Raw genomic sequence first — 56689 nt, forward strand, 5'->3', positions numbered from 1 at the left:
TGCCCGAGGTCGATCTTTCGAATCGCTAATCAGCGCGCCACGAATCGATTTTCGCGCACAGGCGCCTCGAACGGCTCCTCGCCCTCGACCGTGCGTGCCGCCTCGGCCCAGAAGTCGTGCTCCTTGCCGGTCGGGCGTCCCGCCTTTTCCCAGAGGAAATAAGCCAGATTGCGGATTTCTTGGTCCCTGTCGGATGCTGTCGTCATGTGATCCTCGCCTTCGTCCCCGCCAATCCCTTCGCGTCGACCTCGCAACCGGTCTCTACGGGAACGGAGCGGGGGAGGCGCATGAGCAGGTCTTCCCTTAAGACATATCCCCTGTAACCCTCACGAACAGTCACGAACGTCATATGATCGCTAATTTTATTGGCGTGAGGACGAGACGAGGGCGGGATAGCACCCGAACATGTTCCGGGCCTGTGCCTTCCTTTGTGCGGCTAAAGATGAGAGCGGATGGAGGCTTGCCGAGATCGCGGGAGACGAAACGGCGCGAGGCGTAGGCACGAGCCACTGCATCGGAGCCGTCCGGCCGGTTGGTCAGGCAGGCTTATCTCCGGTGCTTCAAAGGGTTGCGAAGGGCCGCGACGGCGTCGCCCTTTGCCTTGTCTGCGTTCCGTGTTAGACGCACGCGATCTTATCGTCGGAGTTCGGGCGTGTTCCACCCGCAGCTCTTCTTCCATGGAACTGTGGTCGCGGCCGCTCCAGGTCGCCCGGAAGTCGGCGCTGCGCTTTTCTGCTCCATGATGTCCATTCCACCGGAGGCCTCGTCAGAGGAATGATCAGCGGCGAAGCGGCCTCCACGGCCGAGACGACAGCGCACGGCCATGACGGTCACGCGCGCAAGAGCCTGCCCGTCGTCGTCCTCGGCAGCATCGGTGTCGTTTACGGCGATATCGGGACAAGTCCCCTCTACGCGATGAAGGAATCGCTGCTGCATGTCGGCGGCGTTCCCTCTGCGTCCGAGATCATCGGCATCGTGTCGCTGCTGGTCTGGTCGCTGGTGATCGTCGTCACGGTGAAATACGTGATGCTGGTCCTGCGCGCCGACAACCAGGGCGAGGGTGGGGCGCTATCGCTCATGGCGCTGGCGCAGACAGCCTTGAAGCGGCCCAACCGCGTGATCCTGACGCTCGGCATGATCGGCGCCGCGCTGTTCTACGGCGACGCCATCCTGACCCCGGCCGTCTCGGTTCTATCGGCGGTGGAGGGCCTCAAGGTCACGACGCCGGGGCTCGATCCCTATATCGTGCCGATCGCGCTCGCCATCATCATCGGCCTCTATGCCGTGCAGTCCTTCGGAACGGCCAAGGTCGCGGTGTTCTTCGGGCCGATCATGGCGGTCTGGTTCGTCACGCTGGCGCTGATGGGCCTGTCCCATATCGGCGACGCGCCGCAGATCCTCCATGCCCTGAACCCGGTCAACGGGTTCTGGTTCATGACCTCGCACGGCATTCTCGGCTTCACGGTCCTCGGCTCGGTGTTCCTTGCCGTCACCGGCGCCGAGGCGCTCTATGCCGACATGGGCCATTTCGGAAAGCGGCCGATCCGCATCGCCTGGCTCGGCTTCGTCGGTCCCGCGCTGATCCTCAACTATCTCGGCCAGGGCGCCTTCGCGCTCAACAATGCCGAGGCCCTGCCCAATCTCTTCTTCCTGTCGGCGCCTGACTGGTTCCGGCTGCCGCTGGTGATCCTCGCCACGCTCGCCACGATCATCGCCGGCCAGGCTGTCATCACCGGCGCCTTCTCGCTGACCCAGCAGGCGATCCAGCTCGGCCTCCTGCCGCGCCTCCAGATCGAGCACACATCCGAATCCGAGCGCGGGCAGATCTATCTGCCGACCGTCAACTGGCTGATGCTGGTGGGCGTGGTGATCCTGATCGTCTTCTTCCAGGACTCGTCCTCGCTGGCCGCAGCCTACGGCATCGCCGTCACCGGCACGATGATCATCACGAGCCTGCTCGGCATCGTCGTCTTCGCCTATGGCTGGGGCTGGGGCCTCGGGCTTGCCGTCCTCGTGGTCACGCCCCTTATCGCGATCGACAGCGCCTTCCTGGCGGCCAATCTCCTGAAGCTCGCGGACGGCGGCTACCTGCCGCTGGTGATCGGCGGCTGCATCATGGTGCTGATGGCCATCTGGGTGCGGGGCACGCGGCTTCTCAACACCAAGGCCCAGCAGCAGAACCTCTCGTTGGAGACCTTCATCAAGGCGATGGAGACCTCCTCCGTCACCCACGTCTCCGGCACGGCGATGTATTTGACCTCGACGCCCGAGACGGTGCCCTCCGCGCTTCTGCACAACCTCAAGCACAATCGCGTCCTGCACGAGAAGAACGTCATCGTCACGATCCGCACTGCCGACGTGCCCTATGTCTCCTCGGCGGACCGGCTGACCTACCATCCGCTTTCGCCCGCCTTCGCGCGCGTCGAGCTGCATTACGGCTTCCTGGACGAGCCCAATCTCCTGCAGGCGCTGATCCAGCTGCGCGAGCTCGGCGTGAAGTTCGACGTCATGTCGACCACGTTCTTCGTTGGCCGGCGGCGCATCAAGGCGGCGGCGCGCAGCGACATGCCGCGCTGGCAAAGCCAGCTCTTCATCAAGATGGCGCGCCATTCCTACGATGCGATCGACTATTACCGCATCCCGGCCAACCGCGTGGTGGAACTCGGCACCTACGTCACGCTTTAGCTGTCCGGCCTCAGAGGGGTCCCGCCGCATGGCGGGACGCCTCGTCGCACTCGTTGTTTGGCGTGCCTGCCCTATGTGAATTCTGACGCGGTCTTCTCTGGCCGCGCCGCCGGACGCCACAGCCGCATGATGCGGCCAAGCGCGGGTTCCGGCCAGACAGGGGCACTTCCATGGACGCGCAAACCTCGACCCAACAGCGTGAAAACACGCGTCTTGGCGACATCGCGAACCGTTCGGAGAAGGGAACCGCGCTGACGCTGATCCGTGCCGAAACCAAGGCGCGCGACGAGAAGACCGCTCGCCTCAAGGCCATGCGCCTCGCCCAGGAAGCAGAGGCTACCGTGCTGGCCGAGCAGATTGCGGCCGCCGCGCCCAAGCGCAAGACAGCCAAGTCGTCCACCAAGGTTGCGAAAGCTGCCCCCAAGCGCAAGGCCGCCTCGGCGGCCTGACAAGCGCAAGGTTTCCGCCCGCAGATTGGGGGGTGCAACGACAAGTTTTGTTGGCCGCCTCACATTGCTTAAAAATCTAACCGTTTCGCAATTTGTTGTGGGCTAATCTTCTCTGGTCACCAGGGAGAGCCAAATCATGACCGCCCGCATCGATCTTCTGAATCGTCTCGAGTTTTTGCAGCTCGACGAGGCAGCGCTTCAGAAGATCGGGTCCAAGGCGGAACTGATCAGCGAAGCGACGGCGAGCGGCATCACGGCTTTTTACGAGCAGATGGTGAAGGTGCCGGAGCTTCAGGCCTTCTTCGCCAACGAAGGCATGCGCCAGAGCGCCGAAACCTCCCAGAACAAGCATTGGGCCAAGATCGCGAGCGGCCAGATCGACGACAGCTATGTCGGAGACGTGGAGCGCATCGGCCGTACCCATGCGCGGATCGGGCTGGAGCCGCGCTGGTATCTCGGCGGCTATGCGCTGATCCTGGAAGAGGCGATCAAGGTCATGCTGCCGCGTCTCCTGGCCGGCGGCCTCCTGCGGCGGGGTAAGGTGGACGAGGCGGCCGCTGTCCTCGGCCTTCTGGTCAAGGTCGCCATTCTCGACATGGACTATGGCGTGTCGACCTATCTGGAGGCGCTCGCCGCCGACAAGACGCGCATGGAATCCGAGCGCGAGCATGTGGCGAGCGAACAGGCGCGCGCGCTCGGCGACGCCTCGGCCGCCATGGAAGAGATGACCGCCAATATCCGCCAGAACGCGGACAACGCCACCACCACGGAAAAGATCGCCGGCCAGGCGTCGATGAACGCCGATCGCGGCGGCGATGCCGTGGGCAAGGCGGTGGAGGCGACGCGCACCATTGCCGGCAAGATCCAGGTCATTCAGGAAATCGCGCGCCAGACCGATCTTCTGGCCCTCAACGCCGCGATCGAAGCGGCGCGCGCGGGATCGCACGGCAAGGGCTTCGCGGTGGTCGCCTCGGAGGTGCGGAAGCTGGCCGAGCGCGTGACGATCGCGGCCGGCGAGATCGGCGAGCTGTCCGCCCGCTCGCTGGAAGTCTCTGAAGAAGCGGGCGGCGCCCTGCGCGCCCTGGTCCCCGATATCCGCCGCACGGCAGAGCTCGTCTCGGAAATCTCCGCCGCCTGCCGCGAACAGTCGATCGGCGCCGAGCAGATCAGCCAGGCGATCAACCATCTCGACCGGACAGGCCAGCAGTTGAGCGCCAAGCAGAGCGAACGGGCGGCGCCGCGCCTGCGCAAGGCGGCCTGACGAAGCCGCAGGGTCGCGACGCCGGGGTCGGGAGTGCGGGGTTTCCCGGTCTTCCGTTTCGGCTGAGCGCATCGGACGGCTGGGGTTTCATGGCTAGCCGCACCGTCTCTCCGCTGCCTTCGAAGCGAGGGGGGTCGAGACAAAACAGGGCCGGCCTTTCGGCCAGCCCTGCTTAGTCAAACCTTCGTTCGAGGTTTGTCGCCCAATCGACGCCGTGCTCCAAACGGGGCGCCGGCGCCGCGAAGAGGGCTTCAGCCTACTTGGTCCAGGCCGCGACCTTGTCCGGGTTGGCGGCGATCCAGGCCTTGGCGGTGGCGGCGGGATCGGTGCCCTTCTGCTCGTTCTGCAGCATCAGCTTCTGCTCGTCGTCGAGCGAGAGCTTGAAGTTGGTCAGGATCTTGTGAACCTCCGGCATGTCCGCTGCGAGACCCTTGCGGGCGACCGTGTTCACCGTTTCCTCGCCGCCGAAGGAGCCCTTGGGGTCGGCGAGATATTTCAGGTCCCAGCGGCCGAACATCCAATGCGGCGTCCAAGTGGTGACGACGATCGGCTCCTTGCGGTCGATCGCGTCCTTCAGCGCGGCGGTCATCGTGGCGTCGGAACCGTCCACCAGATTGACGGAGGAGAGGTCGTAGTCCTTGATGGCCTTTTCCGAGGCCTGCATCAGCCCGGCGCCGGGGTCGATGCCGATCACCTTGTTGCCGACCTCGCTGCCCTTGGTCTTCAGGTCCTCGACCGAGGCGATGTCGACATAGGCGGGAACGGCCCAACCGATCTTGGCGCCCTGGACGTTGGGGCCGACGAGATCGATCTGGTCCTTCAGCTTGGCGTAATAGGCCGCATGCGTGGCGGGCAGCCAGGCGGCGACCATTGCGTCCGCCTCGCCGGTGGCGACGGCCTGCCACATGGCGGCGGCCGGCAGCGGCGTCAGCGTGACGTCGTAGCCTTTGCCCTTCAGGGTCTCGGCCAGGAGATTGGTCGCGACCACCGCGTCGGACCATTCGACATAGGCGAGGTTCACCTTCTTCTCCGCGGCCGAGGCTAGGCCCGTCATGAGGCTTGAGGCGAGAGCGGCGGCTGTCAGGATCTTCAGCATGGGTCTCGGAACTCCGTCGAGAGGAAAAGGGGACTTGCGAAAAGAGGAGAAGGGGTCAGGCCGGGCGCGTGCGGCGCGCCATGGCCTGGGTGACGCGGTCGAGCACCACTGCGAGGATGACGATCGCGATGCCGGCCTGAAAGCCCGAACCCGCGTCGAGCCGTTGGATCGAGCGCCAGACTTCGCGGCCGAGGCCGCCGGCGCCGATCATGGAGGCGATCACCACCATGGACAGGCCGAGCATGATGGTCTGGTTGATGCCGGCCATGATCGTGGGCAGGGCGAGCGGCAGCTGCACCTTCACGAGCTTCTGGACGGGCGAGGTGCCGAAGGCGTCGGCCGCCTCCGTCAGGTCATGCGGCACGCCGCGAATGCCGAGCGCCGTCAGGCGGATCACCGGCGGCATGGAGAAGATGACCGTGGCGAACACCGCCGAAACCGAGCCGAGCCCGAAGAACGGAATGGCCGGAATGAGATAAACGAAGCTCGGCATGGTCTGCATCATGTCGAGCGCAGGCGACACGGTTTTCCAGGCGCGCTCCGACAGGGCGCAGCCGATGCCGATCGGCAAGCCGACCAGCAGCGCGGCAAGCGTCGAGAGCGTGACGAGAACCAGCGTCTCGACCGTCGCGCCCCAGAGCCGGAGGTTCCAGAGGAACAGGAAGCCGATAAGCGCCAGCAGCCCGACGCGCCGCCCGGCTAGCAGAAACGCGCCGCCCGCCAGCGCCACGATCAGGAGCCAGGGCGGTATGAAGAGAAGAAGCTCCGTGCCGGTCTGAATCCACGCCGCGACGAAGGCCGAAAGGCCGCGCGTCAGTGACGAGAGATGGAGGGTGAGCCAATCGAGGGCGTTGCTGGAGATGTCGTCCAGAGGGAATTTGCGGATGCTTCCATCGTCGGTGAGGAGCCATTCCATGCGGTATCCCTTTCCTCGTTCGGCCGCTGGCCCGACAGGGCGCGCAGGGCGGTTTCGCGGGTGAGAAGGCCAAGAAAGCGGTTGTCGTCGTCCACCACCGCGATGCCGTGCGGCTCGCTGGCCAGAAGCGGGAGAACGCTTTTTAGAACGGTGCCGGCCGGGGCGCGGGCGATGCCGCCATCCATCAGCCGGTCGAGCCGCTGGCCGCGCGAGGCGGGCGCGGTGAGCCGGTTCCGGTCGATGCGCCCGACCGGCATGTCGCGCTCGCAGGTGACGACGAAAATGTCCTCCGCCCTGCCGCCGCGTGGCTCGACCAGCGGCCAGGCGTCCTCGGCCGCCGCGCCCTCGAAGAGGCGCGGCTGCGGGCGCACGAGGCGACCGAGCGTCACCACGGAGGACACGTCGATATGCTCCACGAAGCGCCGGACATATTCGCCCTGCGGATCGAGCAGGATTTCCTCCGCCGTGCCGCTCTGTGCGATGGCGCCGTCCTTCATCAGGACGATGCGGCCGCCCAGATGAATGGCCTCGTCGAGATCGTGGCTGACGAAGACGATGGTTTTGCGCAGCTTGCGCTGCAGCGCGCGAAGCTCGTTCTGCATGTCGCGGCGGATCAGCGGGTCGAGCGCCGAGAAGGCCTCGTCCATCAGGAGAATGCCGGCGTCGGCGCAAAGCGCGCGAGCCAGACCCGCCCGCTGCTGCATGCCGCCCGACAGCTGGCGCGGCACCTTGCTGTCCCAGCCCTTGAGGCCGACCAGCTCGATTGCCTCCAGCGCGCGCTCGCGGCGCGTCTTGCGGTCCAACCCCTGGATTTCCAGGCCGTACTCGACATTCTCGGCGATGGTGCGGTTGGGAAACAGCGCGAAGTGCTGGAACACCATGCCGAAGGTCTCGCGGCGAAATTCGCGCAAAGCCTTGGTGGAAAGGCTGGTGACCTCGGTCCCGTCGACCCGGATGGAGCCGGCGGTGGGCTCCACCAGCCGGTTCAGGCAGCGCAGCATGGTGGACTTGCCGGAGCCCGACAGGCCCATGACGACGAGGATTTCCCCCTCGTTGACGGAAAAGCTCACGCGGTCGAGCCCCAGCACCGAGCCGGTCTCGGCCAGGATTTCGGCCTTGCTCGCGCCCTCGTTCAACCGGGCGAGCGCAGCTTTCTCACGGTCGCCGAAGAGCTTTACGATGTCGGAAACGCGAATGCGCTCCGTAGCGGGGGGAGAGGGGACTTGCGTGATCGAACCGTCCTCCGTCGCGGAAAGCCGATCCTTTCTAAGAACGGCTCCAAATGGCGATGGAGGGATCGTGACGAGAGTGCGACGGGGTTACGATGTCGATCCAGACATTCACCTGTAGAAAGCCGACATCTCTTTATTCGTGATGACTATTTGTTAGGCCCTGTTCAGATGCGCGGCATCGGCGGCATAGGCGCGTCGATCGAGGCCGCCGGATGCGCGCCGGCCATCAGGGGCGTATCGGGCGCGCGCATGTCGCGCGGGGCAATGCCGAAATGGGCGCGGAACTGGCGGGCGAAATGCGCGCCGTCGCAGAAACCGGCCTCCACCGCGATATCGGTGACGCTCTTGCGCGTCGTCTGCAGGAGGCGCTTGGCATAGCCCAGGCGCAACTGGCGATAGGCGACCGCGGGGCTGACGGCGAGCGTTTCCTGGAACAGGCGCTCCAGCTGGCGCGAGGAAAGCTGCAGGCGCATCGCGATGGTTTCTACCGAAAGCGGCTCGGCCATGTGCTGCTCCATCAGGAGAATGGCGCGGCGCACGCGGTCGTCGCCGCCGGACGAGCCGGTTGCCGCATGAGGCTGGGCGTCGCTGCCCTGCCGCCGGTTCTGCAACTGGAGCACGTGCAGGCTCTTCTGCGCGGCCGAGGCGCCGACATGGCGTTCGATCAGGAAGGCTGCGAGATCGGCGACGCCCGAGCCGCCGGCACAGGTGATGCGGTCGCGGTCCACCACGAAGAGCTGGTCGGCATCCGGCACGATGTCGGAAAACTCCGCCTCGAAATCGGCATGGTGATACCACGAGACGCAGCAGCGCCGCCCCCGCATCAGGCCGGCGCGCGCCAGTACGAAGGAGCCGGTGCAGACGCCGACGAGCGGCACGCCCGCGCTGGCGGCCGAACGCAGGTAGGTGACGGCGGCGTCTTCCATCTGGTCGCCGGCATGGAGCAGGCCGCCGACCACGACGATATAGTCGAACTGACGGGGGTCGGTGAGCGGCGCCGTGCGCGACACCTGCACGCCGCAGGACGATCGCACCGGCTCGGGCCGCGCGGCCATGACGCTCCAGCCGCAGCGGATCGGGCGAGAGCGATCGCCTTCGTCGCCGGCGAGGCGCAGCGCGTCCACGAAGAGGGAAAGCGCCGACAGGGTGAAATTGTGCGCGAGAACGAAGCCGACCTTCAGGGCCGGCGTTTCGGGCGTGGAGGCGCGGCCGGCGGACAAGCGGTTCACGAGGCGATCTCCCTTTTCACCATGCTAACGCAAGCATCATGGCGAAAATTGCGGCAAGCGCCAAGTGTTTCGTCCGCCTCCCGGCGCTTGCAGGCAGATGAGAGGGGTGACCCGCCGGGGCGGGCCTCCCCCAAGCGGCTCAGGCCGCGAGCCGCTGCCAGACGGAGGGCGGGATGGGCACGAGATTGCTTTCGAACTCGCGCGAGCATTGCTCCCAGGAATAGGTCTCGGCATGGCGACGGCAGCCGGCGCGGTCGATCTCCAACGCCTGGAGCGCGGCGCTGCGCAGATCCTCCGACAGGACGGCGTGAGGCGTGCCGCCCACGATGTCCATCGGACCGGGCACGGGAAGGGCCGCCACCGGTGTTCCGCAGGCGAGCGATTCCAGAACCACGAGACCGAAGGTCTCGAAGCGCGAGGGGAAAACGAAGACGTCGGCCGCCGAGAAATGCTCGGCCAGCGCGCGCCCGGTGCGGCGCCCGAGGAAATGCGCCTTGGGATAGCGGCTCTTCAAGCCCTCCATCGCCGGCCCGTCGCCCACCAGGACCTTGGAGCCCGGCAGGTCGAGGCCGAGGAAGGCGTCGAGATTCTTTTCCGGCGAGATGCGGCCGAGATAAAGGAAGATCGGGCGCGGCAGGCGTAAAAAATCCGGGTCGAAGCCCGGTTCCAAACGGCAGGGAGTGAAGAGCTCGGTGTCCACCGCCCGGCCCCAGCGGCGGATGTTGCGATAGCCCCGCTCCGCCAGTTCGTGCTCCAGCGTCTCGGTCTGCACCATGATGCCGTTGCCGCCATTGTGGAACCAGCGCTGGAACCCGTAGGCCAGCGGCGAGCCGACGCCGAGGCGCTTCTCGAAATAGTCGCCGAAGCGGGTATGGAAGGACGTGGTGAAGGGAATGCCGCGCCGCCGGCAATAGTGGCGGGCGGCAAGGCCGATGGTGCCCTCAACCGGAATGTGGATCGTGTCGGGCTGGAAATCCTCGATAATGCGGCCGAGCGTGCGGCCGAGCGTCAGGGCCAGGCGCACCTCGGGATAGCCCGGGGCGGGCAGGCTGGCGGAAAAGTCCGCCGGGCCGACCAGCCGGACCTCGTGACCGAAACGCCTCAGCCAGTCGGCCGTGGTGTCGAGAACCCGGACCACGCCGTTGATCTGCGGCGGGGCGGCATCAGAAGCAATGAGAATACGCATGTCGCGCTCTTTTGGTCCCGAGAAAGTTTCGGTCCGTTTCTCTCGGACCTACGCAATGCTAGAGCTTGCGCCAGATAGCACCGTCAAGATGCATGCGGGAAAAATGTTCGAGGTGTTCCGGTCATGAAGGTAATCGTTCTAGGAGGCGACGGATTCTGCGGGTGGGCCACCTCGCTTCATCTTTCGGCCGAAGGCCACGACGTGACGATCGTGGACAATATGGTTCGCCGGCGAACCGACGAGGAACTGGGCGTGCAGAGCCTGACGCCGATCCGGCCCATGGCCGAGCGGCTCCAGGCTTGGCGCGAAACGCGCAACTCGCCGATCGAGTTCGTGGAGCTCGACGTCGCCAAGGACTACGACCGGCTGGAGGCGCTGTTCGCCCGCGTGCAGCCGGACGCGATCGTGCATTTCGCCGAGCAGCGCGCCGCGCCCTATTCCATGAAGTCGCCCTGGCACAAGCGCTACACCGTGGACAACAATGTCAACGCGACCAGCGCGGTGCTCTGCGCCATGGTCGAGGCCTGCCCGGAGGCCCATCTCGTGCATCTCGGCACGATGGGCGTCTATGGCTACGGCAAGACCAAGGGCATGACGATCCCGGAAGGCTATATCGAGGCGACCCTGCGCTCGGCCGGCCAGGAGGCCAATGTCGAGATCCTTTATCCCGTGGACCCCGGCTCGATCTACCACATGACCAAGACGCTGGATCAGCTCCTGTTCCAGTACTACGCCAAGAACGACGGGCTGAAGATCACCGATCTGCACCAGGGCATCGTCTGGGGCACCTCGACGCCGGAGACCGATCTCGACGAGCGCCTCGTCAACCGTTTCGATTATGACGGCGACTACGGAACGGTGCTCAACCGCTTCCTCTGCCAAGCCGCGATCGGCCATCCGCTCACTGTCCACGGTTCGGGTGGGCAGACGCGCGCCTTCATCCATATTCGCGACACGGTGCGCTGCATCGGACTGGCGCTGCGCTCTGCGCCCGAGCGGGGCGAGCGGGTGCGCATCATGAACCAGATGACCGAGACACACCGCGTCAGCGACCTCGCCGAGATGGTGTCGCGCATGACCGGCGCGCCGGTGGAGCATCGCGACAATCCGCGCAAGGAAATGGCCGAGAACGATCTCGTGGTCGCCAACGACACGCTGATCAAGCTGGGTCTGGAGCCGACGCGCCTGTCGGACGGGCTCCTCGACGAGGTGGTGCGCGTCGCCGAAAAGCATCGCGACCGCTGCGACACGAGCCGCATCGTGTGCTCCAGCCTCTGGGTGAAGCCGATCGCCGCCGAATAGGGCGTCGATCGGGTCCGCCCGCCGGACCTATTCGGCGGGGTTGCGAGCAGTGGCGGCGGGCAGGGGCTCCGAAGGGGCGTCGGGCTCCTGCTCCACCCTGCGCAGGGCGCTCGGCACCACGCCGATGGCGGCGAGCACGGTCGCGAGACCCAGCGCCGCGCCGATCGCATGGTCGGGCGCGAGGCCGAAGATCACCGCAAGAAGCGCCACGCCCATGGACTGGCCGACGAGACGCGCGGTGGATTGGATGCCGCTCGCCCCACCGGCGCGCTCGCGCGGGGCGCTGGTAACGAGGATCTTGTTGTTGGGCGCCTGAAACATTCCAAAGCCAAGGCCCGCGACGACGAGGCGCCAGACCAGATCGAGATCGGCGGGCTGCGCCGGCAGGAGCGCCAGCGACAGGAGGCCCGCCGAGAAGACCGCGAGGCCGACGGCGGCGAGGCGGCCGGGCTCGCGCAGATGATCCGACACGCGGCCCGACACGAAGGCGGCGAGCGCGGTGGCGATCGGCCAGGGCGTCATCAGAAGACCCGTTTCCGAGGCGCTGCGTCCCAGCGTGTCGTGCAGGAAGAAGGGCAGCGCGACGAAGGCCAGCATCTGCGCGGAAAAGGACAGGACGGAGGTCAGGGCCGAAAGGGCGAAGATCGGCCGCGCCAGGAGATCCACCGGCAGGATGGGCGCCGACAGGCGCAGCTGCGAGCGCACGAAGACCGTGCCGATCGCAAGCCCCGCCGCGATCTGGCCGAGTGCCAGCACCAGCCCTTCGGAATGGCCGAGCGCGTTGACGCCCGAGATCACGAGACCGAAGGTCGCCGCGCTCAGGGCCGCGCTCTTGAAGTCGAACCGCTCGCCCGAGGCGGGCGTGACGGGCAGGGTCCGCGCGCCGACCAGAAGCGCGAGAAGGCCCACCGGCACGTTGACCAGGAACAGCGCCTGCCAGGGCGCGACGGCGAGGATCAGACCCGCGATGGTCGGCCCCGTGGCGGCGGACACGCCGACGATCACGGCGACGTTGCCGACCGCCCGGCCAAGCTGGGCACGCGGAAAGATGAAGCGCACGAGCGCGATGTTGACGCTCATGATGCCGGCGGCGCCAAGGCCCTGGACGGCGCGGGCGAAGATCAGCATTCCCAGCGAATCGGCGACCGCGCAAAGGCCGGAGGCGAGCGTGAACAGCGCCAGCCCGCAGAGATAGACGCGCTTGTAGCCGACCACTTCGCCGAGCTTGGCGAGCGGCAGCAGCATCATGGTGACGGCGAGCTGATAGGCGTTCACCACCCAGATCGCGTCCACCGGCCGAATGCCGAGGCTCTGCGTGATGGGCGGCAGGGCGATGTTGGCGATCGCGCCGTCGAGCACGGCGACGAAAAGCGTCAGCGCGACGGTCGCGAAGGCGAGCGTGCGCTGGGGTTGGGCAAGTCCGTCGAGAGGCTGCATGAAAACGATCCGAGGAGGCGTCCGGCCGGTCGCGGGTGTCGCGGCCGGGAGCCTGCTCGAGATAAGCCAGCATTAAGAGTTTCGCCAGCTTTTCCCCGGTCGCGTCCTCTTTCCCCTCAGCCGACTTTCCCCGACCTTCAGTCGCGGGCAATGGTCTGGATGACGTCGAAGCCCTCGAATTCGGGATGGCCGAGATAAAGCGGCTTGGTGCCGCCGGCGCCCCGATGCGAGGCGCGGAAGGCTTCCGAGCGCGTCCAGGCCTCGAAATCCTCGCGGCTCGCCCAGATCGTGTGCGAGGAATAAAGGTGATGGTCCTCGCGCTCCGGGCCTTTCAAGAGATGGAATTCCTCGAAGCCGGGAACGGTGGTGAGATGCGATTCGCGGCTCTTCCAGAGCGTCTCGAAATCCTCCGCCGCCTCCTTGATGACCTTGAAGCGGTTCATGGCGATGAACATGGAAGGGCCTCCGGCTTTCTGGTTGCGCTGGGAACATAGGGGAGGGCGCGGGGAAGCCCAAGGGCGGGCGCGCCTCGCGCGATCGTGAGGCGAATCAAGTCTTCCGTAACCCTACGCAAACCTTTCCATGTCCTCTATGAAGCCAATCCATGGCGCTCCGCTCGGGCCTCGCCGCCCTCCTCTCCGGGGTTGGCGAACGGGCGAACTCTCCCGCTCGCGCGGACGAACACTGACAAAAAGGGAACAGCCTCTTGCGCGTCCTCCAGACCCTGAAAGCCGCGGCGCTTGGCGCCGCCGTCCTCCTTGCGGCTTCGCCCGCCTTCGCCCAGAGCTGCGGCAACGGCCCGGCCGGCTTCCCCTCCTGGCTCGAGAGCTTCAAGCGGCAAGCCGCCTCGCAGGGCATTTCGCAGAACACGCTTCAGACCGCGCTCGGCGGCGTGACCTACGACAGCAAGGTCATCGGCCTCGACCGCAACCAGAAGAGCTTCAAGCTCTCGCTCGACGCCTTCATGGAGCGCCGCGCGCCGGCCTCCTTTGTCAAGAAGGGCAAGAGCATCATCGCGCAGAACCGCGATCTCCTGAACCGGATCGAGCAGCGCTTCGGCGTCCAGAAGGAGATCCTCGTCGCCATCTGGGGCATGGAAACCGGCTTCGGCGCCAATTCCGGCAACATGAACATCTTCCGTTCGCTGGCGACCCTGTCCTACGACTGCCGCCGCTCGGACTTCTTCACCGAGGAACTGCTCGCCGCGCTGCAGATCGTCGACCGGGGCGACAAGCAGGCCAGCGACATGAAGGGCGCCTGGGCCGGCGAGATCGGCCAAACGCAGTTCCTGGCCAAGAACTACCTGCGCTACGCCGTGGATTTCGACGGCGACGGCCGCCGCGACCTGATCCGCTCCAAGGCCGACGTGCTCGCCTCCACCGCCAACTTCCTGAAGCAGCACGGCTGGATCGCGGGCGCCGGCTACAATCCGGGCGAGCCGAACTTCGCGCGCCTGGAAGACTGGAACCGCGCCAGCGTCTACCAGCAGGGCCTCGCCCTCTTTGCCTCCAAGCTCGCCAACTGACGGCAGGGCTCGGGCTCGCATGGGCGAGACGGGCTGGACCTTGAGACGGGCGGTGGCGCGGGACGCCGCCGCTCTTTTTCACATCCGCACCAGCGTTCGCGAGAACGCGATGTCCCTGGCGGACCTTGCGGCGATCGGCCTGACGGAAACAACGGTGGCGGCGATGCTGTCCGCCTCCCGCCCCTGCGCCTGGGTCGCCTCCGTGGATGACCGCGTGGTTGGCTTCTCGATGATCGACGAGGAAGAGGGTAGTCTTTTCGCGGCTTTCGTTCTGCCTGCCTTTGAGGGACGGGGCATCGGCCGAGCCCTGATCGCGCGCGCCGAGGCGGCCTTGTTCAGCCAGTTCGATCGGATCTGGCTGGAGACCGACCGGAATAGCCGGGCGGCCGAATTGTATCGGCGTCGCGGCTGGCGCGAGACGAGCGCCTCGGGCCAGGATATCCGCATGGAAAAGTCTCGTCCGACCGACTACTCCCCGTCGAGTTCGGGATAGGGGCGGAAGATGCCGCTTTCGTTGAAGGGGATGCGGCGGGGGCTCGCGAGATAGCGGGCAACGGCCGGCATTTCGGCCACGCGATCGTGGATCGCGAGGGCGGCCGGGCTGTTCGCCTCGATCCGCGCCATGCGCCGGGGGAAGGCGTAGCGCAGCCCTTCCACCACCTGAAACAGACCGAGATCGACATAGGTCATATGCTCGCCCACCAGCCAGCCCGAAAGGGACGGGTTGGCCTTGGCGACGCGCTCGTACCAGCCGAGGAACTTGGTCATGCGCTGGTGGCGGAACTCGCCGGCCCGGCGCAGCGCCTCGGGCTTCTGATCTTCGTAATAGAGGCTGGTGCCCACGGGATGATGCGTGTCGTGCGCCTCGGCCACGAAATCGGCCGTGGTCTCGGCTACCGCGCGCGCGAAGAGCCGGTCGGTCTCGCCCGCCGGCGCGAGCCCCAGACGTTCGCCGCAATAGGCGCTGATCGCGGCGGCCTGGGACAGGACGAGCGCCCCATGCACGAGAAAGGGCGGGGCGAAGGGCGGTCGGTCGGCTTGGTCCATCAGCCGCATCATCGCCTCCGCGCCGCCGCCCTCGCTCGCCGGCAGGCGCGCCACGTCGCGATAGGGCGCCTCGGCGGCTTCAAGCACGAGCCGCGGAAATTCGCCGCGTCCCTGGATTTCTGGCCAGTAGTAGAGGTCGAAACGATCGTTCATCGGGACTCGGCGGGTTGCGCTGCGGGGCCGCGCCAAGGCGGCGGGAAGGCTTCTGAAACCCGTGACAATGCTCGGAAGTTCCCACACCTTCCGTTAAGGTAAGATCGGGTTTTCGTATAACTTGAAGGTGTTATGCTGCACTGCCCATAATGCCGTCATCGCCGCGTAACGAACAAATGTTCACCATCGCAGTGCTGGACAAACCCGCTCCGGCTGTGATTGAAGACGCGCTTTCCGCTGGTCGGTTCTTAGGCCAAGCTCAAGGAGGTTCAACCTTTGACGATGTCCTTCCGCTCCTTTCTCGGCGCCGCGTCCCTCGCCACGCTCATGGCGGTCTCTGCCGCCGACGCCGCCACGCTGAACCTGCACAATGGGGGTGACGTCACCTCGCTCGACCCGCAGCGCCTTTCGGGCGACTGGGAGAACCGGGTGGCCGGCGACATTTTCGAGGGGCTGGTGACGGAGGATGCCAAGGCCCATCCGATCCCCGGCATGGCGGAAAGCTGGACCATCTCGCCGGACGGCCTCGTCTACACGTTCAAGCTGCGCGACGGCGTGAAGTGGTCGGACGGCGAGCCGGTGAAGGCCTCGGACTTCGTCTTCGCCTTCCGTCGCCTGATGGACCCCAAGCAGGCCGCGCAGTACGCCTATCTGCAGTACCCGATGAAGAACGCCGAGGCGATCAACAAGGGCAAGCTGGCCGACATGGATCAGCTCGGCATCAAGGCGATCGACGACAAGACCGTCGAGATCACGCTGGAGAACCCGACGCCCTTCTATCTCGGCGCGCTCACCCACTACACCGCCTATCCGCTGCCCGAGCATGTCGTGAAGGCCAAGGGCGACGCCTGGGTCCAGATCGGCAACATCGCGACCAACGGCCCCTACAAGCCGGTGGAATGGGTGCCGGGCAGCCATGTCCTGACCGAGAAGAATCCCAATTGGTACGACACCGCCTCGCTGAAGATCGACGGCACCAAGTTCTTCACGCTGGAGGACATTCCGGCCGCGCTGCGCCGCTACCGCTCCGGCGAGTTCGACATGCTCACCCAGTTCCCGGCCGACCAGTACAAGTGGCTGCAGGAGAACATGCCGGGCCAGGCGCATGTGACGCCCTTCGCCGGCCTCTATTACTACGTGCTGAACAGCTCCAAGCCGCCGCTCGACAACGCCAATGTGCGCAAGGCCCTGTCCATGGCCGTGGTGCGCGAGGCGATCGGCCCGCAGATTCTGGGCACCGGCGAGCTTCCCGCTTATAGCTGGGTGCCGCCCGGCATCGCCAACTACGAAGGCGGCCCGGCCTATGTCGATTGGAAGGACCTGCCGCAGGGCCAGAAGATCGCCGAAGCCAAGAAGCTTCTGGAGGCCGAGGGCTATTCCGCCTCCAAGCCGCTGAAGCTGCAGCTTCGCTACAACACGGACGAGAACCACAAGCGCGTCGCCGTCGCCATCGCCTCCATGTGGAAGCCGCTCGGCGTCGAGGTCGAACTCGTCAACAGCGAGGTCAAAGTCCACTACGCCGACCTGCGGGCCGGCGAGTTCCAGGTCGGCCGCGCCGGCTGGCTGGCCGACTACGACGATCCGACGAACTTCCTCGACCTGCTCAAGGGCGGGATCGAGATGAACTACGGCCGCTGGACGAACGCGGAGTACGACAAGCTTCTGACGGAAGCGCAGACGACGCAGGATCTGAAGGCGCGCGCCGGCCTTCTGAAGCAGGCCGAGACGATCGCCCTCAACGATTCGGCGGCGGTGCCGATCTACTATTACGTGACCAAGAACGTCGTCTCGCCGAAGATCACCGGCTTCGAGGACAATGTGAAGGACATTCACCGCACGCGCTGGTTGGCCAAGGCCGAGTAACGCGGAGCGGGTGATGCAGCCGGGGAGGGCGGAGCACCGCCCACCCTTCGCCGCCCGCCCGTCGGCTCAGGCCTGCGCCGGGCATCCGGCGCCGGCCTTTCTCCCGGGTTCAGGCCGAACCTCGGCCCGCCCCCGCAGTGGCGGCAGGCCGAAGCCGCCGGGACGCCCCGCGGCTCGATGCTCGATCGCCGCCGTCCCTTCGCGCTTTGCTCCGACGTGCCGCCCGGTCATGGGCCGAGACGCCCCGCGCGCAACTTTCGAAATCCACGCATCCGGCCGCCCGGGGATCGCCCCCGCGCCTTTCGCCGATGCCCCTTTGGACTCCAAGCGATGCTGTCCTTCGCCCTTCGCCGTCTCTTGACGGCGATCCCGGTGGTGCTGTTCGCAGTCACCGCCTGCTTCTTCATTCTCCGGCTGGCGCCGGGCGGCCCGTTCGATCAGGAGCGCGCCCTGCCGCCGGAGATTCTCGCCAACCTGCGGGCCCACTACAATCTCGACCTGCCGCTGGTGCAGCAGTACCTGCTCTATCTCGGCCGGCTCCTGCAGGGCGATCTCGGGCCGTCCTTCGTGACCAAGGACTTCACGGTCGGGCAGCAGATCGCCATCGGCCTGCCCTACACGCTGATTCTCGGCGGTTCGGCCTTCGTGGTCGCGGTCGTGGTGGGGCTGGCGGCCGGCATCTACGGCGCGCTCTACCAGAACCGGGGCGCGGACTATCTGATTGCGGGCGTCATCATGATCGGCGTCGTGGTGCCGAACTTCCTGGTCGCGCCCATTCTGCAGCTCGTCTTCGGCGTCCGGCTCGGCTGGTTGCCGGTGGGCGGCTGGGGCGACGGGTCCTGGCCGCATCTGGTGCTGCCGGTCTTCGTGCTCGCCTTTCCCCATGCCGGGCGCATCTCGCGCCTCATGCGCGGCTCGATGATAGAGGTCTTGAACTCCAACTACATCCGCACGGCCCGCGCCAAGGGCGTCGGCTCGCGGCTGGTGGTGATGCGCCATGCGCTCAAACCCGCGCTGACGCCGGTCGTCTCCTATCTCGGCCCCGCCGCCGGCTATCTCCTCACCGGCTCGATCGTCGTGGAGCAGATCTTCGGCATTCCCGGCCTTGGCCGCTACTTCATCCAGGCCGCCCTCAACCGCGACTACGGCATGGTTCTGGGGACGGTCGTCTTCTACATGGTGCTGATCGTGATCCTCAATCTTCTCGTCGATCTCGCCTATGCCTGGCTCGACCCGAGGGTGCGCGCGCGATGACCCTTTACGTCGACAAGCGCGAGGCGCTCGAACCCTTCGTCGTCCACGAGGCGGAGGCCTTTCACGGCAAGCCCCGCTCGCTGACGCGCGACGCGCTGCGGCGCTTCGGCTCCAACAAGGCGGCGATGGTGTCGCTGGCGGTCTTCCTCTTCATCGTGCTGGCTGCCGTGGTCGGCCCCTGGCTCGTCCCGTTCGACTACGAGACGCCGGACTGGGCCGCGTTCCGCGCCCCGCCCTCGATCGAGACCGGGCACTATTTCGGCACCGATCAGAACGGGCGCGATCTCCTCGCCCGCACGCTCTACGGCACGCGCGTCTCGCTTCTGGTGGCGCTCATCGCCACCGCCGTCTCGGTGCTGGTCGGCATTCTCTACGGCGCGGTGTCGGGCTTCGTCGGCGGGCGCGTCGACGCAGCCATGATGCGCTTCGTCGATGTCATGTACGCGCTGCCCTACATCCTCTTCGTCATCCTCCTGATGGTGATCTTCGGGCGCAACGTCTACCTACTCTTCGCCGCGATCGGCCTTCTGGAATGGCTGACCATGGCGCGCATCGTGCGGGGCCAGACCTTGTCGCTGAAGGAGCGCGAGTTCGTGGAGGCGGCGCGCGCCTCGGGCGTCTCGACCTTCACGATCATCCGCCGCCATATCGTGCCCAATCTGGTCGGCCCGGTGGTGATCTTCGCGACGCTGACCATTCCCGAAATCATCGCGACGGAAAGCTTCCTGTCCTATCTCGGCTTTGGCGTGCAGGAGCCGCTGACCTCGCTGGGAACGCTGATCTCGGAAGGCGCGGACACGCTGGAGATCATGCCCTGGCTGCTGCTCTTTCCCGGCGGCGTTCTCGTGTCGCTTCTCCTGTCGCTCGCCTTTATCGGCGACGGCCTGCGCGATGCCTTCGACCCGAAGGACCGGTGATCCCATGACCCCAGACAACAAGACGGCGCCGGTCCTGGCCCTTTCCAACTATTCCATCCGCTTCTCGACGCCCGACGGCGACGTGCAGGCGGTGAGCGATCTCAGCTTCGAGGTCCATCCCGGCGAGACGCTGGCAATCGTCGGCGAATCGGGCTCGGGCAAGTCGCAGACCTTCAACGGCGTCTTCGGCCTCCTGGCCAAGAACGGGCGGACCGAAGGCCAGGCGAAGCTCGACGGCACGGACCTTCTGAAGCTCTCGCTGCGCGATCTCGACCGCGTGCGCGGGCGCGACATGGCCATGGTGTTTCAGGACCCCATGACCGCGCTCAACCCGACGCTGAAGATCAAGCGCCAGCTGGCCGAGACGCTGGAGGTCCACAAAGGCGTCCGGCGGCGCGAGGCGGAGGCCGAGGCGCTGGCTATGCTGAAGCGCGTCGGCATTCCCGACGCCGAGCGGCGCATCGAGCAATATCCGCACGAGCTTTCGGGCGGCATGCGCCAGCGCGTCGTGATCGCCATGGCGCTTCTCTGCCGACCCAAGGTCATCGTCGCCGACGAGCCGACCACGGCGCTGGACGTGACGATCCAGGCGCAGATCCTGGAGCTCTTCGCCGAACTCACCGGCGATAAGACGGCGCTGGTGCTCATCACCCACGATCTCGGCGTGGTGGCCGGCGTCGCCGATCGCATCGCGGTCATGTATGCCGGTCGCATCGTGGAGGAGGGGCGCGTGGACGATGTCTTCGCCGCGCCCGCCCATCCCTACACGGCGGCGCTGCTGGGCTCGATCCCGCGCGTCGACCGGGACGCCGCCGGCGTCGAGCCGATCCCCGGCCGTCCGCCCAATCTGATCCGTCCGCCGTCCGGCTGCGCCTTCCACACCCGCTGCGGTTTCGCGGTGGAGCGCTGCACGGTGGAGCGCCCGCCGCTCGATGCGGTGGCTCGCGAGGGTACGGGCCCGCGCCGGGCCGCCTGCTGGCGCGCCTTCGTGGACGCGGCCAAGGGAACTGCCAAGACGGAGTTCGCCCATGTCTGAGATGAAGTCTGAGATGAAGGCCGAAACCGGCAGCGGCGCGGGCGCCCCGCTTCTCGACGTGCGCCACCTCTCCACCGAGTTCCGGCTGAAGGGCAAGGGCTTTTTCCCCAAGGTCCAGACCCTGAAGGCGGTGCGTGACGTGTCCTTCACGGTGCGCGAGGGCGAAACGCTCGGCATCGTCGGAGAATCTGGCTGCGGCAAGTCCACGCTCGGCCGCTCCATTCTGCGCCTCATCGAGCCGACCGAGGGGCAGGTCGTCTGGCAGGGGCGCAATCTCGCCGAGCTTTCCGCCGCCGACATGCGCGCGGCGCGGCGCGATCTCTCGATCATCTTCCAGGACCCGATCGCCTCGCTCGACCCTCGCATGACGGTGGGCGACATCATCTCCGAGCCCTTGCGCGTCGCCGAGCCGGGCCTGTCCCGGCGCGAGCGCCGGGCGAGGGTGGAAAAGGTCATGGAGGAGGTCGGCCTCGTCGCCGACATGATCAACCGCTATCCGCACGAGTTCTCCGGCGGGCAGGCGCAGCGCATCGGTATCGCGCGGGCCATCATCACCGAGCCCAAGCTCATCGTCTGCGACGAGCCGGTCTCGGCGCTCGACGTGTCGATCCAGGCGCAGATCGTCAATCTCCTGGCCGACCTTCGCCGCCGTCGCGGCCTGACCCTGCTCTTCATCAGCCACGACCTGTCCGTCGTGCGCCTCGTGTCGGACCGCATCCTGGTTCTCTATCTCGGCCGCGTGGTGGAGGAGGGGACGCGCGCGGAAGTCTTCGAGAACCCCGCGCATCCCTATGCCCGGGCGCTCCTCTCGGCCGCGCCGATCCCCGACCCCGCCATCGCGCGCACGCGCCGTCGCACGGTGCTGCAGGGCGACCCGCCCTCGCCGGTGAACCCGCCGTCCGGCTGCGCCTTTCGCACCCGCTGCCCGATCGCGGAACCCGTCTGCACCGAGGTCCCGCCCGAGCTCACCCCCGTCTCCGACACGCATCGCGCCGCCTGTCATTTCGCGGGCGACGAGGCCGCGCGGCGGATGAAGGATAGGCAAGCGCCGCCGCTGGAAGCCTTGGCGGGATGAGGTCGAACTGACACCGCGGAGAGCCTCGGCTCGGCGCCTATCCCGTAGCAAGCCCGTCGTCTCGTCCTCGTCACAGACAAGTGCTACCTCCGAGGCCCTTTGGATCGGGAGGCGGGGCGCATGGATGGGGAGAGAATGGATGCCAAGGCGGTGGCCGCGCATTGGGAGAGCAATGCGGCGACCTGGACGGCCCTGTCCCGCGCCGGGCATGACCGATACCGCGACGCGCTGAACACGCCGGCCTTTCTCGCCCTGTTGCCCCCGGTCGAGGGGCTGAAGGGGCTGGACCTCGGCTGCGGGGAGGGCACCAACACGCGGGCCGTCGCGCGGCTGGGGGCTGCCATGACCGGGCTCGACATCGCGCCGACCTTTCTGCAGCACGCCCGCGAAACGGAAGCCGCGGACCCGCTCGACATCCGCTATGTCCTGGGCGACGGGCTGATCCTGCCGTTCGAAGGCGGGAGCTTCGACTTCGTCACGGCCTTCATGTCGATGATGGACATGGCCGATCAGGCCGAGGTGCTGAAGGAAGTGGCCCGTGTCCTGAAGCCGGGTGGCTTCCTGCAGTTCTCGATCCTGCATCCCTGCTTCGTGCCGCCCAGGCGCCGCAACATCCGCAACGAACGCGGCGAGGCGGTTGCGGTCGAACTCGCGGATTACTTCAATGAAACGGGCGGGCGCGTCGAGCGCTGGCTCTTCTCGGGCGTCTCCGACGAGGAGCGCGCGGGGCTCGAACCCTTCTCCGTTCCCCGCTTTCACCGGACACTCTCGTCCTGGGTGGCGATGCTGGTGGGGGCGGGGCTCTCCATTCAAGCCTTCGGGGAGCCCATGGCGTCGGAGGAGGTAGCTTGCGCCGAACCGATCGTGGCCGACACCCGCGTCGCGCCGATCTTCCTGCATGTCCGGGCCGGGCGCGGCTGAGCGCGCTCGCTTCGTGGTTCGAAAACGAAAAGGCCGGCGCCCCGAAGGGTGCCGGCCTTTCGCTTGGGATGGGATCGGCCGCGTGTCAGGCCGCCATCATCGCCGGTTCAGGCGTCTTGGCGCCGGTCATCAGCGCCACGGCGTCGGACATGGTGATGGTCTTGGGGTCCACGACGCAGAGGCGCTTGGACAGGCGGTGGATGTGGATGCGGTCGGCGATCTCGAAGACATGCGGCATGTTGTGCGAGATCAGGACGATCGGCAGGCCGCGCGAGCGCACCTCGAGGATGAGGTCGAGAACCTTTCGCGATTCCTTGACGCCGAGCGCGGCGGTGGGCTCGTCGAGGATCAGAACCTTGGAGCCGAAGGCGGCGGCGCGCGCCACCGCCACGCCCTGGCGCTGGCCGCCGGACAGCGTTTCCACCGCCTGGTCGATGTTCTGAATCGTCATCAGGCCAAGCTCGGTGAGCTTTTCGCGGGCGATCTTGCGCATCTTCGGCTTGTCGAGCATCCGGAACCAGTCCCCCATCGGGCCGGTTCGGCGGATCTCGCGGCCGAGGAACATGTTGTCGGCGATCGAAAGGGCCGGCGACAGCGCGAGCTGCTGGTAGACCGTCTCGATGCCGGCGTCGCGCGCCGACTGCGGATTGGCGAAGGAGACCGGCTTGCCGTCGAGCAGGATCTCGCCCGCATCCGGGTTCACCGCGCCCGACAGGGCCTTGATCAGGGTCGACTTGCCGGCGCCGTTGTCGCCGATCACGGCGAGGATTTCGCCGGGATAGAGGTCGAAGTCGGCGTTGTCGATGGCGACGACGCGGCCGTAGCTCTTGCGCAGGTTGCGGGCGCGAAGGACGGGTTGGGTGCCGAGATGGGACATGTCAGGCCGATACCTTCCGGATCCACTGGTCGGCCGCGACGGCCAGGATGATGAGGGCCCCGACGGTGAGGCGCGTCCATTGCGGGTCGGTGCCGTAAATGCGCAGGCCCATGGCGAAGACGCCGACGATCAGGGCGCCGACCAGCGTGCCGATCACCGACCCGCGTCCGCCGAAGAGCGAGGTGCCGCCGATGACCACCGCCGTGATGGCCTGGATGTTGGCCTCATAGCCCGATGTCGGGGAGACCGAGCCGATGCGCCCGATCAGGGCCCAGCCGGCAAAGGCGCAGATCAGACCCGACACGGCGTAGACCGAGATCAGAACGCGGCTGGAGCTGATGCCCGACAGGCGCGCTGCGTCCTCGTCGTCGCCGATGGCGTAGACATGTCGGCCCCAGGCCGTGTTGTTGAGGATGTAGTAGAACAGCGCCACGAGAAGCAGCACCGAGACCACGGCATAGGTGAACACCGCGCCGCCGATCTGGAACGTGTTGCCAAGGAACTGCAGAAGCGGCGCCGCCGCCTCCACGTCCTGCGCGCGGATCGTGGCGTTCTGCGTGTAGATGAAGTTGACCGCCTCGAACACGAACCACATGCCCAGCGTCACGATGAAGGGCGGCAGCTTGACCTTGGCGACGAGCACGCCGTTCACCGCGCCGCAGAACGTGCCGACGGCAAAGCCGATCAGGAGCGCCAGCGGGGCCGGCACGCCGTTCACCACCGCCAGATTGCCCATGATCACCGAGGAAAGGACCATGATCGCGCCCACCGAAAGGTCGATGCCGGCGGTGAGGATGATGAGGGTCTGCGCCACGCCGACGATGCCGACGATCGCCACCTGCTGAAGGATCAGCGTCATGGTGAAGGCGTTGAAGAAGCGGCCGCCGATCAGCGAGCCGAAAATGCCGATGCCGACCAGAAGGACGATCACCGGAACCATGGTCGGATTGCCATGGAGGAAATGCTGGAGATGCTGGAGCGGGGTGCGACCGTGACCGGAAAACTCGGCGACGCGCGTGTCGCTCTTGTCGAGCTGCTGCTCGAAGTCGCTGCCCTTGCGGGTGGATGTTTCGCTCATGCGCCGGAGCCTCCTGAGGGGGTGAGGTCGTTCGTGCGGGGCTGCCGCCCCGATCCCCGCCCGGGAACGGCGTTCCCGGACCCTTGCCCATTTTTTGGAACTTTCCCCGATCCGGCAGGGCCGCCGGCCCTGCCGGATCGGGGACACATCGCAAAATGGCGTGGGGTCCAGGGGACATCATGTCCCCTGGTGGGGTGCAGGGGCTTAAGCCCCTGCGTTGCGGCCGATCAGCCCCAGCAGGCCTTGGAGGCGGCGGCGGAGTCCATCGACTTCACGCCGTCGACCGGCTTGTCGGTGACGAGGTCGACGCCCGTGTTGGTGATGTCGAGACCGGCCGAGGCTTCCGGCTTCTTGCCCGATTCCACGAAGGTCTTGACCGCTTCCACGCCCATCGCCGCCATTTTCAGCGGGTACTGCATGGAGGTCGCGCCGATCACGCCGGCCTTGACGTTGGCGATGCCGGGGCAGCCGCCGTCGACGGAGACGATCGTCACCTTGTCGGCGACGCCGAGGCTCTTCAGCGCTTCGTAGGCGCCGGCGGCGGCCGGCTCGTTGATCGTGTAGACGAGGTTGATCGAAGGATCCTTCTGGAGAAGGTTCTCCATGGCCTGACGGCCGCCTTCCTCGTTGCCGTTGGTCACGTCATGGCCGACGATACGCTTGTCGCTTTCGTCGCCGACGATCGCCTTGTCCTTCACGTCGATGCCGAAGCCCTGCATGAAGCCCTGGTCGCGCAGGACGGCGACGGAGGGCTGCTGCGGGGTGAGGTCGAGGAAGGCGATCTTGGCGTTGGCGGCTTCAGCGCCCATCTTGGCCTTGGCCCACTGGCCGATCAGCACGCCGGCTTCGTAATTGTCGGTCGCGAAGGTGGCGTCGGCCGAGGCCAGCGGCTCCAGCGGCGTGTCGAGCGCGATCACGATGAGGCCGGCGTCGCGCGCCTTCTTCACGGTCGGCACGATGCCCTTGGTATCGGAGGCCGCGATCAGAATGCCCTTGGCGCCACCGGCGATGCAGCTCTCGATCGCCTGGACCTGGCTGTCGGAATCGCCGTCCACGCGGCCGGCATAGGACTGGAGGTTGATGCCCAGTTCCTTGGCCTTGGCCTCGGCGCCTTCCTTCATCTTCACGAAGAACGGGTTGGTGTCGGTCTTGGTGATGAGACAGACCGTCGTGGCGCCCTGGGCCGAAGCCGTGCCGGACAGCGCGAGAAGGCCGAAGGCGCCCACGGCGGCGGACGCGAAGAGATGACGCAGATTCACCAGAAATCCTCCCGAAACAGACCGGTCCCGCTCGGGCGACACGGCCCGATCCCAGCCTCCACGCCGGGATCGAATGACCCAAGCTGACACGATCCCAAGTTGCCTGTCAATCAATAACTCACATGGATTTATTTATTGACACCTCGGTAAGGTCTCCGTCATGGTCGCGTCACGAACCGCGTAAGAGACTGTTTGACAACTCGGCGGCGGAGAAGCGCCGAGAGGCCGACCCGGCCGGGTTGTCACACAGTCTCTAGGGGCAGGGCGGACGTCGACGGGGAGGGTCGGCCTTTGGGTGTGGATGCGGCGACGACATCGGTCGCGGACGGCCGCTCGGTCGAGCGGGACGAATCGCTTCGCGGATCGAACCAAGCGGGACTGCGCGCCCACAACGAGCGGGCCGTGCTTTCGCTCATCCGCCGACACGGGGAACTGGCGAAATCCGAGATCGCGCGCCTGTCGCGCCTGTCGCCGCAGACGGCCTCCGTCATCATGCGTTCGCTGGAGGCGGACGGGCTGGTTCTGGCGGGCGAGCCGCGGCGCGGCCGCGTCGGGCAGCCCTCCGTTCCCATGCGGCTCAATCCGGACGGCGCCTTCGCGCTCGGCCTCAAGCTCGGCCGGCGCACCAGCGAGATGGTGCTGATGGATTTCGTCGGCCGCGTGCGCGAGAGCCGGGCCATCCTTTATCGCTTCCCCCGCCGAACCGAGGTCATGCGCTTCGTGGAGAAGGCGAGCGTCGAACTGCGCCAGTCGCTCTCGCCCGTCCATCGCCGGCGCATCGTGGGCCTGGGCGTCGGCATGCCCTTCGAGATTTGGTCCTGGGGCGAGGCCAACGGCGCGCCGCCGGGCGAGATGGAGGATTGGCGCAGCGTCGATTTCGGCGCCGAACTGGAGCAGGCGACGGGCGAATCCGTCTTCATCGCCAACGACGTGACCGCTGCCTGCGGCGCCGAACAGGCCTTCGGCACGGATGTCTCGGCCAATTTCGTCTATTTCTTCGTGGGCGCCTTTGTCGGCGGGGGCATCGTGATGGACGGCGCGCTGGTGCCGGGGCGGCTCGGCAATGCCGGCGCGCTCGGCTCCATGCCGGTGCCGACGCGTATCGGCGAGCGGCGCCAGCTTGTCCATGTCGCCTCGATCCATGTGCTGGAGCGCATGGTCGAGGCCTCGGGCCGCTCGGCCGTCGAGCTATGGCGGCGCGACGCGGACTGGACCGATCTCGGACCTCTTCTGGACGAATGGATCGGCATCGCCGCCGAGGGGCTCGCCCATGCCATCGCCGCCTCGATCGCGGTCTATGATTTCGAGCGCGCGGTGATCGACGGCAGCTTTCCCGCCGCCGTGCGCGCCCGGCTGGTGGACGCCACGCGCCAGGCGCTGAGCGATTTCGATTTCCAGGGCCTGCAGCCGATCGCGGTCACTGAAGGCTCGATCGGCCGCTCGGCGCGCGAGGTCGGCTCGGCCAGCCTGCCCTTCTTCGCCAAGTTCCTGCTCGACCACCGGGTTCTCCTGGCCGAGCGATAGGGATCGCTCTCAATCGGCCGCCGGCCGCACCTTGAGAAGCGAGCCCTGCACCGATTCGATCACGACCGGAGCTCCGACGGGCAGGTCCGGCCCTTCGGCGCTCCACCAGCCATCATCCACGGCGACGCGCCCGCGCCCGCCCTCGATCGCCTCGCTGACCTTCGCCCGGCGCCCGACAAGCCGGAGCCCCGGCTCGTTGAGCGGCGCTCCGCCCGCCCGGCGGGCGCGCTGGCCGTAGAAGCGATGGCCGATCAGGGCCGCGACGCCGGACACCACGGCGAAGCCGACGAGCTGGCTCTGCCAGCTGAGATCGGGAAGCCAGAGCGCGTTGGCGCCGACCACGATCGCGCCGATTCCCAGAAACAGGAGATAGACGCCCGGCAGCAGAAGCTCGCCCAAAAGGAGCAGCACGCCGAGAAGCCACCAGCCATAGCTCGACACGAGGCCCGCCATGGCGCTCAGGCCTCGGGCCGGGGAAACACGACGCCGCGCCCGGCGGTGGACGAGGGGGACGATGATTGCCCCGCCGGGGAGGCGGCCGGCCGGGATTGGCCCGCCAGGGAGGCGGGGGAGGGCTTGGCGGAGGCAGCTCTCGCCGCGCCGCCGGGCTCCGGGCGGTTCTCGGGAAAGCTCGCGCGCGCCAGTTCCGCGATGCCGCCGAGCGAGCCGATGAGCGAGGAGGCTTCGAGCGGCATCAGGATGACACGCTGGTTGGGCGCGGACGCCAGCTTCGACAGGGCTTCGGTGTAGCGCTGGGCGATGAAGTAGTTGATCGCCTGCACGTCGCCGGCCGCGATCGCCTCGGAGACCATCTGCGTCGCCTTGGCCTCGGCCTCGGCCAGACGCTCGCGCGCCTCCGCCTCGCGATAGGCCGCCTCGCGCTTGCCCTCCGCCTCCAGGATCTGCGCCTGCTTCTCACCCTCGGCGCGCAGGATCTTGGCCGCCCTCGCGCCCTCGGCCTCCAGGATTTCGGCGCGCTTCTCGCGCTCGGCCATCATCTGCCGGCCCATGGATTCCACCAGCTTGGCCGGCGGGTTGATGTCCTTGATCTCGATGCGGGTGATCTTGATGCCCCAGGCGTGGGCCGCCTGGTCCACCACGCGCAGGATGCGCTCGGAAATGGCGTCGCGGTTCGACAGGAGATCGTCGAGGTCCATCGAGCCCATGACCGAGCGCAGGTTGGTCATCACCAGATTGAGGACGGCGTTCTGCAGGTTCGCCACCTCATAGGCCGCCGAGGCGGCGTCGAGGATCTGATAGAAGGCGACGCCGTCGGCGGCGACGGAGGCGTTGTCGCGGGTGATGACCTCCTGCGTGGGGACGTCGAGCACCTGCTCCATCATGTTGATCCGCCGGCCGATGCGCTCGACGAAGGGCACGATGAGGTTGAGCCCGGGCGTCAGCGTGCGCACGTAGCGGCCGAAATTCTCGACCGTGTAGTTGTAGCCCTGCGGCACGATCTTGACCGTCGAGGCCAGGACCACGAGCACCGCGAAGGCGGCCACCACCACGAGCACGCTGCCCAGCCCGAACTCCGCTCCCATCGAAAACCCGTTCATCCCTGCCTCGCTCTACTCGACTTCGCGGATGCGCCCGTCCGTATAGGGCTTGTAGGGCGCGTTCTTGGCCTGGAGATAGCTGACCACCGCTTCCTCCATGTTCGGACCGTAATCATAAGCGTTCACGGCCTTTTCCGCGAAGGTCTTGTAGCCATCGCCGCCCTGGCGCAGGAAGTTGTTGGAAACGACGGTATAGGTGGCGGCGGGGTCGATCGGCACCCACTGGCCGCCCGCGTCCTTGACGCGCACCGCCTTCACGCGATCGACGCCCGGCTGGCCCTTGCGCGACCAGTCGAACTGGAGGCCGGCGACCTGCGGGAAGCGGCCTGCGCCGTCCTCGACCTGGCTGACGCCGTTTTCCAGCGCAGCCTTGATGTCGGCGCCGGTGAGTTGGAAGGTCGCGATCGTGTTCTGGAACGGCAGGACGGTGAGGATTTCGCCCATCGTCACGTCGCCCGCGTCGATCGAGGCGCGCACATTGCCGCCATTGCCGATGGCGATGGTGACGCCCTGGTCCTTGGTGCGGTCGAGCAGCGCGTCGGCCACGAGATCGCCCATGGCGCATTCGGCCTTGCGGCAGGTCTCGCGCGCGCCGTCGATCGGCTCGGCGGTCTGGGCCACGACCTTGTTGCGGATTTCCTCCAAGGGCTTGGCGAGTTCGGCGACGCGCGCCACAAAGCTTTCATCTTCCGGCACCGAGGCGTCGAGCAGGATCGGCGCCCCTTCCGCCTTCGTCACATGGCCTTCGTCGTCGAAGCTCACGTCCAGCTTGCCGAGATATTTCGAATAGGCATAGGCCTGGACGATCGGCACTTCGCGCCCGTCCGGCCCCTTGACGCGGGTCGGATAAGGACCGGCGGCCTTGGGGTCGGTGCTGGACAGGAGCGTGTGCGAATGGCCGCCGACGATCACGTCGAGGCCCGGCACCTCGGCCGCGAGGCGCTTGTCCACCTCGTAGCCGGAATGGCTGAGGAGGATGATCTTGTTGACGCCCTCGGCCGTCAGCTTTTCCGCCTCGCGCTTGGCCGCTTCCACCGGGTCGGTGAAGGTGATGGACTTGCCGGCGGCGGTCAGCTCCTGGTTGTCGCGCGGGGTGAGGCCGATGATCCCGATGCGCTCGCCGTCCTTCTCGATCACGGTCGAGGGTTTGACGAGCTCGGCGAGCTCCGGCTCGCGGGCGAGATCGGCGTTGGCCATGAGCATGGGAAACTTCACCGCGCCGGCAAAGCTCTGTATCACCGGCACGCCGTCGTCGAACTCGTGATTGCCGACCGCCATGGCCTCGAAGCCGATGCGGTTCATGAACTCGGCCGAGTCCTTGTCCTTGTAGTAGGTGTAGAAGAGCGAGCCCTGGCTCTGGTCTCCCGCGTCGAGAAGCAGGACGGGGCGGCTGCCGGCTGCCTTGCGCTCGGCCGCGACGGCGGAGGCGATGCGCGCGATGCCGCCGAAGCAGCTCTTTTCCGCCGCCTCCTTGGCCGAGCAGGGGCCGTCATACTTGTTGATCGGCTCGACCCGGCTGTGAAAATCGTTGATGTGCAGGATGGTCAGGTCGAAGGCCTGGGCGGGCAGGGCGGTGCCGGCGGCGAGAAGGGCGGCGAGACCGAAGAGGCAGGATTTCATGAGGCAGGGGTCCTTCGGATGCGGTCGGGCGGGGCCTTTGCATGATTCCCAGCCCGCGCGCCGTTTGGGAAGCCCGTTCCTCGCAGCTTTCGGTAAAGTCCGTTTGACAGGCGCCCGGCCATGCCCGACACAGCTTTCCCGACCCGTCTTACTCAAGACCGTATGCGAGGGGAGCGTCCCATGTCCGATTACGTCGAGCTTCATGGCCTGAAGGTCTCGCCCATCCTCAAGGATTTCGCCGAGACCGAGGCGCTGCCGGGAACCGGCATCGAGCCCGACCGCTTCTGGCACGCGCTCGCCGATCTCCTGACCGACCTCGCCCCGCGCAACCGCGAGCTTCTCCAGCGCCGCGACGAGCTGCAGGCTCAGATCGACGCCTGGTGCCGCGAGCACAAGGGCGCGGCGGTGGACGGCGCGGAGGCCGAGAGCTTCCTGCGCGAGATCGGCTATCTCGTGCCCGAAGGCCCGGCCTTTTCGGTCGAGACCGCCAATGTCGATCCCGAGATCGCCACCATCGCCGGACCGCAGCTCGTCGTGCCGGTGCTGAACGCCCGCTTCGCGCTGAACGCGGCGAACGCGCGTTGGGGTTCGCTCTACGACGCGCTCTACGGCACCGACGCCATTTCCGACGAGGGCGGCGCCGAGCGCGGCAAGGGCTACAACGCGCAGCGCGGCGCCAAGGTCGTCGCTTGGGCGCGCGACTTCCTCGACCGCGCCGTGGCGCTGAACGGCGCCTCCTGGCGCGACGCCAAAAGCTTCGAGATCGAGAACGGCCGGCTCTGCGCGCGCCTGGGCGACGCGCGCCTCGTGCCGCTGGCCGACCCCGCTGCCTTCGCCGGCTACAAGGGCGAGGTGTCGAGCCCGACCGGGCTGCTCCTGCGCAACAACGGCCTGCACCTCGAAATCGTCATCGACCGCACGTCCGCGATCGGACGCACCGACCATGCCGGCATTTCCGACGTGCTGCTCGAAAGCGCGGTGACGACGATCCAGGATTGCGAGGATTCCGTCGCGGCGGTGGACGCCGAGGACAAGGCGGCTGTCTATCGTAACTGGCTGGGTCTGATGCGGGGCGACCTCGTCGAAACCTTCCAGAAGGGCGGCGAGACCGTGACCCGCCGCCTGGAGGCGGACCGAACCTACACCGCGCCGGACGGCTCGACGCTCACCCTGCCGGGCCGCTCGCTCATGCTGGTGCGCAATGTCGGCCACCTCATGACCAACCCCGCCGTGCTCCTGGCCGATGGCTCGGAGGCGCCCGAAGGTCTGCTCGACGCGCTGTTCACCGTCACGATCGCGCTGCACGACCTGCAGAAGACCGAAGGCCCGCGCAACAGCCGAGCCGGCTCGGTCTATATCGTGAAGCCCAAGATGCACGGGCCGGACGAGGTGGAGTTCGCCGACGAAATCTTCGCCCGCGTCGAGGCCGCGCTGGGCCTCGAGCCCAACACGGTGAAGATGGGCATCATGGATGAGGAGCGCCGCACCACGGCCAACCTCAAGGAGTGCATCCGCCGGGCGCGCCGCCGCGTCGTCTTCATCAACACCGGCTTCCTCGACCGGACCGGCGACGAGATGCACACGTCGATGGAACTCGGCCCCATGATCCGCAAGGGCGACATGAAGGCCTCAACCTGGATCAAGGCCTACGAGGACCGCAATGTCGACACCGGCCTTGCCTGCGGCCTGAAGGGGCATGCGCAGATCGGCAAGGGCATGTGGGCCATGCCCGACAAGATGGCCGCGATGCTGGAGCAGAAGATCGGCCATCCCAAGGCCGGCGCCAACACGGCTTGGGTGCCATCGCCTACCGCCGCGACGCTGCACGCCACGCATTATCACGAGGTGGATGTCGCCGAGGTGCAGGCCAAGCTCGAGGGCCACCCGCGCACCCAGCTCACCGACATCCTCACCATTCCCGTCGCCGTGCGCCCGAACTGGACGCCCGAGGATGTGCAGGCCGAGCTCGACAACAACGCGCAGGGCATTCTCGGCTATGTCGTGCGCTGGGTGGATGCCGGCGTCGGCTGTTCCAAGGTGCCAGACATCAACAATGTCGGCCTGATGGAAGACCGCGCCACCTGCCGCATCTCCTCGCAGCACATCGCCAACTGGCTGCTGCACGGCGTCGTCACGCAGGCGCAGGTGGTGGAGACGATGAAGCGCATGGCCGCCGTGGTGGATGGGCAGAACGCGGGCGATCCGCTCTATCAGCCGATGGCGCCCGAGTTCGACCGCTCCATCGCCTTCCAGGCGGCGCTCGATCTCGTGCTCAAGGGCCGTGAGCAGCCGAACGGCTATACCGAGCCGGTCCTGCACCGCCGCCGCCTGGAGAAGAAGGCCGACGCGCGCCGCGCCTGAGCTATCGACGCCGAGCGCTCCCTCGGGGGGCCTCGGCTCTCCTCGTTCGTCACACCGAGCGGTCGAGTCGCTTGCGATCTGAGTCGCTGCCTGATCGAAACCGGCGACGTTCTTCCCTTGTGATCCGACAATACCCGCGATGATGTTCGAGCTTTGGCCCTATCTCGCGGTGTTCTCCAGCGGCTTCGTCGCGGCGACGCTTTTTCCCGCCTCGTCGGAGGCGGTGCTGGCGGGCTTGCTCGTGAGCGGCGAGGGTGATGCGGCCGGGCTGGTGGCGGCCGCGACGCTGGGCAACACGCTGGGCGCGGTGTTCAACTGGGGCTGCGGCCGGGCTCTGGCGCATTACCGCGATCGCAGCTGGTTTCCCGCCAAGGGCGCACAACTCGCGCGCGCCGAGCGTCAGTTCAAGCGCTTCGGCCTGCCCTCGCTCCTCTTCGCCTGGCTTCCCGTCGTGGGCGACGCGTTGACCGTCATCGCCGGACTGCTGCATGTCCGGCTGGTCTGGTTCGTGCCGCTCGTGGGCGTCGGCAAAGGCGCGCGCTATATCGCGGTGGCGGCCGCAACGCTCGGCCTCTGGGGCGGCTGACGCGCCCCTCGCGCGTGGAGGCTCGGGTATGGACTGGACGGCGCCGATCGATGCCTATTGCGAGCGCTTGAGTCCCGGCTTCTGGGCGGAGCCGGTGAATGCGCTCAGCAATGCCGCCTTTCTGCTCGCCGCCCTCTGGGCCTTCGCGCGCTGGCGGCGGCAGGGGCGGGGCGACGGCGCGGTGCTCATGCTGATCGCCCTCGTCGCCGTGATCGCGCTCGGCTCCTTCCTGTTCCACACCTTCGCCAATCGCTGGTCGGCCCTGGCCGACGTGCTGCCGATCGCGCTGTTCATCTACGGTTTCTTTGCGCTGGCGCTGCATCGTCTGGTCGGCCTCCGGCTGACCGCCAGCCTTTTTGGCACGCTTGCCTTCGCGCTGGCGGGCCAGTTCGGCGCGCCGCTGGCCGAGCCGCTTCTCGGCTCCTCCGCCGCCTACTTGCCGGCCCTGCTGGCGCTTCTCGGCATCGGCGCCTGGCTGGTGTGGGAAGGGCGGCCGGGCGGGCGAGGGCTGCTTTGGGCCGCCGGAATCTTCACCCTCTCGCTCGCCTTCCGCATGATGGACGAGCCGCTTTGCCCTCGCTGGCCGCTCGGCACGCATTTCCTCTGGCATGGGCTGAACGCGCTGGTGCTGGCGCTCTGCCTGCGCGTCGCGCTGCGCCGGCTCGAGCCTCGCCAAGAGACTGTTTGACAACCCGGTCGGGTCGGTCCGCCAGCGTTTTTCGCCGTCGCCCGTCCCCATGGACCGTTGCCAATCCTTGTCGATGGCGCTGGCATCACTCTAGTTTGGCGCCTTGCGACACCGAAAAATCATCCCGCGGCCTTCCGCCGCCGAGTTGTCAAACAGTCTCTGAGTCGAAGGCCATAAACGAAAAAAGGCCGGGCGCTTCCCCCGAAGCGCCCGGCCAGAGCGGTCCCCCGCCCTTGAAACTGTGTCTTAGCTCTGCGGCGCCGAGCGGCGGTGATCCTCGAGCGTTTCCTTGCCCTGGAGCACGATGACGCGGGCGTTCATCGGAACGCGGTCATAGAGATCGACGATGTCCTGGTTCATCAGGCGGATGCAGCCCGAGGAGACCGACTTGCCGATCGACCACCATTCCGGCGTGCCGTGCAGGCGGAACAGCGTGTCCTTGTTGCCCTGGTAGAGATACAGGGCGCGGGCGCCGAGCGGGTTCTGCAGGCCGGGGTTCATGCCGACTTCGTTGCCGTAGGGCTTGAGCTCGGGGCGACGCGCGATCATCTCGACCGGCGGAAACCACTTCGGCCAGTGCTGCTTGTCCTTGATCTGAGCCTCGCCGGACCAGGCAAATCCCGCCTTGCCGACGCCGATGCCGTAGCGCATCGCCGTGCCGCGCGGCTCGACCACGTAGAGGAAGTGGTTGTTGGTGTCGACCACGACGGTGCCGGGCTCCAGGCCCTCGCCGTTGTAGACCACGCGCTGGCGCAGGAACTGCGCGTCGATCTTGTTGGCCGGGATCTTGGGAAGCTTGAAGCCGCCGTCCTCGAACGCGTCGTAGGCGGTCAGTTCGACCGGACCCAGGGGCCCGCCCGACTTGATCTCCTCCGCCGGCGCGACATAGGCCTGAGCCAACGGCGCGGTCTGGGAGATCGAGGCGCGCTGCTGTGTCGTGGTGCAGGCGCCCAGGGCAGCCATGGCAACGAGGCAAACGCCGAGGAGAAGCGGATTCGAGCGGGTCTTCATGAAACGTCCGGTGCAGGCTGCGGGGGTCGAGCGGCCAAGCAACGGCCCAAGTCCCCGGACAAGCGATCCCGATGGGGTTGCTTGTTCGTACGCCTCTGACCCATCGCTGGCAACGAGGGTAGTAGAGACCTTGTGTGGTTAAGATTTTGTTGTTGCGGTGCGAACACAGTTGACGATCCACAAGGCCGCGACATCTCTTGCCCTGTCCTGTGGAAACGGGGTGACACTCCGGGGGTTGGGATGAATATCGGAGAGGCTTCGCGGCGGTCCGGCCTGCCGCCGAAGACCATTCGCTATTACGAGGACGTGGGTCTCGTGCGGCCTGCGCGGGCGGCCAACGGCTATCGCGACTATGTCGAGCGCGACGTGCATGTCCTGCGCTTTCTTCAGCGCTCGCGCTCGCTCGGCTTCTCCATCGAAGAAGCGCGCAAGCTCCTGTCGCTCTATGCGGGGGAGGGGAGCCAGCGCGACGAGGTGCGCCGCCTCGCCAGCCGCCGCCTGGTCGAGATCGACCGCAAGATCGAGGAACTCCAGACCCTCAAGCGCTCGCTCGCCTCGCTGACGCAGGATTGCGAAAAGGGCCAGGGGCCGGACTGCCCGATTCTCGACGAGATCAGCGGCGAGCGCGCCCGCGTGGCCCAGCGCGCCACCGGCGCCTGAGCGCTCCGCTCCCGTTCCGGGGCCTCGCATCTCGTCCTTCGCGGCGAGGCCGCCGGTCCGGGCGTTTCCTTCGATATGCTCCCTGGTTGCGTGTCTTCGAGCTGTCATGGCCGAGGCGATCTATTGTCGCACTATTGGCTGAGCACCGATGATATCGTGCCGACGAGGCGAATCCTTACCCCATACGGGTGAAAATTCTTTGGGAGACTGACCAAATACGATTGACCAAGGCGTGAAGACGGAACAGGTTTTAGTCAAAATTTACACGTCTTAGGCGAATGGAAATGCCGCTCACAGCGATTCGGACATCCGTCGGTTGGGTTCCCACGGTCGCTCTTTCCTGGCTCTGGGGGCTGGGCTTCTTTTATTCGCTGCACATGGCGCGCAGCTATGGCTGGACGGGCTTCCTTGCCTTCGCTCTGCCCAACGCGCTGGGCCTCTTCCTGTTCGGTTGGGTGCTGGGACGGCGGGGACGCGACCCCGCCGCGCTCTTCTCCCGTCTTCAAGGACCCTTCGCCGGCCTCTTCCTGCTGGCGCAGGTGGCGGCGGTGGGCATCAGCCTCCACGCTTTCGTTTCCTATCTCGCGCCGCTCGGCGGCACGGCGGGCATGGCGCTTCTGGCGGGGCTGACACTGCTGGTCGCCTGCGCCACGGGGCAGGCCTTCTCGCTGCGCGTTCTGCGTTGGGCGCATGCCGTTTATCTTCCGCTTGGCATCGGCGCGGCGCTCTACGCGCTGTTTGCGCTGCGCGGCGCGCTCCCGCCCCTGCCGGAGGCGGTGCTGGGCTGGGACGGGCGCTTCTTCGGCCTGGTCGTGCCCTCGCTGGTGGGCTTTCTGCTCGGCCCCTGGACGGACGTCCAGCAGTGGCAGCGCGTCGTCGAGATCCATCGCTCCGGCGGCTCGCCGACGCTGAGCTACGGTCTCGGCTCGATCATGTTTCTCGGGCTGATCGGCCTCAATGCCGCTCTCGCCATGGCGGCGGGCATCGTGCCGCCACTCGCCTTCTTCGACGGAAGCTTCGGCGAGCAGGCGGCGGTGGCGACGGCCCTGGCCGGGGCGCCGAACACGCTGGCCGCAGTGGCTTTCGTGGTCTGGGCGACGATCGCGCTCCTGTCCACGGCGGACAGCAGCTACTGCGCCCTGCGCTGGCTTCTCACCTCGGTGACGGCCCGCAGCAAGAGTCCGCTTCTGGCCATCGTCCCTGCGGCGCTCGTCGCCTCGCCGCTTTGGGTGCTGGGTGCGGCCGTGGGGCTGGCCGCCCTTGGCGTCCAGTCGGACCTGCCGATGATCTATCTCATGGCGCCTTTCGCCACGCTCTTCGCCGGGCCGGCGGCCTCGCTGGTGGCGCGCGTCCTCGGGCGCGGCGGGCGCTACGATTCCACCCTCTGCTATCTCATCGGCCTCGCCGCGCTGCTTCTCTTCGCTCTTGGCTATGCCGGGCCGGTGCCGAGCCTCATGGCCCTTTCGGGACTCGTCGGTCTGGTCGGCGCGCTGCCCGTTCTTCTCGGCGAGCCGAAGGCGGCGGAGGTTCCGCTATCCACTGAGGGCACCGGCGCGGCGCCGCGTTTCACGCCGCTCGTGCCCGCGCAGCCCGTGGGCCATGTCGCGCAATTGTCGGCCGCGCACGGGTTCGACGGCGACTGGTTCGTCATGCGCATGACGCCGACCTATGACGACACGAATTCGGTCGGCAACGTCTACTTCGCCAATTACATGCGCTGGGTCGGCAAGGCGCGCGAGCTTTTCTTCAATCTCTGCATGCCGGAATTCAGTCTGGCCGACACGTCCTTCTATGTGCTGACGCGCTCGTTCCAGCACGACTTCCGCCGCGAGGCGCAGGAGTTCGAGCCGATCGTGGTGCGCATCCGCATCGCCTCGCACAATCGGAAATTCGTGACGCTGGAGCACGAGATCCACAGCGAGAACCATGGCCTTCTCGGGCGCGGCTCGCAGTCGCTGATGTTCGTGGACATCAAGGATTACCGTCCACTCGACATTCCCGGCAGCATCATTCGCGGCTTCCTGCCCTATTGGCCGAAGGGCTCCTCGATCACGGACCGCGTGCGCGAGGCCGGGCCGAGCCTGTCCGACGCGGTGATGTGACCCGACGGCGCACCTGAAGCGTGTCCGGTTCATCGAACAGGCGTCGTCAGCCCGCCATCTTCAAGGAATTGGGCCGCTCGCCGACCGGGCGGACCAGGGCGTTGGCGGCCTCGGCCGGCATGGCCGGACCGAACAGGTAGCCCTGGCATTCGTCGCAGCCGAGATCCACAAGGCAAGCGTGCTGGGCTTCGTTCTCCACGCCCTCGGCGATCACGGTCATGCCCAGCGCTTTGGCGAGCGAGACGATGGCCTGAACGATCGGCAGGCTGGCGCCTTCGCCGGGTAGGTCGGTGATGAAGCTGCGGTCGATCTTCAGCTTGTCGAAGGCGATGCGGCTGAGATAGGCCAAGCTGGAATAGCCCGTGCCGAAATCGTCCAGCGCCAGCCGCACGTTGAGCGCGCGCAGCCGCGCGATCGAAGCGTTGACGTTGGACCCCGCGTCGAGAAGCACGGATTCGGTGATCTCCAGTTCCAGCCGCTCGGGCGCGAGGCCGGAGCCGACCAGCGCCTCCTCCACCAGGGCCGGCACGTCGGAATGGCGCAGCTGGATCGGCGATAGATTGACCGCAATGCCGATCGTCTCCGGCCAGAGCGTGGCGACCCGGCAGGCTTCGCGCAGCGCCCAGCGACTGAGCGGCATGATGACGCCAGTCTCCTCCGCGATGGGGATGAAGTCGGACGGCGGGACTTTGCCGCGCAAGGGATGGTTCCAGCGGAGCAGCGCCTCGAAGCCACAGACGAGGCCGGTGCGCGCGTCGACCTGCGGCTGGTAGTGGAGCTGGAACTCGCCGCGATCCAGCGCGCCGCGCAGGTCCGAGGCCAGCGCCCGCTGCTTCTCCTGCCGCTCGTCCATCTCGGCCTCGTAGAAGCGGAAGCCGTTCCTGCCTTCGCGCTTGGTGCGGTAGAGCGCAAGGTCCGCCCGGCGCACGAGATCGGTTGCGCCGTCAGCCGGGGCCAGCGCGATGCCGATGCTGACGCCGACGCCCAGATGAATGTCGCCGATTCGGCAGGGACGGCCGACCGCCGAGACAATGCGCTCGGCCAGGCACCTGACGGCGGCCCGGTCGGCGGTCTCGTGCAGCACCATGAACTCGTCGCCCGCCAGCCGGGCGACGAAGGTGCCCGGCTTGACGAAACTCTGCAGCCGGCGCGCTACCTCCTTGAGCAGAGCGTCGCCCACCGCGTGGCCGAAGGCGTCGTTGGCGTTCTTGAACTCGTCGAGGTCGAGGCACATCACGGCGAAGCACGCGGCCGGCTCGCGCGCCAGCAGCGCGTCGAGCCTTTGCTGAAACAGGGCGCGGTTGGGCAGGTCGGTCAGCGGATCGTGGGTGGCCAGATGGGACAGGCGCTCCTGCGAGCGTTTTTGGACCGTGATGTCTGAGCCGACGCCGCGATAGCCAGTGAAGACCCCGTCGCAATCCTGGATCGGCTTGCCGCTGAGGCTCCACCAACGCTGCTCGCCGACCACCGACAGGCGGATCTGCAGCCCGTGAAACTCCTTATGCGCCCGCATGGTCTCGAACAGGCGGGCCAGATCCCCGCTTTCCTCCAAGGCACTGGCCGAGGCGCCGATGCCGCCCACCAGCCGGTCGAAGGTGAGGCCGTGAAGGACGCTCTCGGGCAGTTCCACCACCTCCGCCAGACGCGGCGAAATGTGCTGGAGCTTCAGGTCGGCGTCGGTTTCCCACAGCCAGTCGCTGGCATGGGCCTCGAAATCGTTGAGGAGGAGATTGGTCAGCTCCTGCTGGCGGCCGAGCTCGATCTGCGTCAGTACCCGCTTGGTCACGAGGCGGCGCAGGTGGAACATCGCGGTGAAGATGAACAGCGCGTAGAAGGCGAGCAGCAGCGCGACATAGACGTTCACCGCCTCGCCCGTCATCGCCAGCGCCAGAAAGGAGCCGAAGACGATCGGCCCGACATAGGCGAAGGAGGCGCGCGGCACCGTGGCGAGGCACATGCCCGTCGCGATCAGGCCGGCACAGGTCGAGGCGATCACGAGCCGCCCGTTCATGTCGCTATCGGCGAAGAGCACGATCGGGATCGACGCCAGGAACAGGCCCGCCAGGAGAGAGACCCAGGTCATCAACGCCCTGAAGCGCGGGCCGATCGGCAGGTTGGGCGCGCGCGAGCGCCAGCGCCAGCAGCTTTCCAGCGTGCACAGGGCCAGCGCGACGCTGCCGACCTGAAGTCCCACGAGATAGGGCACGTAGCTTCTATGCCAGAAGAGGACGATGATGACCTGCACCACCATGAAGGCGGTGATCGCGGTCAGCGGCGCCAGGCGCAGCGCGACGTCCACCCGCTCGACATGGACTTGGTCGGGCAGGGGGCCGACGGCGCGCGCTTCCCGCGGATCGTAGTCGATCAGGAAGGCCGTCAGACGTGTGAACGGCGCCACCAAACTCGCTCGCGTCATTCGCTTCCACCCTGCGACCTTGCCGAACCGGCCTTTTCGGGCGGTCCGCCGGCTCAGGTCAGACGCGGCTTCGATCCTAGCGAACCCATGTCTGCCCCGACGCCCAGGACCTGCCTCTCTCGCTCTGCACGAATGCCTAACGCGCGCTTCACCAATTGGCCCACAGCGACCCCCATAGACCTCCCTGTTTGCTGAAGAGGAGGTTAAAAATGGCGCCGAAACACTGGAGATAAGACCATCAGTATTACTTCGAGCTTACGATCGGGGCCTCGATTTGCGCCCATCGCGCTGCCGAGGCCGGCGGTGCGGTCGGCGGGGAGACGGCGTCGGATTTCAGACTAGGGGGTGCAGTGGAAGCTGGCGGCCGAGCCTTCAGGCTTCGACGACGCAAGCGGGCAGAGGTCTTGCTGTGCAAACCTCCCGCAAGTCTCGTCCCGGGTTTCTAGTGCAGTCGTGCGGGGCGCGAGCCGATAATGTCGAGCGCCACCATGCAGGCGTCCAGAAACGCCTGATGCGGAAGCTCGGGATGGGTTTCCCGGAACCGCTGTGTCAGTTCGGTTGGGTCGTCGGTTTCTTCCGAAAGCCGCAACACCGTGATGATCGGATCCTCGTCCGATGGCATGACATTCTCCGGCCTCGATGCGCCATGACCTATGGCTCGCGCGCCTTGCGAAAAGATGCGCGATCGCCCAAGTCTCGGATCGGGCCGATGTTTTTTGCCCTGCGTGACAAAAAAAGCCCGCCGCGGCTTAGCACCGGGCGGGCCTCTCTTGGGCCGCGTGGGGAACGCGCGACCCGCATCGGATCAGTTCGAGGTCGTATCAGTTGAAGCGGTAGGAGAGCTTCGCCGTCACGGTGTGGAAGTCGAAGTCGCCGCGCGTGCGGAAGTCGGTGTACTGGCCGGCGATCACCGCCGCGCCCGAACCGTCGAACGGGCCGCCGTTCAGGCGGGTGAAGGAGCCGCCGTCGCCGAGGTTGGTGTAGAGATATTCGGCACCGAAGGAGATGTTCTGCGTCACCTTCACTTCCATGCCGCCGCCGACCGAGTAGCCCCACTCGTCTTCGTTCTCGCGCGAGATCGCCGGGAAGGCGGCCGTCACGGCCGGGCTGTTGGTGCCGAAGCGGTAGTCCACCTGACCATAGGCGAAACCGCCCGTGGCGTAGAGCAGCGCGCTGTCGGTGACGAGGTAGCCAGCGCGCAGGCGGCCGGTCACGAGATAGTCGAGGCTGCGCTCGGCGGTGTAGACGGCCGGCGTGTTGGAGAAGGCGCTGGCGCGCTGCGAGATGTCGAGCGCATTGATGTCGGCCAGCGCGCCGATCACGAAGGCGCCGGCCTGATAGTCGTAGCCGACATGCGCGCCGCCGACGAAGCTCGACTCGAATTCCGAGGTGAAGCTGGAGCCGAAGGCGTTGGTCAGGAAGGCCGCGCCCGCGCCGCCGAAGTTCGGCACGATGGCGAGATTGTCGCCATTGTCAGGGTTGAACGCGCCGCCGGCCTGCACGCCGAGATAAAGGCCGGTCCAGGTCATGACCGGGGCCATGGCGACCGGGGGAGCCGGCTCGGAATAGACGACGTCGGCGGCGAGCGCCTGCGAGGCGAGGCCCAGCGTCGCGGCCGAAGCGAGAAGGAGAGCGAGGGTCTTCATGGCACAAACTCCGGTTGCGAAAGGCACTGGCGGCCCCCGTCGAGGATCGGGGCGCCGTGCCGCGACGAGGACTTGCCTCTTCGCCAGCGTTGCGCCGTTGCTCAGAAGATGCCTGAAATTTTTCGCCGCTCAAGCCGCCTTCCGCATGAATCCCATCCGTGTTGCTGAGATGTAACGCAGTTCACCGGCGCGTGATGAATGAGTTGTTCTTCGAAATAGCGGAAAGGACGAGAGGTGAGGCAGGGAAAAACCCGACAGGCTGGGGTTTTTGAAGTCTCTCAACAGTCTTGAATTGGCCCATGTGAGAATAGAATCACGCTGACGTGAGCTTGGGACGTTTAAGTAGCCGCATGCGGGTTAGACGCCAGCGTTGCAATTTTGACGCGTCCGGACGTCGGCCCCACGCGAAAATGGCCCGGCGCCGCAGGACGGGGCCGAGCCATGGGGAATGGAAATGGGACCGGAATGGTTCGGTCAGCGCGCGCCACGCGGCTTGGGACGGTGGTCGCCGGAAAGCTGGAGGGCGACGGAGACCAGAACCGCAAAGCCGCCCATCGTCAGGATGAATGAGAACAAGGTCGTCACGAGATCCATGGTTCAAACCTTCGAACGCTTGGGAAGGGTTCAGAAACCATGGTCGGGGTTAACGAAGTCTTGCCGGGGAGTGAGGCGCCCTCCGGCCTTCGACCTACCAGAGAACGTGGTTAACCGGGCGCACGGGGGCCGGCGCGTCCATCTTGCCGCGAAGATGTTCGAGATCGATCTGGATCGTGCGGCAGATCGAGGTGAGGGGTACGTCGTGGTCCCGGTTCTCGAACGGGTCCTGCAGGTCGCTGCCGATCTGGTCCATGGCCAGCATCATGAACCCGACGATCGTGGAGGCGAGCGGCGTGTAGATGCCGAGGCTGTCGACCAGCCCGACGGGCAGGAGCACGCAGAAGACATGGACGAAGAGCGTGGGAAAGTAGTCGTACTCGCGCGGCAGCGGCGTGTTCTTGATCCGCTCCATGCCGCCCTGGGCATTGCTCATGTCCACCAGAAGCTGCTCGACCTGCGTGCGGCGGATCGAGTCCATCCAGCCTTGCCGGGTGGCGTCCGAGAGAAGCGCGGCGGTCTCGTTGAGAACCGCGTTGGGCACGTTGGAGACGTCGGTCAGACCCTCCGTCTCGGCCTCGCCGAGAAAAGGGCGGATCTCGTCCAGGCAGGGCTGGCGGCGCAGATGGCAGCGCAGCGCGTTGACATAGGCGATCTGCCGCATCACCAGCGCCTGGCGCAGGTCGTGGCTTTCCGGCCGTGTATCGATGAGATGGAACACGGCGCGGCCATAGGAGCGCGAGGCGTTGACCATGGCACCCCAGAGCGTTCGCGCTTCCCACCAGCGATTATAGGCGTTGTTGTTGCGAAAGCCCAGAAACAGCGCCAGCGCCGAACCGAGCAGCGTCATCGGCAGGATCGGCAGGTCAAAGCCGGGATGCGGCAGGTAGACATAGGCCAGCGTGACGATGACGTCCCAGATCAGGAGCAGCACCAGCGGCCAGCCTACATAGCGAAGCATGCGCGGCAGACGGGCAGACTCGGGCAAGACCATGCGCAACTCCTTATGTGGACGGCCAAACGAACCGAAGAACGCTTGGTTGCATTGCAGCATGAGAAAGCGGCCTCGGTTCGGCCCCGCGAAGGCGAGAGGATGACGCGCCGCTCGCTCGGGAGCGGGGTCCTGATCGTGCCGGTCTTATCCGTCTGGTAGGGTTGATGATTTAGGCGCAACAGTGCGCCTTCTTTTGAAAGGGGCTGGAACCTCGAAGGCCGCTCGCGAATTCTTGAGGCGACATCTTCCAACGGATCAACGCCCATGCGCAGCCGCAGTCGCAGCCCTTTCCACCTTCGTGCCCTTCGCTACAGCCTTCTTATTCTCAGCCTTCTGTTCGCTGGGGGCGTCGTGTTCCTCGGGATCACCAACATGACCAAGGTCGAAGCCGACCCGCTGGTGGACTATCGCGGCGTGTCGCAGAACTGAGCGACCGGGCCGGTTGAGGCCGGCCCATAAAAAGCCCTCCCGGCCTGACGGCGGAGAGGGCTTTTCGCTGCCTGCGAAAGCGAGCGAGCTGGGCTTAAGCGGCCTTGGCGGTTTCGGCCGGGGCCTCGTCCATGGCGCGCAGATAGAGGTCGAGCAGCGTCTCGTGCTCGTCGCGCTCGTCCTTGTCCTGCTTGCGCAGCTTGATGATCTCTTTCAGGATCTTGACGTCGAATCCCTCGCCCTTGGCCTCGGCGAAGACCTCCTTCTTGCCTTCCATCAGATCCTGAATCTCCTGATCCAGCTGTTCCACGCGCTCCACGAACGAGCGGATGCGACTGCCGCCGATGCCAACCGTGTCCGACATGGTGACTCCTTCCTGAATGAACCGGGGGCACTATCGCCGGGAGGGGTAAGCGAGTCCTTAACCCAACCGGCGCGCCGCCCCTTCATCCCCGAGAGCGGTTGCGGAAGGCGCAATTGCCGAGGCCGGTGCCGATGGTCACCGCGGCCCAGCGTTCCACGTCGCGCATGAAGGGCCATTCGCTGAGCCCCTGGATCACCGCGTCATTGTGCAGGCGGATCATGGTGGGATGGCCGCGCAGGCGCGGAACGGCGCGGCGCACGAGCTCGGGCAGGCGAAAGCCCGGCTCGGTCCAGTCGCCCGGCAGATTCTGCACGCCGCCCGCGAAGCTGCCGTCCGGCCGAACGAGGCCGGGGCAGGACAGTCCGACGAAGGGTGCCAGACGAAGCCCCTCTCGCCCGGCCTCGTCGGCGGCCTGGCATAGAAGCATCCCCATGCGCTCCAGCACCTCCTCGCGGCTCGGCTCGTCGTCGGCATGGCACCATTTCTCGCGATGGACGACGCGGGGTTCCCGGCCCTCCTTCTCCAGCGCCACGACGCCGCAGCGAAGATTGGTGCCCCCAATGTCCACCGCGAGAAAGGCGTTGCCCGCGCCCAGCACCTCGGTCGGCGCGGCATAGGCCCAGCCCACCATGCCGCCATCGTCCGGCGCATGGTGCAGCGAGGAAAGCGGGATAGGGCGGCCATGCTCCTCCCGCAGAATCGCCTCGGCCCGGCGCACGGCCTCCTCGCCGACGCGGCTCGACTGGAGGCCGCCGCCGCACACGATGCGCTCCACCCCCGCCCAGGAGGCGTTTGCCAGAAATCGGTCCAGCACATCGGCGAGATCGACGGCGAAATCCTGCAGCGCGCCGTCCAGCGCCTCGGCCTCGCCGGCATTGTCCGGCCGATGCAGCGTCTCGTCCAGCTCGTCGCGCTCCAGCTCCTGCGTCGACGCGTTGCCGAAGGGCGTGTCGCCCTGGCCCGACAGGCGTTCGCGCCAAAGGTCCAGAAGCGTGCGGAAAGCGGTCTCGCTGGCCTTGTCCCCTAGGAACCCGCCATCCTCGCGAATGTCGAGACTGTGGCTCTCGACCCGCGCCACCGGCAGGTCGGCGGCCCCATGCGGGGCAGCGAGGTCGGGCGCGTCGGGCATGGGAGCGGTCCATTGTCTGGCGGGCGAAGGTCTGGCGGGGCGAAAGCAGGGTGTATCGATCGGGCAGGCGTCGGGATCATGGCCCGCATAGGCGCAGCGCCGTTTCGGACCGGACGGCGCGTCGATGAGGTCCTCACATCCTCAATGCCGCCATGGGCGAAGGGTTCGGCCGACCCTTGCGCCTTCGCGCCGAAGTGAAATCCGCGTGACCGGCGTCAGCGCGCCGACGAGGGGAGTCTCGCCAAAGTCGCTCCGTCCGCTTCGCCGCCAAAGAAGAGGGCGAGCGCCTCGTCGAACAGACGCCTGTCGTCTCCCTGAGCCGCCTCGCGGAACAGGGTTAGCGAGGAGTGGAACTTCATGTCGTCGGGCGAGCCGAACAGCGTATGCACGGAACGCTCGCCGCTTTCGCAGGCAGCCGTCACCGCCTTGCGAAGCCGGGGCCCGAGCAGGGGATGGGCGAGATAGGCTTTGGCCTCGTCCAGCGAGCGAAGCGCGAAGCGGCGCGCCGTTTCGCTGCGCCCCAGCCCCTCGATCTGCGGAAACACGAACCACATCCAATGGCTCGCCTTGCGGCCCCGGTTCAGCTCGGCCAGCGCATCGGCATAGACGCCTTCCTGCGCGACGACGAAGCGCCGGAGATCGAACGGGTCGGACGTCATGAACTGTCTCCCTGCCGGGTTGGAAGGCCGATCCGGCAAAACCCGATGCGCCGGATCGGCATGGCTGCTGGCCTGCCGGCCTCAGGCCGAGCCGGGCTCGGCGAGCTTGCGGTTCTGCTCGGCCAGGATCGGGGCGGGCGTGACATTGGCCAGCGCCGAGGCGAGTTTGTTCTTCCAGCCGCTCACCACGTCGCCCTTGCCCTGCATGACGGCCTCGAAGCCGACGCGCGCCACCTCGGCCGCGTCGTCCTTGGGCGCCTGGCCGATCGCGGTGTCCAGCATGTCGGCGCGTGCGAAGACCTCCGTGTCGGTCGCGCCGGGCATGAGGCAGGAGACCGTGACGCCTGAATCCTTCAGCTCGTTGCGCAGGGCAAAGGCGAAACTGTTCAGGAACGCCTTGGTGCCGTTGTAGACCGCCATGAAGGGACCGGGCACGAAGCCGGCGATCGAGCCGGTAATGAGGATGCGCCCCGTGCCGCGCCGGCGCATGTCCCGGCCCACCTGATGGATGAGGTAGAGCGTGCCGGTCAGGTTGGTGTCGAGGACGTGGCGTGCCTCGGTGAAGTCCTGGTCGAGAAAGGCGTGGCCGAGCGCCCGGCCGGCATTGGCGAAGAGGCTGTCGACCGGGCGCCCTGCAAGCGCGGCGAGAAGCGTATCGACGCCTTCCACGCTCGAGAGATCGGTTTCCAGTGCATCCACGCTTACGCCCGAGCGGCGAAGCTCGGCGGCGGCGGCTTCGATCTCGGGCTCGTCGGCTGCGATCACCAGATCGAAACCCTCCGCCGCGCAGAGCCGGGCGAGTTCCCGACCGATGCCGCTGGAGGCCCCAGTCACCAGGGCTAGAGGGCGGCCTGCCGCCTCGTTTGCCGCGCTCATGGCTTCAGCACCACTTTGACACAGGAATCCTTCTTGTCGCGGAAGGTCTTGTAGAGCTCCGGCCCGTCTTCCAGCGATCCCGTGTGGGTGATGATGAAGGACGGGTCTATCTCGCCCTTGACGATGCGCTCCATCAGGAGCGGCAGGTAGCGCTGCACCGGGGTCTGTGCCATGCGGAAGGTGAGGCCCCGGTTGATGGCCGAGCCCATCGGGATCTTGTCGAGGAAGCCGCCATAGACGCCGACGATCGACACGGTACCGAAATTGCGCGTGCAGTGGATGGCCTGGCGTAGGACATGCGGCCGGTCGGTGCCCATGAAGGTCGCGACCTTCACCCGGTCGATGATGGCGTCGAGCGAGCCCGTGGCATGGGCTTCCGATCCGACCGCGTCGATCGAAGCGTCGACCCCGCGCCCGTTGGTCAGCTCCTGGATGCGCTCGTAGATGTCCTCGTCCATGAAATCGAGCGTGATCGCGCCGCTCTTCGCGGCGAGGGCGAGGCGCTCCGGCACGGTGTCGATGGCCAGCACGCGCTCGGCGCCGAGGATGAAGGCGCTCTTGATCGCCATTTGGCCGACCGGCCCGCAACCCCAGACCGCGATCGTATCGCCCGGCTTGATGTCGCAGAAATCGGCGGCCATGTAGCCGGTGGGAAAGATGTCGGACAGGAACAGGACCTGATCGTCGGTCAGCCCCTCCGGCACCTTGATCGGCCCGACATCGGCATAGGGCACTCGCAGATATTCGGCCTGGCCGCCGCTATAGCCGCCGAGAAGATGGGAATAGCCGAACAGGCCGGCGGGCGAATGGCCCCAGAGCTTTTCGGCGCGGGCCTTGTTCGGGTTGGAGCGCTCGCAACCGGAGAAGAAGCCGCGCTTGCAGAAGAAGCACTCGCCGCAGGAAATGGTGAAGGGCACCACCACCCGGTCGCCGACCTTCAGGTCGCCCGCGCCCGAGCCTGCTTCCACCACTTCGCCCATGGTCTCGTGGCCGAGAATGTCGCCCGAATGCATGTCGGGAATGACGCCGTCGTAGATATGCAGGTCGGAGCCGCAGATGGCGCAGGACGTCACCTTGATGATCACGTCCCGCGCATCCTCGATCTTCGGGTCGGGGACGCTTTCGCAGCGGATGTCGCCTTTGCCGTGCCAGGTCAGCGCTTTCATGAAACCTCCATCGGGGCCGGGCGGGCGCTCGGCCCCGCCGGTGTCCAAGGGTTAACAGGAGGTTTCGAAGGGCGGTTCCGCCCGGAGAGTTTGGCTGACGAAGGACCCTCGCCAGCCGATGCCTCAGACCTTGGGCTTGCCCAGCGTGTCCGCCATGGACGCGCCGCGCTGGCCCATGGGCTGGGCGGGGCTGGTGGTGGAGTCGATCGCCGTCTGGTGCTCCAGTTCGGCATTCAGCTCCGCGCCCAACAGCACCACGATCGTGGAGATCCAGATCCAGGTCATGAAGCCGATCGCCGCGCCCAACGAGCCGTAGGTCTCGTCATAGGAGCCGAAATTCTGCGCGTACCAGGAGAAGAGGAGCGAGAAGACCACCCAGAGCGCGGCGGCGAACAGGCTGCCCGGCGCGATCCAGCGCCATTTGGCCGCCGAACGGCTGGGGCCGATGCGGTAGACCATGGAGAGACCGAGCGCGACCAGCACGAGAAGGATCGGCCAGCGCAGGACGAGGAGCCAGGTCTCCAGCCCGCCGAGATGCAGGAATTCCAGCACGATGGGCAGGACGACCACGCCGGCGAGCGCCACGATCAGGGCGAAGATCGTGCCGAGCGTGAAGGCGAGCGTCACGAGCGTCAGCTTGACGAAGTCGCGCTTCTCCTTTTCGTCGTAGACGATGTTCATGGCGTCGAAGAGCGTCTTCATGCCTGCATTGGCGCTCCACAGCGCGACGCCGAGGCCGAACACCATGCCGAAGCCGAGCTTGGCGCCTTCCTTGGAGGTGACGCGCTGCATCTGCTCGCCGATGATCTGCAGCGCGCCGCTGGGCAGGACGCCCGCCATGTTCTGCAACTGGTCATTGACGCTGGCGGGGTCGTTGAACAGGCCGTAGATCGAGATGAAGGCGGTGATCGCGGGAAACAGCGCGAGGAGCACGTAGAAGGTGACGCCGGCGCCGACCAGCATCAGCCGGTCGCTTGAGAATTCCTCGTAGGTGCGCCAGAGCACGTCCTTCCAGCCTTGGGCGGGAATGGCCGTGGGCTTGGCCGCCGTGCGCCCGCGCGCCGCCTCGTCGGCCGGCACCTTGGCCGTTTCGCCCTCGGGGGCGGCGCTGTCGGCCCAGCCGGGCTTGTTGCTCTCAGTCTCCCCGGGCCAGGGGCCTTCGCTGTCCCGGTCTCTCCAAGTCTCGCTCTTGCCGGCGACGAATCCGATGGCGGTCAGCGCGCCCGCCGACACGAGACCGAGAAGCACGTCGCCCGTCGCCGATCCCTTAGCCAGACCCTTGGCAGATCCCTTGGCCGATCTCGCCCCCGGTGCCTTGGCCGATACCCCGGCCCATCGCCTGGATTGCGTCCGTTCGCCCATCGCCTCTTGCCCCCTTGGCCGTTCCTGCCGCGAGGCCGAACCGAGCCTCGCTGCGGAAACGCTGCAATGCGGCAAACCGATCCCTGCGAGGCGAAGTCGTGGCCAAAGGATGGCGGCAGCGTGGCCTGTCGGGCGAGCGGGCGGTCAGTAGCCGATCGCGGCGCCCGAGCCCGCCCGCGCGTCGATCGCGCCGAAGAAGCGTTCGGGGTTGGCGGGGTCGCGTGCCTTCAGGCTGGGGCCGCCGACGAGAATGCCCGCCGCCTGACCCCAGACCGGCCAGTTCGGGTCCTCGCTCACCTTGTGGCCCTTGGCGGCGAGAAGCCGGATCGTGTCGGGCGAGAGGGCGCGCGGCTCGATCGTGATCCGGTCGGGCTGCCATTGATGGTGGATGCGGGGCGCATCCACCGCCTCCTGAATGGTCATGCCGTGGTCCACCACGTTCATGATCGCCTCGGCGACGATGGTGATGATGCGCGAGCCGCCGGGCGAGCCGATCACCATCACCGGCTCGCCGTTCTCAGTCAGGATCGTCGGGCTCATGGAGGAAAGCGGCGTCTTGCCCGGCGCGATGGCATTGGCCTCGCCTTGGATCAGGCCGTAGAGATTGGGCACGCCGACCTTCTGTGTGAAGTCGTCCATCTCGTTGTTGAGAAGGACGCCCGTGCCCGGCGCCACGACCCGCGCGCCGAACGAGCCGTTCAGCGTGTAGGTCACGGCGACGGCGTTTCCGTCCTTGTCGATGATGGAATAATGCGTGGTCTCGTGGCTTTCGCTGCCGACCGGCTTCATAGCGCTCGAAACGCCGGCCCGGTTCGGGTCGATGCGCGCGCGCACCTTGTCGGCATAGGCCTGCGAGAGCAGCGTCTCGGTCGGGTTCTTCACGAAGTCGGGGTCGCCCAGCGCCGAGTTGCGATCGACGAAGCCCTGCCGCATGGCTTCCGCCATGAGATGCACCGTCTCGGCCGAGCCGTAGCCGGTATAGCTCAGGGGATAGGCTTCCAAGATGTTGAGGATTTCGCAGATCACCACGCCGCCCGAACTCGGCGGCGGGGAGGAGATGATCTCGTAACCGCGATAGTCGCAGCGAACGGGATCGAGCTCGCGCACCTTGTAGGCCTCGAAATCGGCGGTCTCCAGAATGCCGCCATGGGCGGCGCTGGCCTTGGCGATCGCTTCCGCCGCCGCACCCCGGTAGAACCCGTCCGGCCCGCGCTGGGCGATGGCGTCCAGAACGCCGGCCAGATCGCTCTGCACCAGCCGCTCCCCGGCGCGATAGGGTTCGGTGCCGTTCTTCAGGAAGATGGCGCTGGCGCCCGCGTCCTTGGCGAGATCGGCATTGGCGTCGGCGAAGCTTTCCACATCGCCCGGCGAGAGCACGAAGCCCTCGCGCGCCAGACGGATCGCCGGGGCGATCAGCGCGGCGCGATCCTTGGTGCCGTATTTTTCGCGCGCCAGCTCGAAGCCGGCGACCGAGCCGGGCACGCCGACCGCGAGATAGCCGTCGGTGGAAAGGCCCGGCACGGGCTCGCCCTTGGCGTCGAGATACATGTCCTTCGAGGCCCGGCCGGGCGCGCGCTCGCGAAAGTCGAGGAAGCGCGTGCGCCCGTCCTTCATGCGCAGCGTCATGAAGCCGCCGCCGCCGAGATTGCCCGCGGTGGGATAGGTGACGGCCAGTGCGTAGCCCACCGCCACGGCGGCATCCACCGCGTTGCCGCCAGCCCGCAGCACGGCCACGCCGACCTCGGAGGCGAGGCGCTGCGCGGTGACGACCATGCCGTGCTCGGCCCCGACCGGCGCGGGCGAGGCCGCACTGGCGCCGCTGGCGAAACTGACGACGAGGCAGGTGGCAAGGACAAGGCGGAATGGGCGAGGCATGGCGCGGCTCCTCCGGCGTTGTGCCGCCCATGGCGAGGCGACTGAGGGGAGACTGCCCCCTTCCGGCGGCCTTGTCACGCTTCGGCCCTGTCGTGCTCCGGTCTTGCGGCGGCCGGTCTCGGCGGGCCCGGCGCAGTCAGCGCAGGTCGATCTGCCGTGTTTCGTGCAGAACCGGGCTTCCCTCGCGCAGGATCTCGACGGCGACGGTCCACGGGCCGGGCGCGGGCGGGCGCCGCAGGCCGGCCAAGCCGGAATAGACCGCCTTGTTGTTGTCCAGCGGCTCGGCCGTTGTGTCGAGAACCTGTGCGCCGCCGGGATCGGTCAGCTGAAAGCGGACGCGGTCGCCTTTGCGCAGATTGGCGAGCCAGGCCCAGCCGACCGTGATGGGAGAGCGGAGCGTCGCCGGCGGCGGCGGCCCGTCCTGAACGAGCCTGCCGTAGTCCACCATCTCGCCGGCAAGGCCCATGGCCAGGACCTGCGTCGTCGGACGCAGGAGGCGCGCGGCGGCATCAAGCGTGAACAGGGTGTCGCGCTCGGTGTCCTCGGCCACGCAGCCGCCGCCGACGGAATGGCCGGATATAGGGTCGATCCGCTCGCCGTTCCGCCGCACGGACAGATGCACATGGGGAAACTCGGCCAGACCCGAGGCGCCGATCTCCCCGAGCGTCTGGCCCGCCTCCACCCGCTCGCCCGACCGCACGCGCACGGACCCCTTGCGCAGATGGCAATATTGGGTTTCTAGTCCTTCGCCATGGTCGAGAACGACGCCGTTGCCGCATTCGACGGACTGCACCGCGTCGCGAAGGGCCGGCGTCGAGGCCAGCCGGTCCTCCATGCCGTCGCGCCCGCCCTTCACCGTGCCGGCGAGCGCGGCGACCACCGGCTCTCCGCGGGCGATGTCGCGCAGCGAAAGGAGGCGGATGTCGATGCCGTCGTGCCCGTCATAGGCGGCGATGCCGCAGAACGGATCGCGGACGCCGGGGCCGGCCTCCATGTCGGGCAGTTGCTGGACGAAGCAGTCCCGGCCGATCTCGCAGGTGACGGGAAGTCCCAGGCGGCTTGTATCCTCGGCCTCGGCGGGCGCGGACAGCGCGAGGCCCCCGGCGAGAAGGGCGGCGAGGCGGGCCGGGCGAAGCGACATGGCAAGGACCCTCGGTTTCGGCATCCGGCGGGTTTGTGGCACAGGGCGGCGGAGGCGTCGAGGCAGCGCCCGCGCTCAGGTTCCGGACGTGCTCGACGGCAACGGGATGGGAGGCGGTGGGCGAGGAGGGACGTGGGGGCTTTAGCTTGGTCATCTCTAATCGATCCGATCAGACCACGAATGGCGTCACGCAAGCCGCCGGCGATGCGCAATGGCTTCTCAAGCGTTGCTCGCAAGCAGGCAGTGCCACCCCAGACGTGATGTTGACCGGCACGCACTACAATCGCCCCCGACGATAGGATAAGGATCAGGACCGAATCGCCAGGCGCATCGGAAGGACCGCTCATGGTCGCCACGGATATCGCGACGCGCGTGTGGAACCACACGTTCAAGCTCGACCCGATCGTGCGCTCGCTGCTCGACACGGATTTCTACAAGCTCCTGATGCTGCAGATGGTCTGGGGCCTGCACCCGACCACGCAGGTCACCTTCCGGCTCATCAACCGGACCCGCACCGTGCGGATCGCCGACGAGATCGACGAGGGCGAGCTTCGCGCCCAGCTCGACCATGCCCGCTCGGTGCGCTTCTCCAAGCGCGAGATGATCTGGCTGGCGGGCAACTCCTTCTATGGCGAGCGGCAGATCTTCCTGCCCGCCTTTCTGGAATGGCTGCGCGACTTCCAGCTGCCGCCCTACGAGCTGGCCAAGCGCGACGGGCAGTACGAGCTGATGTTCCACGGGCCCTGGACCCACACGATGATGTGGGAAATCCCGGCGCTCGCCATCATCAACGAGCTGCGCTCGCGCGCCGCGATGAAGGATTACGGCCGCTTCGAGCTGGACGTGCTCTATGCCCGGGCCAAGGCCAAGATGTGGGAGAAGGTGGAGCGGCTGGACAAGCTGCCCGCCATCCGCATGTCCGACTTCGGCACGCGGCGGCGCCATTCCTTCCTGTGGCAGCGCTGGTGCGTCGAAGCGCTGAAGGAAAAGCTGGGCGACCGTTTCATCGGCTCCTCCAACGTGCTTCTCGCCATGGAGACCGATCTCGAAGCCATCGGCACCAATGCGCACGAACTGCCCATGGTCTACGCCGCCTTGGCGCGCTCGGACGCGGAGCTGCGCGACGCGCCCTACGAGGTGCTGAAAGCCTGGCAGAGCTGGTATGGCGGCAATCTTCTGGTGGTGTTGCCCGACACGTTCGGCACGGCGTCCTTCCTGGAGCGCGCGCCGGGCTGGGTGGCGAACTGGACGGGCTTTCGCCCCGACTCCGCGCCCCCGATCGAGGGCGGCGAGGCGATCATGGCATGGTGGCGCTCCAAGGGCGTCGACCCGCGCGACAAGCTGCTTGTCTTCTCCGACGGGATGGACGTCGATTCCATCGAGGAGACCTATCGCCATTTCGACGGGAGGGTGCGCATGAGCTTCGGCTGGGGCACCAATCTCACCAACGACTTCCGCGGTGTCGCGCCCGAGGACACGCCGGGCCTCCATCCGATCTCGCTGGTCTGCAAGGTGATGGACGCCGACGGGCGCCCGGCGGTGAAGCTGTCGGACAATCCGGCCAAGGCGACGGGCACCGCCGCCGACATCGAGCGTTATCGCCGCATCTTCGGCACCAAGGCGGAAATTTCGCGCGACGTGCTGGTTTGAGAATAATCGACCTTTTTTTTAGGGGCTCGATGGGTCAGGAGAGGGGAAATCCGTTTGCGGTGCGGTCTCGCGCCGCGATGCCGGCTTGCCCCTCGGCCTGCCGCGCCGTGTCCCCCATGCTGCCGAAGGGCCCCCGATGAACGCCCCCGTCCAGACCCCGCTCGCCTCCGACGCGCCCGCCTTTCCGATCCCGGCCAATGTCTTCGCCGAGACCGTGACGGAGGTGAAGCACTACACCGACCACCTGTTCAAGTTCCGCATGACACGGCCGGCGAGCTTCCGCTTCCGCACCGGCGAGTTCGCCATGATCGGCCTGCCCAATGCCGAGAAGCCGGTGTTCCGCGCCTATTCCATCGCCAGCCCCTCCTGGGACGAAGAGCTCGAATTCTTCTCCATCAAGGTGCCGGGCGGCCCGCTGACCGAGCATCTCCAGCGCATCCAGCCGGGCGACACCGTGCTGATGCGCAAGAAGCCGACGGGCACGCTGGTGCTCGACGCGCTTCTGCCGGGCAAGCGGCTCTATCTCTTTTCCACCGGCACCGGCATCGCGCCCTTCGCGGGCGTGATCCGCGACCCCGAGACCTATGAGAAGTTCGAGCAGGTCGTGCTCACCCACACGACGCGCACGCTGGCCGAGCTGCACTATGGGCAGGAGCTGGTGGAGGCGATCAAGACCGACGAGATCCTGTCCGAGATCGTCGGCGACAAGCTGCTTTACCACGGCTCCGCCACTCGTGAGGGCGACCACAAGGGCGAGCGCGTCACCACGCTTCTGGAAACCGGCAAGCTCTTCACCGATCTCGGTCTTCCCCGGATCGACCCGGCGGTGGACCGCGCCATGATCTGCGGCTCCATGGAAATGCTGAAGGAAACGGCCGCGCTCTGCGAAAAGTTCGGCCTGGACGAGGGCGCCAATTCCAAGCCCGGCACCTATGTCGTGGAGCGCGCCTTCGTCGACTGACGACCGGGCGTCCCACCGGAGGGCGTGATGTCGGGGGCGTGACGCGGCGGCCATGGCGCCCTATTCCTGTTGCCGCAGGGAGGATGTGTCATGACCCAGTGGAACCCGGTCGCCGATTTCGATGCGGCCTATGACAATTCCGGCGCCGTCAGCGGCGCCGAGACTTTCGTGCCGCGCTGGGAGCGCGAGGCGGCGGGCTTCCGCGAGGCGCTGACTGCCCGCCGGCGCGCCGAGATCGACCTGCCCTATGGCGACAATCCCCGCCATCGCCTCGACCTGTTCCACCCGGAGGGGCAGGCGCGGGGCCTCGTGGTCTTCGTCCATGGCGGCTACTGGAAAGCGCTTTCCAAGGATGTCTGGTCGCATCTGGCACGAGGCGCGGTGGAGTCCGGCTTCGCCTTCGCCATCCCGAGCTACCGCCTGGCGCCCGAGGCGCGGCTGACCGACATTGCCGCCGACGTGGCGCGCGCCGTCGCGCTGGCGGCCGAGCGCATCGCCGGCCCGGTGCGCCTCGTCGGCCATTCCGCCGGTGGTCATCTCGTCGCACGCATGGTTTCGTCCGGCACGCCGCTGCCCGGCCCGGTGCTGGGGCGCATCGACCGTGTCGTTCCCGTCAGCGGCCTCCACGACCTTCGCCCCATCCGCCGCACGCGCATGAACGACACGCTGCGCATCGACGCGGCCGAGGCGCTGAGCGAGAGCCCGATGCTGCTGGAGCCCGTGCATCCCTGCCCGGTCCATGCTGTGGTCGGCGCGGCGGAGCTCCCCGAGCTGCGGCGCCAGACCTTTGCGCTCGCCTCCGCCTGGGCCGGGCTCGGCGCGCCGATCGAGGCGGCGGAAATTCCCGGCCGGCACCATTTCGACGTGGTGGAGGAATTGGCCGTCCCAGGATCGCAGGTCACAAGGATTTTGACGGCGGGCGCCTCGCTCTGATAGCTCTCCGCCGGTGGAGGCGCTCTCTCGATGCAAGCGATTTTCGTTCAGTTCAAATGCCGCCCCGGCGCGGCCTATGCCGTGGCCGACGCCCTGGTGGAAAGCGTGGAGGAGATTTCGGAAGTCTACTCCACCTCCGGCCAATACGATCTTCTCGCCAAGTTCTATCTCGAGGCTGGGCGCGACATAGGCCATTTCGTGACCGAGCGGTTGCAGACCGTGGACGGCGTCATGGACACGTTCACCACCGTCGCCTTCAAGGCCTTCGGACGTGGCTGACGCCCCGCTGGCGCCGCTTCAGGATTTAAGTGATCGCGCGCGGGAGGCCGACCGGGCCGATCTGCTTCGCTCGCGCCGCGCGCTGTTCCACCTGCCGGATGGCGTGACCTATCTCGACGGCAATTCGCTGGGTTGCCTCACCTATGCCGCGCGCGAGCGGCTGCGCCATGTCGTCGACCAGGAATGGGGCGAGGGGCTGATCTCCTCGTGGAACGCGGCCTCCTGGGTGGACCTGCCTGCCCGCGTCGGCGCGCGCATCGCCCGCCTCGTCGGGGCGGAGGAGGGGGCGCTCGTTGCCTGCGACTC

At 67.0% G+C, this 56689-nt stretch carries 52 protein-coding genes (1 of these 52 cut by a window edge); 24 read left to right on the forward strand and 28 right to left on the reverse strand.

The window, feature by feature from the left end; genetic code table 11:
- Positions 1 to 29: 29 nt before the first annotated feature.
- The gene (locus M673_RS23550; RefSeq protein ID WP_082639179.1) at positions 30 to 206 is read right to left on the reverse strand and encodes a DUF2934 domain-containing protein; all 177 of its coding nucleotides are present in this window, start codon (positions 204 to 206) and stop codon (positions 30 to 32) included.
- 568 nt (positions 207 to 774) lie between these two features.
- Here M673_RS23550 and M673_RS04905 point away from each other — a divergent pair.
- From M673_RS04905 to M673_RS25210, 3 genes are all read left to right on the forward strand, one after another.
- Entirely contained in the window at positions 775 to 2685 is a 1911-nt protein-coding gene (locus M673_RS04905; protein WP_061974082.1) for a potassium transporter Kup, read from the forward strand.
- Positions 2686 to 2855: 170 nt separating this feature from the next.
- On the forward strand, positions 2856 to 3134 hold the full coding sequence (locus M673_RS04910; protein ID WP_061974084.1) for a hypothetical protein: 279 nt from the start codon (positions 2856 to 2858) through the stop codon (positions 3132 to 3134).
- A 136-nt stretch (positions 3135 to 3270) separates the two neighbouring features.
- On the forward strand, positions 3271 to 4395 hold the full coding sequence (locus M673_RS25210) for a globin-coupled sensor protein (RefSeq protein WP_061974086.1): 1125 nt from the start codon (positions 3271 to 3273) through the stop codon (positions 4393 to 4395).
- A gap of 256 nt (positions 4396 to 4651) precedes the next feature.
- Here the strand turns inward: M673_RS25210 and M673_RS04920 are convergent, their stop codons facing one another.
- From M673_RS04920 to M673_RS04940, 5 genes are all read right to left on the reverse strand, one after another.
- Positions 4652 to 5491, reverse strand: a complete 840-nt coding sequence (locus M673_RS04920) for a glycine betaine ABC transporter substrate-binding protein (RefSeq protein WP_061974088.1) — start codon at positions 5489 to 5491, stop codon at positions 4652 to 4654.
- A gap of 55 nt (positions 5492 to 5546) precedes the next feature.
- Positions 5547 to 6407, reverse strand: a complete 861-nt coding sequence (locus M673_RS04925) for an ABC transporter permease (protein WP_061974090.1) — start codon at positions 6405 to 6407, stop codon at positions 5547 to 5549.
- A complete protein-coding gene (locus tag M673_RS04930; protein ID WP_244493085.1) occupies positions 6305 to 7543 on the reverse strand; it encodes a quaternary amine ABC transporter ATP-binding protein in 1239 nt (412 codons plus the stop codon). The genes M673_RS04925 and M673_RS04930 overlap by 103 nt, the downstream gene beginning before the upstream one ends.
- 260 nt (positions 7544 to 7803) lie before the next feature.
- Positions 7804 to 8868, reverse strand: coding sequence for a GlxA family transcriptional regulator (locus M673_RS04935; RefSeq protein WP_244493084.1), 1065 nt, complete (start codon positions 8866 to 8868; stop codon positions 7804 to 7806).
- Between the two features lie 139 nt (positions 8869 to 9007).
- A complete protein-coding gene (locus M673_RS04940; protein WP_061974094.1) occupies positions 9008 to 10054 on the reverse strand; it encodes a glycosyltransferase family 4 protein in 1047 nt (348 codons plus the stop codon).
- A 123-nt stretch (positions 10055 to 10177) separates the two neighbouring features.
- On the opposite strand from M673_RS04940, the gene M673_RS04945 reads away from it, so the two are divergent.
- Positions 10178 to 11356: an NAD-dependent epimerase/dehydratase family protein gene (locus M673_RS04945; protein ID WP_061974096.1), complete on the forward strand. Its 1179-nt coding sequence runs from the start codon at positions 10178 to 10180 to the stop codon at positions 11354 to 11356.
- A 27-nt stretch (positions 11357 to 11383) separates the two neighbouring features.
- Here M673_RS04945 and M673_RS04950 read toward each other — a convergent pair whose 3' ends face one another.
- Complete coding sequence (locus tag M673_RS04950) at positions 11384 to 12793, reverse strand: MFS transporter (RefSeq protein ID WP_061974098.1); 1410 nt, start codon at positions 12791 to 12793, stop codon at positions 11384 to 11386.
- 137 nt (positions 12794 to 12930) lie between these two features.
- The gene (locus tag M673_RS04955; protein ID WP_061974101.1) at positions 12931 to 13248 is read right to left on the reverse strand and encodes an antibiotic biosynthesis monooxygenase family protein; all 318 of its coding nucleotides are present in this window, start codon (positions 13246 to 13248) and stop codon (positions 12931 to 12933) included.
- Between the two features lie 251 nt (positions 13249 to 13499).
- Here M673_RS04955 and M673_RS04960 point away from each other — a divergent pair, with 251 nt between their 5' ends.
- Entirely contained in the window at positions 13500 to 14318 is an 819-nt protein-coding gene (locus M673_RS04960) for a lytic murein transglycosylase (RefSeq protein WP_061974102.1), read from the forward strand.
- A 19-nt stretch (positions 14319 to 14337) separates the two neighbouring features.
- The gene (locus M673_RS04965) at positions 14338 to 14811 is read left to right on the forward strand and encodes a GNAT family N-acetyltransferase (protein WP_061974104.1); all 474 of its coding nucleotides are present in this window, start codon (positions 14338 to 14340) and stop codon (positions 14809 to 14811) included.
- On the opposite strand, the gene M673_RS04970 is transcribed toward M673_RS04965, so the two are convergent.
- Positions 14787 to 15518, reverse strand: coding sequence for a glutathione S-transferase (locus tag M673_RS04970; protein ID WP_061974106.1), 732 nt, complete (start codon positions 15516 to 15518; stop codon positions 14787 to 14789). The two genes, M673_RS04965 and M673_RS04970, sit on opposite strands and share 25 nt — an antisense overlap.
- A gap of 282 nt (positions 15519 to 15800) precedes the next feature.
- Between M673_RS04970 and M673_RS04975 the strand changes: the two genes are divergently transcribed.
- The 6 genes from M673_RS04975 (at position 15801) to M673_RS05000 (ending at position 22584) form a co-directional block, all read left to right on the forward strand.
- A complete protein-coding gene (locus tag M673_RS04975; RefSeq protein WP_061977669.1) occupies positions 15801 to 17381 on the forward strand; it encodes a peptide ABC transporter substrate-binding protein in 1581 nt (526 codons plus the stop codon).
- A 330-nt stretch (positions 17382 to 17711) separates the two neighbouring features.
- A complete protein-coding gene (locus M673_RS04980; protein WP_061974108.1) occupies positions 17712 to 18635 on the forward strand; it encodes an ABC transporter permease in 924 nt (307 codons plus the stop codon).
- Positions 18632 to 19552 (forward strand): ABC transporter permease, encoded by a 921-nt coding sequence (locus M673_RS04985; RefSeq protein WP_061974110.1) that lies wholly within the window; start codon positions 18632 to 18634, stop codon positions 19550 to 19552. Before M673_RS04980 ends, M673_RS04985 begins: the two co-directional genes overlap by 4 nt.
- A gap of 4 nt (positions 19553 to 19556) precedes the next feature.
- Complete coding sequence (locus M673_RS04990) at positions 19557 to 20588, forward strand: ABC transporter ATP-binding protein (RefSeq protein WP_061974112.1); 1032 nt, start codon at positions 19557 to 19559, stop codon at positions 20586 to 20588.
- Between the two features lies 1 nt (position 20589).
- Positions 20590 to 21663, forward strand: a complete 1074-nt coding sequence (locus tag M673_RS04995) for an ABC transporter ATP-binding protein (protein ID WP_244493083.1) — start codon at positions 20590 to 20592, stop codon at positions 21661 to 21663.
- Positions 21664 to 21798: 135 nt separating this feature from the next.
- Positions 21799 to 22584, forward strand: a complete 786-nt coding sequence (locus M673_RS05000) for a class I SAM-dependent methyltransferase (protein WP_061974116.1) — start codon at positions 21799 to 21801, stop codon at positions 22582 to 22584.
- Between the two features lie 85 nt (positions 22585 to 22669).
- Here M673_RS05000 and M673_RS05005 read toward each other — a convergent pair whose 3' ends face one another.
- The 3 genes from M673_RS05005 to M673_RS05015 form a co-directional block, all read right to left on the reverse strand.
- On the reverse strand, positions 22670 to 23461 hold the full coding sequence (locus M673_RS05005) for an ATP-binding cassette domain-containing protein (protein WP_061974118.1): 792 nt from the start codon (positions 23459 to 23461) through the stop codon (positions 22670 to 22672).
- A gap of 1 nt (position 23462) precedes the next feature.
- Positions 23463 to 24539: an ABC transporter permease gene (locus M673_RS05010; protein WP_061974120.1), complete on the reverse strand. Its 1077-nt coding sequence runs from the start codon at positions 24537 to 24539 to the stop codon at positions 23463 to 23465.
- A 227-nt stretch (positions 24540 to 24766) separates the two neighbouring features.
- Positions 24767 to 25792: a sugar ABC transporter substrate-binding protein gene (locus tag M673_RS05015; RefSeq protein ID WP_374755547.1), complete on the reverse strand. Its 1026-nt coding sequence runs from the start codon at positions 25790 to 25792 to the stop codon at positions 24767 to 24769.
- A gap of 303 nt (positions 25793 to 26095) precedes the next feature.
- Here M673_RS05015 and M673_RS05020 point away from each other — a divergent pair, with 303 nt between their 5' ends.
- Positions 26096 to 27322, forward strand: a complete 1227-nt coding sequence (locus M673_RS05020; RefSeq protein WP_061977671.1) for an ROK family transcriptional regulator — start codon at positions 26096 to 26098, stop codon at positions 27320 to 27322.
- Positions 27323 to 27331: 9 nt separating this feature from the next.
- Here M673_RS05020 and M673_RS05025 read toward each other — a convergent pair whose 3' ends face one another.
- From M673_RS05025 to M673_RS05035, 3 genes are read right to left on the reverse strand one after another with little or no spacing between them, the layout of a single operon-like run.
- Complete coding sequence (locus M673_RS05025) at positions 27332 to 27775, reverse strand: NfeD family protein (protein WP_061974122.1); 444 nt, start codon at positions 27773 to 27775, stop codon at positions 27332 to 27334.
- Positions 27776 to 27780: 5 nt separating this feature from the next.
- Complete coding sequence (locus tag M673_RS05030; protein ID WP_082639180.1) at positions 27781 to 28881, reverse strand: SPFH domain-containing protein; 1101 nt, start codon at positions 28879 to 28881, stop codon at positions 27781 to 27783.
- A gap of 12 nt (positions 28882 to 28893) precedes the next feature.
- Positions 28894 to 30501 (reverse strand): bifunctional metallophosphatase/5'-nucleotidase, encoded by a 1608-nt coding sequence (locus M673_RS05035; protein WP_061974124.1) that lies wholly within the window; start codon positions 30499 to 30501, stop codon positions 28894 to 28896.
- 180 nt (positions 30502 to 30681) lie between these two features.
- Between M673_RS05035 and M673_RS05040 the strand changes: the two genes are divergently transcribed.
- From M673_RS05040 to M673_RS05050, 3 genes are all read left to right on the forward strand, one after another.
- Positions 30682 to 32862 carry a malate synthase G gene (locus M673_RS05040; protein ID WP_061974126.1) on the forward strand — a complete coding sequence of 727 codons (2181 nt, stop codon included), beginning with the start codon at positions 30682 to 30684 and terminating at the stop codon, positions 32860 to 32862.
- Positions 32863 to 33001: 139 nt separating this feature from the next.
- A complete protein-coding gene (locus M673_RS05045) occupies positions 33002 to 33448 on the forward strand; it encodes a YqaA family protein (RefSeq protein WP_061974128.1) in 447 nt (148 codons plus the stop codon).
- 28 nt (positions 33449 to 33476) lie between these two features.
- Complete coding sequence (locus M673_RS05050) at positions 33477 to 34136, forward strand: ceramidase domain-containing protein (protein WP_061974129.1); 660 nt, start codon at positions 33477 to 33479, stop codon at positions 34134 to 34136.
- 246 nt (positions 34137 to 34382) lie between these two features.
- Here M673_RS05050 and M673_RS05055 read toward each other — a convergent pair whose 3' ends face one another.
- Positions 34383 to 35147 (reverse strand): L,D-transpeptidase, encoded by a 765-nt coding sequence (locus M673_RS05055; protein ID WP_061974131.1) that lies wholly within the window; start codon positions 35145 to 35147, stop codon positions 34383 to 34385.
- Between the two features lie 240 nt (positions 35148 to 35387).
- Here M673_RS05055 and M673_RS05060 point away from each other — a divergent pair, with 240 nt between their 5' ends.
- The gene (locus M673_RS05060; protein ID WP_061974133.1) at positions 35388 to 35807 is read left to right on the forward strand and encodes a MerR family transcriptional regulator; all 420 of its coding nucleotides are present in this window, start codon (positions 35388 to 35390) and stop codon (positions 35805 to 35807) included.
- 284 nt (positions 35808 to 36091) lie between these two features.
- Complete coding sequence (locus tag M673_RS05065; protein ID WP_061977672.1) at positions 36092 to 37909, forward strand: acyl-CoA thioesterase; 1818 nt, start codon at positions 36092 to 36094, stop codon at positions 37907 to 37909.
- 46 nt (positions 37910 to 37955) lie between these two features.
- Here M673_RS05065 and M673_RS05070 read toward each other — a convergent pair whose 3' ends face one another.
- The 4 genes from M673_RS05070 to M673_RS05085 all read right to left on the reverse strand — a co-directional run bounded on the left by M673_RS05070 (position 37956) and on the right by M673_RS05085 (position 43559).
- Positions 37956 to 40325: a putative bifunctional diguanylate cyclase/phosphodiesterase gene (locus M673_RS05070; protein ID WP_061974135.1), complete on the reverse strand. Its 2370-nt coding sequence runs from the start codon at positions 40323 to 40325 to the stop codon at positions 37956 to 37958.
- 442 nt (positions 40326 to 40767) lie between these two features.
- A complete protein-coding gene (locus tag M673_RS05075) occupies positions 40768 to 40947 on the reverse strand; it encodes a hypothetical protein (protein ID WP_061974137.1) in 180 nt (59 codons plus the stop codon).
- A 199-nt stretch (positions 40948 to 41146) separates the two neighbouring features.
- On the reverse strand, positions 41147 to 41971 hold the full coding sequence (locus M673_RS05080) for an outer membrane protein (protein ID WP_061974139.1): 825 nt from the start codon (positions 41969 to 41971) through the stop codon (positions 41147 to 41149).
- A gap of 688 nt (positions 41972 to 42659) precedes the next feature.
- On the reverse strand, positions 42660 to 43559 hold the full coding sequence (locus tag M673_RS05085) for a bestrophin family protein (protein WP_061974141.1): 900 nt from the start codon (positions 43557 to 43559) through the stop codon (positions 42660 to 42662).
- A 264-nt stretch (positions 43560 to 43823) separates the two neighbouring features.
- Between M673_RS05085 and M673_RS24520 the strand changes: the two genes are divergently transcribed.
- Positions 43824 to 43988 carry a hypothetical protein gene (locus M673_RS24520; protein ID WP_156421100.1) on the forward strand — a complete coding sequence of 55 codons (165 nt, stop codon included), beginning with the start codon at positions 43824 to 43826 and terminating at the stop codon, positions 43986 to 43988.
- 94 nt (positions 43989 to 44082) lie between these two features.
- Here M673_RS24520 and M673_RS05090 read toward each other — a convergent pair whose 3' ends face one another.
- The 8 genes from M673_RS05090 to M673_RS05125 form a co-directional block, all read right to left on the reverse strand.
- Positions 44083 to 44352 (reverse strand): DUF2312 domain-containing protein, encoded by a 270-nt coding sequence (locus tag M673_RS05090; protein ID WP_061974143.1) that lies wholly within the window; start codon positions 44350 to 44352, stop codon positions 44083 to 44085.
- An 82-nt stretch (positions 44353 to 44434) separates the two neighbouring features.
- Positions 44435 to 45481, reverse strand: coding sequence for an ROK family protein (locus tag M673_RS05095; protein ID WP_061974144.1), 1047 nt, complete (start codon positions 45479 to 45481; stop codon positions 44435 to 44437).
- 215 nt (positions 45482 to 45696) lie between these two features.
- Entirely contained in the window at positions 45697 to 46140 is a 444-nt protein-coding gene (locus tag M673_RS05100; RefSeq protein WP_061974147.1) for a DUF1810 domain-containing protein, read from the reverse strand.
- Between the two features lie 81 nt (positions 46141 to 46221).
- Complete coding sequence (locus M673_RS05105) at positions 46222 to 47016, reverse strand: SDR family NAD(P)-dependent oxidoreductase (protein WP_061974153.1); 795 nt, start codon at positions 47014 to 47016, stop codon at positions 46222 to 46224.
- Positions 47013 to 48182: a zinc-dependent alcohol dehydrogenase gene (locus tag M673_RS05110; protein WP_061974155.1), complete on the reverse strand. Its 1170-nt coding sequence runs from the start codon at positions 48180 to 48182 to the stop codon at positions 47013 to 47015. The genes M673_RS05105 and M673_RS05110 overlap by 4 nt, the downstream gene beginning before the upstream one ends.
- Before the next feature lie 123 nt (positions 48183 to 48305).
- Positions 48306 to 49544 carry a YihY/virulence factor BrkB family protein gene (locus M673_RS05115; protein WP_082639181.1) on the reverse strand — a complete coding sequence of 413 codons (1239 nt, stop codon included), beginning with the start codon at positions 49542 to 49544 and terminating at the stop codon, positions 48306 to 48308.
- A 144-nt stretch (positions 49545 to 49688) separates the two neighbouring features.
- A complete protein-coding gene (gene ggt, locus M673_RS05120) occupies positions 49689 to 51419 on the reverse strand; it encodes a gamma-glutamyltransferase (protein ID WP_061974157.1) in 1731 nt (576 codons plus the stop codon).
- Between the two features lie 136 nt (positions 51420 to 51555).
- Positions 51556 to 52560 carry a M23 family metallopeptidase gene (locus M673_RS05125; protein ID WP_061974160.1) on the reverse strand — a complete coding sequence of 335 codons (1005 nt, stop codon included), beginning with the start codon at positions 52558 to 52560 and terminating at the stop codon, positions 51556 to 51558.
- Between the two features lie 345 nt (positions 52561 to 52905).
- Here M673_RS05125 and pncB point away from each other — a divergent pair, with 345 nt between their 5' ends.
- The 5 genes from pncB to kynU form a co-directional block, all read left to right on the forward strand.
- Positions 52906 to 54210: a nicotinate phosphoribosyltransferase gene (gene pncB, locus M673_RS05130; RefSeq protein WP_061974161.1), complete on the forward strand. Its 1305-nt coding sequence runs from the start codon at positions 52906 to 52908 to the stop codon at positions 54208 to 54210.
- Positions 54211 to 54346: 136 nt separating this feature from the next.
- The gene (locus M673_RS05135) at positions 54347 to 55171 is read left to right on the forward strand and encodes a ferredoxin--NADP reductase (RefSeq protein ID WP_061974162.1); all 825 of its coding nucleotides are present in this window, start codon (positions 54347 to 54349) and stop codon (positions 55169 to 55171) included.
- Positions 55172 to 55261: 90 nt separating this feature from the next.
- On the forward strand, positions 55262 to 56104 hold the full coding sequence (locus tag M673_RS05140; RefSeq protein ID WP_061974164.1) for an alpha/beta hydrolase: 843 nt from the start codon (positions 55262 to 55264) through the stop codon (positions 56102 to 56104).
- A 30-nt stretch (positions 56105 to 56134) separates the two neighbouring features.
- Positions 56135 to 56383, forward strand: coding sequence for an Lrp/AsnC ligand binding domain-containing protein (locus tag M673_RS05145; RefSeq protein WP_061974165.1), 249 nt, complete (start codon positions 56135 to 56137; stop codon positions 56381 to 56383).
- Positions 56376 to 56689, forward strand: partial view of a kynureninase gene (gene kynU / locus M673_RS05150; protein WP_244493079.1) — the 5' portion only. The gene runs 952 nt beyond the window's last position; the window shows 314 of its 1266 coding nt (coding positions 1–314); its start codon is at positions 56376 to 56378; the stop codon falls past the right edge of the window. Before M673_RS05145 ends, kynU begins: the two co-directional genes overlap by 8 nt.

Origin of the sequence: Aureimonas sp. AU20, assembly GCF_001442755.1 — a bacterium.
GTDB lineage: Bacteria > Pseudomonadota > Alphaproteobacteria > Rhizobiales > Rhizobiaceae > Aureimonas.

Bases quoted from the DNA above. Each gene is read 5' to 3' on its own strand.
- M673_RS23550 (WP_082639179.1), bottom strand. From the start codon at position 206: ATGACGACAGCATCCGACAGGGACCAAGAAATCCGCAATCTGGCTTAT.
- M673_RS04905 (WP_061974082.1), top strand. From the start codon at position 775: ATGATCAGCGGCGAAGCGGCCTCCACGGCCGAGACGACAGCGCACGGC.
- M673_RS04910 (WP_061974084.1), top strand. From the start codon at position 2,856: ATGGACGCGCAAACCTCGACCCAACAGCGTGAAAACACGCGTCTTGGC.
- M673_RS25210 (WP_061974086.1), top strand. From the start codon at position 3,271: ATGACCGCCCGCATCGATCTTCTGAATCGTCTCGAGTTTTTGCAGCTC.
- M673_RS04920 (WP_061974088.1), bottom strand. From the start codon at position 5,491: ATGCTGAAGATCCTGACAGCCGCCGCTCTCGCCTCAAGCCTCATGACG.
- M673_RS04925 (WP_061974090.1), bottom strand. From the start codon at position 6,407: ATGGAATGGCTCCTCACCGACGATGGAAGCATCCGCAAATTCCCTCTG.
- M673_RS04940 (WP_061974094.1), bottom strand. From the start codon at position 10,054: ATGCGTATTCTCATTGCTTCTGATGCCGCCCCGCCGCAGATCAACGGC.
- M673_RS04945 (WP_061974096.1), top strand. From the start codon at position 10,178: ATGAAGGTAATCGTTCTAGGAGGCGACGGATTCTGCGGGTGGGCCACC.
- M673_RS04950 (WP_061974098.1), bottom strand. From the start codon at position 12,793: ATGCAGCCTCTCGACGGACTTGCCCAACCCCAGCGCACGCTCGCCTTC.
- M673_RS04955 (WP_061974101.1), bottom strand. From the start codon at position 13,248: ATGTTCATCGCCATGAACCGCTTCAAGGTCATCAAGGAGGCGGCGGAG.
- M673_RS04965 (WP_061974104.1), top strand. From the start codon at position 14,338: ATGGGCGAGACGGGCTGGACCTTGAGACGGGCGGTGGCGCGGGACGCC.
- M673_RS04970 (WP_061974106.1), bottom strand. From the start codon at position 15,518: ATGAACGATCGTTTCGACCTCTACTACTGGCCAGAAATCCAGGGACGC.
- M673_RS04975 (WP_061977669.1), top strand. From the start codon at position 15,801: ATGTCCTTCCGCTCCTTTCTCGGCGCCGCGTCCCTCGCCACGCTCATG.
- M673_RS04980 (WP_061974108.1), top strand. From the start codon at position 17,712: ATGCTGTCCTTCGCCCTTCGCCGTCTCTTGACGGCGATCCCGGTGGTG.
- M673_RS04985 (WP_061974110.1), top strand. From the start codon at position 18,632: ATGACCCTTTACGTCGACAAGCGCGAGGCGCTCGAACCCTTCGTCGTC.
- M673_RS04990 (WP_061974112.1), top strand. From the start codon at position 19,557: ATGACCCCAGACAACAAGACGGCGCCGGTCCTGGCCCTTTCCAACTAT.
- M673_RS04995 (WP_244493083.1), top strand. From the start codon at position 20,590: ATGAAGTCTGAGATGAAGGCCGAAACCGGCAGCGGCGCGGGCGCCCCG.
- M673_RS05000 (WP_061974116.1), top strand. From the start codon at position 21,799: ATGGATGCCAAGGCGGTGGCCGCGCATTGGGAGAGCAATGCGGCGACC.
- M673_RS05005 (WP_061974118.1), bottom strand. From the start codon at position 23,461: ATGTCCCATCTCGGCACCCAACCCGTCCTTCGCGCCCGCAACCTGCGC.
- M673_RS05010 (WP_061974120.1), bottom strand. From the start codon at position 24,539: ATGAGCGAAACATCCACCCGCAAGGGCAGCGACTTCGAGCAGCAGCTC.
- M673_RS05025 (WP_061974122.1), bottom strand. From the start codon at position 27,775: ATGGCGGGCCTCGTGTCGAGCTATGGCTGGTGGCTTCTCGGCGTGCTG.
- M673_RS05030 (WP_082639180.1), bottom strand. From the start codon at position 28,881: ATGAACGGGTTTTCGATGGGAGCGGAGTTCGGGCTGGGCAGCGTGCTC.
- M673_RS05035 (WP_061974124.1), bottom strand. From the start codon at position 30,501: ATGAAATCCTGCCTCTTCGGTCTCGCCGCCCTTCTCGCCGCCGGCACC.
- M673_RS05040 (WP_061974126.1), top strand. From the start codon at position 30,682: ATGTCCGATTACGTCGAGCTTCATGGCCTGAAGGTCTCGCCCATCCTC.
- M673_RS05045 (WP_061974128.1), top strand. From the start codon at position 33,002: ATGATGTTCGAGCTTTGGCCCTATCTCGCGGTGTTCTCCAGCGGCTTC.
- M673_RS05050 (WP_061974129.1), top strand. From the start codon at position 33,477: ATGGACTGGACGGCGCCGATCGATGCCTATTGCGAGCGCTTGAGTCCC.
- M673_RS05055 (WP_061974131.1), bottom strand. From the start codon at position 35,147: ATGAAGACCCGCTCGAATCCGCTTCTCCTCGGCGTTTGCCTCGTTGCC.
- M673_RS05060 (WP_061974133.1), top strand. From the start codon at position 35,388: ATGAATATCGGAGAGGCTTCGCGGCGGTCCGGCCTGCCGCCGAAGACC.
- M673_RS05065 (WP_061977672.1), top strand. From the start codon at position 36,092: ATGCCGCTCACAGCGATTCGGACATCCGTCGGTTGGGTTCCCACGGTC.
- M673_RS05070 (WP_061974135.1), bottom strand. From the start codon at position 40,325: ATGACGCGAGCGAGTTTGGTGGCGCCGTTCACACGTCTGACGGCCTTC.
- M673_RS05075 (WP_061974137.1), bottom strand. From the start codon at position 40,947: ATGCCATCGGACGAGGATCCGATCATCACGGTGTTGCGGCTTTCGGAA.
- M673_RS05080 (WP_061974139.1), bottom strand. From the start codon at position 41,971: ATGAAGACCCTCGCTCTCCTTCTCGCTTCGGCCGCGACGCTGGGCCTC.
- M673_RS05085 (WP_061974141.1), bottom strand. From the start codon at position 43,559: ATGGTCTTGCCCGAGTCTGCCCGTCTGCCGCGCATGCTTCGCTATGTA.
- M673_RS24520 (WP_156421100.1), top strand. From the start codon at position 43,824: ATGCGCAGCCGCAGTCGCAGCCCTTTCCACCTTCGTGCCCTTCGCTAC.
- M673_RS05090 (WP_061974143.1), bottom strand. From the start codon at position 44,352: ATGTCGGACACGGTTGGCATCGGCGGCAGTCGCATCCGCTCGTTCGTG.
- M673_RS05095 (WP_061974144.1), bottom strand. From the start codon at position 45,481: ATGCCCGACGCGCCCGACCTCGCTGCCCCGCATGGGGCCGCCGACCTG.
- M673_RS05100 (WP_061974147.1), bottom strand. From the start codon at position 46,140: ATGACGTCCGACCCGTTCGATCTCCGGCGCTTCGTCGTCGCGCAGGAA.
- M673_RS05105 (WP_061974153.1), bottom strand. From the start codon at position 47,016: ATGAGCGCGGCAAACGAGGCGGCAGGCCGCCCTCTAGCCCTGGTGACT.
- M673_RS05110 (WP_061974155.1), bottom strand. From the start codon at position 48,182: ATGAAAGCGCTGACCTGGCACGGCAAAGGCGACATCCGCTGCGAAAGC.
- M673_RS05115 (WP_082639181.1), bottom strand. From the start codon at position 49,544: ATGGGCGAACGGACGCAATCCAGGCGATGGGCCGGGGTATCGGCCAAG.
- ggt (WP_061974157.1), bottom strand. From the start codon at position 51,419: ATGCCTCGCCCATTCCGCCTTGTCCTTGCCACCTGCCTCGTCGTCAGT.
- M673_RS05125 (WP_061974160.1), bottom strand. From the start codon at position 52,560: ATGTCGCTTCGCCCGGCCCGCCTCGCCGCCCTTCTCGCCGGGGGCCTC.
- pncB (WP_061974161.1), top strand. From the start codon at position 52,906: ATGGTCGCCACGGATATCGCGACGCGCGTGTGGAACCACACGTTCAAG.
- M673_RS05135 (WP_061974162.1), top strand. From the start codon at position 54,347: ATGAACGCCCCCGTCCAGACCCCGCTCGCCTCCGACGCGCCCGCCTTT.
- M673_RS05140 (WP_061974164.1), top strand. From the start codon at position 55,262: ATGACCCAGTGGAACCCGGTCGCCGATTTCGATGCGGCCTATGACAAT.
- M673_RS05145 (WP_061974165.1), top strand. From the start codon at position 56,135: ATGCAAGCGATTTTCGTTCAGTTCAAATGCCGCCCCGGCGCGGCCTAT.